This window comes from Streptomyces javensis (assembly GCF_039525925.1).
Classification (GTDB): Bacteria; Actinomycetota; Actinomycetes; order Streptomycetales; family Streptomycetaceae; genus Streptomyces; species Streptomyces asiaticus.
Genome location: NZ_BAAAIF010000084.1, coordinates 1 through 42,139, shown reverse-complemented (window position 1 = coordinate 42,139; position 42,139 = coordinate 1). Strand labels below are relative to the sequence as shown.

At 72.7% G+C, this 42,139-nt stretch carries 42 protein-coding genes and 1 pseudogene; 16 read left to right on the top strand and 27 right to left on the bottom strand.

Annotation, left to right across the window (positions count from 1 at the left end; translation table 11 throughout):
* Together ABD329_RS41890 and ABD329_RS41885 are read left to right on the top strand one after the other, a co-directional pair.
* Positions 1–1,155 (top strand): annotated as a pseudogene (locus ABD329_RS41890) (DEAD/DEAH box helicase); the annotation flags it as partial.
* A 124-nt stretch (positions 1,156–1,279) separates the two neighbouring features.
* The gene (locus tag ABD329_RS41885) at positions 1,280–2,146 is read left to right on the top strand and encodes an alpha/beta fold hydrolase (RefSeq protein ID WP_198276690.1); all 867 of its coding nucleotides are present in this window, start codon (positions 1,280–1,282) and stop codon (positions 2,144–2,146) included.
* A gap of 48 nt (positions 2,147–2,194) precedes the next feature.
* Here the strand turns inward: ABD329_RS41885 and ABD329_RS41880 are convergent, their stop codons facing one another.
* Positions 2,195–3,124: an NYN domain-containing protein gene (locus tag ABD329_RS41880; RefSeq protein ID WP_198276689.1), complete on the bottom strand. Its 930-nt coding sequence runs from the start codon at positions 3,122–3,124 to the stop codon at positions 2,195–2,197.
* A 214-nt stretch (positions 3,125–3,338) separates the two neighbouring features.
* Between ABD329_RS41880 and ABD329_RS41875 the strand changes: the two genes are divergently transcribed.
* Positions 3,339–3,491, top strand: coding sequence for a hypothetical protein (locus tag ABD329_RS41875; protein WP_020868604.1), 153 nt, complete (start codon positions 3,339–3,341; stop codon positions 3,489–3,491).
* A gap of 74 nt (positions 3,492–3,565) precedes the next feature.
* Here the strand turns inward: ABD329_RS41875 and ABD329_RS41870 are convergent, their stop codons facing one another.
* The 4 genes from ABD329_RS41870 to ABD329_RS41855 form a co-directional block, all read right to left on the bottom strand.
* A complete protein-coding gene (locus ABD329_RS41870; protein ID WP_198276688.1) occupies positions 3,566–4,171 on the bottom strand; it encodes a MarC family protein in 606 nt (201 codons plus the stop codon).
* A gap of 90 nt (positions 4,172–4,261) precedes the next feature.
* Complete coding sequence (locus ABD329_RS41865) at positions 4,262–5,116, bottom strand: PHP domain-containing protein (RefSeq protein ID WP_198276687.1); 855 nt, start codon at positions 5,114–5,116, stop codon at positions 4,262–4,264.
* A 124-nt stretch (positions 5,117–5,240) separates the two neighbouring features.
* The gene (locus tag ABD329_RS41860) at positions 5,241–5,882 is read right to left on the bottom strand and encodes a DUF6758 family protein (protein ID WP_121824791.1); all 642 of its coding nucleotides are present in this window, start codon (positions 5,880–5,882) and stop codon (positions 5,241–5,243) included.
* Positions 5,883–6,074: 192 nt separating this feature from the next.
* On the bottom strand, positions 6,075–6,680 hold the full coding sequence (locus tag ABD329_RS41855; RefSeq protein WP_198276686.1) for a suppressor of fused domain protein: 606 nt from the start codon (positions 6,678–6,680) through the stop codon (positions 6,075–6,077).
* A 449-nt stretch (positions 6,681–7,129) separates the two neighbouring features.
* Here ABD329_RS41855 and ABD329_RS41850 point away from each other — a divergent pair, with 449 nt between their 5' ends.
* Positions 7,130–8,230, top strand: a complete 1,101-nt coding sequence (locus tag ABD329_RS41850; RefSeq protein ID WP_020868609.1) for a magnesium and cobalt transport protein CorA — start codon at positions 7,130–7,132, stop codon at positions 8,228–8,230.
* A gap of 108 nt (positions 8,231–8,338) precedes the next feature.
* Here the strand turns inward: ABD329_RS41850 and ABD329_RS41845 are convergent, their stop codons facing one another.
* Positions 8,339–9,298, bottom strand: coding sequence for a DMT family transporter (locus ABD329_RS41845; RefSeq protein ID WP_198276685.1), 960 nt, complete (start codon positions 9,296–9,298; stop codon positions 8,339–8,341).
* A gap of 85 nt (positions 9,299–9,383) precedes the next feature.
* On the opposite strand from ABD329_RS41845, the gene ABD329_RS41840 reads away from it, so the two are divergent.
* Positions 9,384–9,929, top strand: a complete 546-nt coding sequence (locus ABD329_RS41840; protein ID WP_198276684.1) for a hypothetical protein — start codon at positions 9,384–9,386, stop codon at positions 9,927–9,929.
* A 115-nt stretch (positions 9,930–10,044) separates the two neighbouring features.
* Here ABD329_RS41840 and ABD329_RS41835 read toward each other — a convergent pair whose 3' ends face one another.
* Positions 10,045–10,800: a hypothetical protein gene (locus tag ABD329_RS41835; RefSeq protein WP_198276683.1), complete on the bottom strand. Its 756-nt coding sequence runs from the start codon at positions 10,798–10,800 to the stop codon at positions 10,045–10,047.
* Positions 10,801–11,000: 200 nt separating this feature from the next.
* On the opposite strand from ABD329_RS41835, the gene ABD329_RS41830 reads away from it, so the two are divergent.
* The 3 genes from ABD329_RS41830 to ABD329_RS41820 are packed head-to-tail and all read left to right on the top strand — an operon-like array spanning position 11,001 to position 14,000.
* Positions 11,001–12,284, top strand: coding sequence for a magnesium transporter MgtE N-terminal domain-containing protein (locus tag ABD329_RS41830; RefSeq protein WP_198276682.1), 1,284 nt, complete (start codon positions 11,001–11,003; stop codon positions 12,282–12,284).
* Complete coding sequence (locus ABD329_RS41825) at positions 12,274–12,804, top strand: DUF1003 domain-containing protein (RefSeq protein ID WP_198276681.1); 531 nt, start codon at positions 12,274–12,276, stop codon at positions 12,802–12,804. Before ABD329_RS41830 ends, ABD329_RS41825 begins: the two co-directional genes overlap by 11 nt.
* A gap of 41 nt (positions 12,805–12,845) precedes the next feature.
* A complete protein-coding gene (locus ABD329_RS41820) occupies positions 12,846–14,000 on the top strand; it encodes an Mrp/NBP35 family ATP-binding protein (protein WP_046086010.1) in 1,155 nt (384 codons plus the stop codon).
* Positions 14,001–14,092: 92 nt separating this feature from the next.
* Here ABD329_RS41820 and ABD329_RS41815 read toward each other — a convergent pair whose 3' ends face one another.
* From ABD329_RS41815 to sigE, 5 genes are all read right to left on the bottom strand, one after another.
* Positions 14,093–14,761, bottom strand: a complete 669-nt coding sequence (locus ABD329_RS41815; RefSeq protein ID WP_198276680.1) for a hypothetical protein — start codon at positions 14,759–14,761, stop codon at positions 14,093–14,095.
* 119 nt (positions 14,762–14,880) lie between these two features.
* On the bottom strand, positions 14,881–15,351 hold the full coding sequence (locus ABD329_RS41810) for a sec-independent translocase (RefSeq protein ID WP_198276679.1): 471 nt from the start codon (positions 15,349–15,351) through the stop codon (positions 14,881–14,883).
* Between the two features lie 99 nt (positions 15,352–15,450).
* Positions 15,451–17,181: a S1C family serine protease gene (locus ABD329_RS41805; RefSeq protein WP_344317777.1), complete on the bottom strand. Its 1,731-nt coding sequence runs from the start codon at positions 17,179–17,181 to the stop codon at positions 15,451–15,453.
* A gap of 217 nt (positions 17,182–17,398) precedes the next feature.
* Entirely contained in the window at positions 17,399–18,346 is a 948-nt protein-coding gene (locus ABD329_RS41800; RefSeq protein WP_198280051.1) for an anti-sigma factor, read from the bottom strand.
* The gene (sigE, locus tag ABD329_RS41795) at positions 18,343–19,158 is read right to left on the bottom strand and encodes an RNA polymerase sigma factor SigE (protein ID WP_198280052.1); all 816 of its coding nucleotides are present in this window, start codon (positions 19,156–19,158) and stop codon (positions 18,343–18,345) included. Before sigE ends, ABD329_RS41800 begins: the two co-directional genes overlap by 4 nt.
* 130 nt (positions 19,159–19,288) lie before the next feature.
* On the opposite strand from sigE, the gene ABD329_RS41790 reads away from it, so the two are divergent.
* Positions 19,289–19,954: an O-methyltransferase gene (locus ABD329_RS41790; RefSeq protein WP_137979415.1), complete on the top strand. Its 666-nt coding sequence runs from the start codon at positions 19,289–19,291 to the stop codon at positions 19,952–19,954.
* Between the two features lie 227 nt (positions 19,955–20,181).
* Here ABD329_RS41790 and ABD329_RS41785 read toward each other — a convergent pair whose 3' ends face one another.
* Positions 20,182–20,349, bottom strand: coding sequence for a DUF3117 domain-containing protein (locus ABD329_RS41785; protein WP_003966491.1), 168 nt, complete (start codon positions 20,347–20,349; stop codon positions 20,182–20,184).
* 355 nt (positions 20,350–20,704) lie between these two features.
* Between ABD329_RS41785 and chcB the strand changes: the two genes are divergently transcribed.
* Positions 20,705–21,511 (top strand): 2-cyclohexenylcarbonyl CoA isomerase, encoded by an 807-nt coding sequence (gene chcB, locus ABD329_RS41780; RefSeq protein WP_198280053.1) that lies wholly within the window; start codon positions 20,705–20,707, stop codon positions 21,509–21,511.
* A gap of 49 nt (positions 21,512–21,560) precedes the next feature.
* On the opposite strand, the gene ABD329_RS41775 is transcribed toward chcB, so the two are convergent.
* Both ABD329_RS41775 and ABD329_RS41770 read right to left on the bottom strand, forming a co-directional pair.
* Positions 21,561–22,157 carry a DNA-3-methyladenine glycosylase I gene (locus ABD329_RS41775; protein ID WP_198280054.1) on the bottom strand — a complete coding sequence of 199 codons (597 nt, stop codon included), beginning with the start codon at positions 22,155–22,157 and terminating at the stop codon, positions 21,561–21,563.
* Positions 22,154–22,645 carry a cell division protein DivIVA gene (locus ABD329_RS41770; RefSeq protein WP_309142865.1) on the bottom strand — a complete coding sequence of 164 codons (492 nt, stop codon included), beginning with the start codon at positions 22,643–22,645 and terminating at the stop codon, positions 22,154–22,156. The genes ABD329_RS41775 and ABD329_RS41770 overlap by 4 nt, the downstream gene beginning before the upstream one ends.
* Before the next feature lie 137 nt (positions 22,646–22,782).
* On the opposite strand from ABD329_RS41770, the gene folP reads away from it, so the two are divergent.
* Positions 22,783–23,643, top strand: coding sequence for a dihydropteroate synthase (gene folP, locus ABD329_RS41765; protein WP_198280055.1), 861 nt, complete (start codon positions 22,783–22,785; stop codon positions 23,641–23,643).
* A gap of 40 nt (positions 23,644–23,683) precedes the next feature.
* On the opposite strand, the gene ABD329_RS41760 is transcribed toward folP, so the two are convergent.
* Both ABD329_RS41760 and dapE read right to left on the bottom strand, forming a co-directional pair.
* Positions 23,684–24,433, bottom strand: coding sequence for an LOG family protein (locus ABD329_RS41760; protein ID WP_198280056.1), 750 nt, complete (start codon positions 24,431–24,433; stop codon positions 23,684–23,686).
* Between the two features lie 283 nt (positions 24,434–24,716).
* On the bottom strand, positions 24,717–25,787 hold the full coding sequence (dapE, locus tag ABD329_RS41755) for a succinyl-diaminopimelate desuccinylase (protein ID WP_198280057.1): 1,071 nt from the start codon (positions 25,785–25,787) through the stop codon (positions 24,717–24,719).
* A 134-nt stretch (positions 25,788–25,921) separates the two neighbouring features.
* Between dapE and ABD329_RS41750 the strand changes: the two genes are divergently transcribed.
* Both ABD329_RS41750 and ABD329_RS48390 read left to right on the top strand, forming a co-directional pair.
* Positions 25,922–26,842: a VldE C-terminal domain-containing protein gene (locus ABD329_RS41750; RefSeq protein WP_198282337.1), complete on the top strand. Its 921-nt coding sequence runs from the start codon at positions 25,922–25,924 to the stop codon at positions 26,840–26,842.
* A 214-nt stretch (positions 26,843–27,056) separates the two neighbouring features.
* Positions 27,057–27,674: an ATP-binding protein gene (locus ABD329_RS48390; RefSeq protein WP_425574444.1), complete on the top strand. Its 618-nt coding sequence runs from the start codon at positions 27,057–27,059 to the stop codon at positions 27,672–27,674.
* A 241-nt stretch (positions 27,675–27,915) separates the two neighbouring features.
* Here the strand turns inward: ABD329_RS48390 and dapC are convergent, their stop codons facing one another.
* Positions 27,916–29,013, bottom strand: a complete 1,098-nt coding sequence (dapC, locus tag ABD329_RS41740; RefSeq protein ID WP_198281530.1) for a succinyldiaminopimelate transaminase — start codon at positions 29,011–29,013, stop codon at positions 27,916–27,918.
* Positions 29,014–29,207: 194 nt separating this feature from the next.
* Complete coding sequence (gene fdxA / locus ABD329_RS41735) at positions 29,208–29,534, bottom strand: ferredoxin (protein ID WP_014054705.1); 327 nt, start codon at positions 29,532–29,534, stop codon at positions 29,208–29,210.
* Positions 29,535–29,648: 114 nt separating this feature from the next.
* Here fdxA and ABD329_RS41730 point away from each other — a divergent pair, with 114 nt between their 5' ends.
* The gene (locus ABD329_RS41730; RefSeq protein WP_198281529.1) at positions 29,649–30,665 is read left to right on the top strand and encodes a GNAT family N-acetyltransferase; all 1,017 of its coding nucleotides are present in this window, start codon (positions 29,649–29,651) and stop codon (positions 30,663–30,665) included.
* Between the two features lie 19 nt (positions 30,666–30,684).
* Complete coding sequence (locus tag ABD329_RS41725) at positions 30,685–31,521, top strand: transglutaminase-like domain-containing protein (protein WP_198281528.1); 837 nt, start codon at positions 30,685–30,687, stop codon at positions 31,519–31,521.
* Between the two features lie 46 nt (positions 31,522–31,567).
* Here the strand turns inward: ABD329_RS41725 and ABD329_RS41720 are convergent, their stop codons facing one another.
* The 8 genes from ABD329_RS41720 to ABD329_RS41685 all read right to left on the bottom strand — a co-directional run bounded on the left by ABD329_RS41720 (position 31,568) and on the right by ABD329_RS41685 (position 39,478).
* A complete protein-coding gene (locus ABD329_RS41720) occupies positions 31,568–32,173 on the bottom strand; it encodes a response regulator transcription factor (protein ID WP_425574443.1) in 606 nt (201 codons plus the stop codon).
* A 142-nt stretch (positions 32,174–32,315) separates the two neighbouring features.
* On the bottom strand, positions 32,316–33,590 hold the full coding sequence (locus ABD329_RS41715; RefSeq protein WP_198279739.1) for a sensor histidine kinase: 1,275 nt from the start codon (positions 33,588–33,590) through the stop codon (positions 32,316–32,318).
* A gap of 42 nt (positions 33,591–33,632) precedes the next feature.
* A complete protein-coding gene (locus ABD329_RS41710) occupies positions 33,633–34,376 on the bottom strand; it encodes an ABC transporter permease (RefSeq protein WP_198279738.1) in 744 nt (247 codons plus the stop codon).
* A complete protein-coding gene (locus tag ABD329_RS41705) occupies positions 34,373–35,338 on the bottom strand; it encodes an ABC transporter ATP-binding protein (protein ID WP_198279737.1) in 966 nt (321 codons plus the stop codon). Before ABD329_RS41705 ends, ABD329_RS41710 begins: the two co-directional genes overlap by 4 nt.
* Positions 35,339–35,528: 190 nt before the next feature.
* Entirely contained in the window at positions 35,529–37,775 is a 2,247-nt protein-coding gene (locus tag ABD329_RS41700) for a hypothetical protein (RefSeq protein WP_198279736.1), read from the bottom strand.
* A 196-nt stretch (positions 37,776–37,971) separates the two neighbouring features.
* Positions 37,972–38,340: a DUF6113 family protein gene (locus tag ABD329_RS41695; protein ID WP_198279735.1), complete on the bottom strand. Its 369-nt coding sequence runs from the start codon at positions 38,338–38,340 to the stop codon at positions 37,972–37,974.
* Positions 38,337–39,221, bottom strand: a complete 885-nt coding sequence (gene mshB, locus ABD329_RS41690; RefSeq protein ID WP_198279734.1) for an N-acetyl-1-D-myo-inositol-2-amino-2-deoxy-alpha-D-glucopyranoside deacetylase — start codon at positions 39,219–39,221, stop codon at positions 38,337–38,339. The genes ABD329_RS41695 and mshB overlap by 4 nt, the downstream gene beginning before the upstream one ends.
* Positions 39,222–39,283: 62 nt before the next feature.
* Positions 39,284–39,478, bottom strand: a complete 195-nt coding sequence (locus ABD329_RS41685; protein WP_037952186.1) for a hypothetical protein — start codon at positions 39,476–39,478, stop codon at positions 39,284–39,286.
* Between the two features lie 320 nt (positions 39,479–39,798).
* Between ABD329_RS41685 and ABD329_RS41680 the strand changes: the two genes are divergently transcribed.
* Positions 39,799–41,961, top strand: coding sequence for a S9 family peptidase (locus ABD329_RS41680; RefSeq protein WP_198279733.1), 2,163 nt, complete (start codon positions 39,799–39,801; stop codon positions 41,959–41,961).
* Positions 41,962–42,139: the final 178 nt, after the last annotated feature.

Sequence of the window (42,139 nt, the reverse complement as noted above, 5' to 3'; positions counted from 1 at the left end):
GTCGACACGGCGGAGGCGGCTCAGCCGGAAGCGGCCCAGCCGGAGGCGGAGCCCGCCGAGGCCGCCGCCAAGCCGCGCCGCCGCCGCACGCGGGGCGCGAGGGCCGCCGAGGCGGCCGAGAGTGGCGTGACTGAGTCCACGGACGCCGCGCACGCCGCACACGCCGCCGAGGCGGCGGAAGCCGCGGTGACGGCTGTGGCGACGGCGGAGGCCCCCGAGACCGTGGAGGCCCCCACCACGTCGCGCCGCCGGACCCGCGCCAAGGCCGCGGAGGCCGTCGAGACGGCCGAGGGCACCACTGAGGCCGCCGAGGCCGCGAAGCCGCGGCGCCGCACGCGTGCCAAGGCCGCCGAGGTCGCCGAGACCGCCGTGGCAGCGGCCGAGGGCGCGACGGCGCCGGTGGCTGCCGCCCAGACCGCCGCGGAAGCGGCCGAAGGCACCACCGAGGCGACCAAGCTCCGGCGTCGCACCCGTAAGGCCACCGAGGCCGCCCAGACCGCCGCGGAAGCGGCCGGGGGCACGACGGTACCGATGGCCGCCACTGAGGCCGCCGAGGCCCCCGCCAGGCCGCGCCGCACCCGTAAGGCAGCCGAAGCGGCGGAGGCCGCCGTGGAGACGGCCGAGGGCACGGCGGAGGAGGCCAAGCCCCGCCGTCGCACCCGTAAGGCCACCGAGACGGCCCAGGCCGCCGTCGAGACGGCCGAAGGTGCGACGGACGCGGTGAACGCCGCCGAGACCGCCGACGCCCCGGCCAAGCCCCGCCGTCGGACCCGTAAGGCCACCGAGACGGCCGAGACCGCCGTCGAGACGGCCGAAGGGACGACGGAGGAGGCCAAGCCCCGGCGCCGCACCCGCGCCGCCGCCAAGGCCGACGCCGTGGACGCGCGGCCGGAGGCGGAGGCCGCCGAGGTTCCCGCCAAGCCGCGGCGCACCCGCGCCAAGGCGACGAAGGCCGCGGAAGCCGCTGTCGCGTCCGCCGAAGGCACCGCCGAGGCCGCTGACGGCGCCGAGGCCGCGAAGCCGCGGCGCCGCACGCGTGCCAAGGCCGCCACGGCGGCACCGGCGGCGGACGAGGCCGAGGCCGCGTCCGCCAAGCCCCGGCGCCGCACCCGCGCCCCGGCGGCCGAGTCCGCCGAGGCCACGGTCGAGGGCTGACCCGGCACAACGGCACCATGGCGCCACGCCACGGCAACACGCTCAGGGGCCCGTTCCGCGACACCGCGGTACGGGCCCCTGGGCGTTCATGTGCCGTTTCCCGCGGGCTGTATAGCCTCGTCCCATGAGCAGGCCGCCCTTTCTCACACTGCCCGCGAGCGCCCGTGCGTACCGCCTTCGGACCGCGCGCGGCGAGTTCGCCGTCCATGACGCGCGGCCCGCTTCGGCGGCGCGCGGGACCGTCCTGCTGGTCCCGGGGTTCACCGGGAGCAAGGAGGACTTCATCGCGCTGCTGGAGCCGCTCGCCGCGGCCGGTTTCCGGGCCGTCGCCGTCGACGGCCGGGGGCAGCACGAGAGCCCTGGCCCCCGTAAGGAGGCCGCGTACGCCCAGGACGAGCTGGCGCAGGACCTGCTCGCGCAGGTCACCGCCCTGAGCGCGGCGACCGAGGACCCCGTCCATGTGCTCGGGCATTCGCTCGGCGGGCTGATCGCGCGGACCGCCGCACTGCGTGACCCGGGAGCCTTCGCCTCGCTGACGATCATGAGTTCCGGCCCGGCGGCCATCTCCGCCCCGCAGCGCGCCCGGATCAAGCTGCTGATCGACGCGCTGACCGTGATGGACATGGAGTCCGTATGGCAGGCGATGCGCGAGCTGGATCCGCCCGAGGCGGCCGATGAGTCGACACCGCCCGGGGTGGCGGAGTTCCTGCACCAGCGCTGGCTCGGGACCGTACCGGAGCAGCTGATCGTCACCGGGCGGCAGTTGTCCGAGGAGCCGGACCGGGTCGATGAGCTGGCGGCGCTGCGGCTGCGCGTCCATGTGCTGTCCGGCGAGGCGGACTACGCCTGGCCGGTGCCGCTGATGGACGAGATGGCCGGACGGCTGGCCGCCCGCCGGACCGTGATCGAGGGCGCCGGGCACTCCCCCAACGCCGAGCGGGCCCATCCCACCGCCGACGCCCTGATCTCCTTCTGGCGCGACATCGGCTGAGCCCGAAGGCCCACCCATCTGAGCCCTAGAGCCATATGGGCCGCGGGCTCAGTACTGCGCTTGCAGATGCTCCCAGAAGCCGTCCCGCAGCGCGCGCCGCAGATCGGCGTGGGCGCGCAGCGAGAGCCGCAGCAGCCCCTCCGCGTCGATCAGCAGCTCCTGGTCCACGGAGCCGGGCAGATACGGATGGCCGGGCAGCAGCTCGGAGAGGGTCTCACGGCCGCGTGAGGACAGCCACTGGGCGGCGATCCGCGCCCCGACGAAGCGCACCTCGTCCCGGGTCGGGGCGGGCCCGCAGAGGGGCGCGTCGCCGTTCGGCTCGTAGCCGGTGGCCCGCCGGGTGACATACGGCTTGCAGAAGTCGAGGTCGAAGGTGCGCTGACTGTCGACCTCCCACAGCAGCGGTTCGGCCTGGTTGCGCCCGTCGAGGGCCTCGATGCCCCAGAGGTGGACGCGTGCGCCGTAGCCCTGGGCCGCTTCGACGGCGGAGACCAGGTCCTCGTCGCCGCCGATCAGCACGGCGTCGCCGATGGCGCGGTGGCGGGCGAGGGACTCCAGGTCGGAGCGGATGAGCGAGTCGACGCCCTTCTGCTGGTTGTTGGCGTTGAGGTTGCCGAGCCGGACCTTGACGTCGGGCAGCTCGGCGATGCCCTGCTGCTCCGGGGTGTGGATCCGGCGCCGGGCGCCGTCGAACCAGTAGACGCGCAGCAGCCTGCTGTCCGGGAAGATCGTGCGCGCCTTGTCGATGAACGCCTCGATGAGCCCCTCGGCGTCCAGCTCGAACGCCCGGCGGTCCTCCGTACCGGCGACCAGCCGCCCGGCGGCGGCATAGACATACCCCGCGTCCACGAAGATCGCGTGGGTCGAGGGGGTGGTCGCGACCTCGGCGAGTACGCGCTGTAGCAGCTCGTTCGTGCGCTCGATGCCCGCGACGATCGATGCGAGGTCTTGTTGGCCCGGAGGCATGGTCTCACTCATACGCGGTTCATTCTCCGGGCGGCTCCGTGAGGGGCACAACCGGACCCCGCCCCGGCTACCAGCGGATACTTAGGCTGCGAAAAAATTTTATTAGCGTAGGGAATGTTTTTGGGGGACCCTCTGGTTGAACACGTACAGGAGGGCGCGGCAGCGACGCCGCGCGACTCCGTACACATCAGTTCTCCTTCAGGAGGATCAGACGAAGGGAGAAGCCTTGCGCTTCGAGATCATGCGCCTGGACGACATCGATGGCAGCGCCATCGAGAGCACCGTCGTGGACGCCGCCTCCGTCAATCGGATCGTGCAGCAGGCCGCCGCAATCGGCCAGCGCATCTACATCCGTCCAGCCGACACCGCCGCCCGGTAGTGCCGTAAGGCCACTCCCAGTAGCACAGAGCGTCGAGCGCCCCCGTACAGACGGTACGGGGGCGCTCGCGCGTATCAGGCGGTGTGGGCCACCTGGATGACGCCGTTGATGATCTGCTGGACCGCGATGGCGGAGAGCATCATGCCGGACAGCCGGGTGACCAGCACCACTCCGCCTTCCTTGATCACGCGGATGATCAGCAGCGAGTAGCGCATGGTGACCCACAGCACGACATGCATGGCGGCGATCGCGGTCCACACCGCCACCTGGTCGCCGATCCCGCGCGCGTGCTGGACGGCGAGGATCACCGAGACGATCGCGCCCGGCCCGGCCAGCAGCGGCATGCCGAGCGGGACGAGCGCGACATTGACGTCCTTGGTCTGGGTCGGCTCGTCGTTCTTGCCGGTGAGCAGATCGAGCGCGATCAGCAGGAGCAGCAGCCCGCCCGCGATCATCAGCGCGGGGACCGAGACATGCAGATAGTCGAGGATCTGCTGACCCCCGATGCCGAAGACGGCGATGACGCCGAAGGCGACGGCCGCCGCCTGGCCCGCCATCCGGCGCTGGATCTTGGCGGGGCGGCCCGAGGTCAGCGCCAGGAAGATGGGCGTGATGCCCGGCGGGTCCATGATCACGAACAGGGTGAGGAAGAGGGAGCCGAAAACGGCGACGTCGAACACGGTGAATGGCCTTGCGGGGACGAGCAGCGGTGCGGTGCTGAGGCGGTAAGGGAATCGGCGGGAAGACGGAGCAGCGGGAAGGGCGAGGGCTCAGCCGCCCGTGCCCGGCACCGGGAAGGCCCCGGTCGCCCGGCGCACGATCTCCCCGTAGACCTCGGGGTCGGTCGTGTACTCGCCGAGCCGACAGGTCTTACGGCTGCCGTGATAGTCGCTGGAGCCGGTGGTGAGCACGCCGAGCTCGGCGGCGAGACCGCGCAGCCGGGCACGGGTGTCCTCGGCGTGGTCCATATGGTCGACCTCGATACCGTCGAGGCCCGCCGCCGCCAGCTCGCCGATCGCGCTCTCCGGGACGCACTGGCCGCGCTTGACGGCCAGCGGATGCGCGAAGACCGCGACCCCGCCGGCGCCCTTGATCAGCCGGATCGCCTCGAAGGGGTCCAGCTCGTGCTTCTCCACATGCGCCCGGCCGCCGTCGGCCAGCCAGTCCTGGGTGAAGGCGTCCGAGACGCTCTCCACGACGCCCAGCTCGACCAGCGCGGTGGCGATGTGCGGCCGTCCGACGGCACCGTCCCCGGCGATCTCCGCCACCCGCTCCCAGGTGATCGGCACATCCAGCTCGCGCAGCTTCGCGACCATCGCCCGGGCCCGGGGCACCCGGTCGTCGCGCACCAGCTCGCGCTCGCGCGCCAGCTCAGGCTCGGCCGGGTCGAAGAGGTACGCCAGCATGTGCAGGCTGATCCCGTTCAGACGGCAGGACAGCTCGGCACCGGTGATCAGCGTCAGCCCCGAGGGCAGCGCCTTGGTCGCCTCCTCATAGCCGCCGACGGTGTCGTGGTCGGTGAGCGCGACGACGTCCAGACCCTGGGCGGCGGCGTTCCGTACCAGCTCGGCGGGGGTGTCCGTACCGTCCGACGCCGTGGAGTGGGTGTGCAGATCGATGCGCACGGCACGGGCTCCAAGCTGCGTTCGGGATGGACCGAGGGGACGCCCCAGCATAACCACGCCGGCAGCCGCCCGGGTCGGCGGGCCCTGACCTGTGCATGACGTACCCACCCGGAGCGGACGGAACTCAGGGCGAGAGCAGCCTCGGGGAGAGCGCCCCGCAGGGCACCAGGTCGACCTCGGCCCCCGCGTCCCGCAGATCGGTGAGCACCATCTCGTCGTACATCAGCAGCCCGGTCTGCTCGGGCCAGACGACCGCCCACAGCCACAGCCCGCACGCCTCGCCCGCGAAGACCGCACGGTCGTCCGGGGTGCCCTCGACATGCCACAGGGGGGTGGGCCGCCCGGCGGCCAGCACCTTGACGTGCGGCGGCTTGTCCACCCGCATTCCCGGCCCCGGATCGGGCCCCGGGAGGCCCGCGAAACGCGCGCCGAGGCCGACGCCCAGCTCCTCGGCGATCAGCAGCAGCTCACCCGGGCCGCCCAGCGGTCCGGGTCCCGAGCAGGCCACGGCGGTGGCGCGGCCGCCGCTGCGGTCGTCCCCGGCGCAGGCCACACCGGTGAACAGCCAGCCCACGGGCAGCGGCCACGGCATCCATACGGGCACCCGGGCACGGTTGGTGACGACCACGAGTGCTTCGACGCTCGGCGGGACGACCGGCTGGAGGGGGTGCACCGTGCCGTGCACGCCGCACTGCCAGGAGTCGGCGAAGAGACCGGGCGCTCGCACCCGGCCACCGCACTTCGGGCAACTGGGTTCGCCCCTCATAGGGCCCCACGGTCCTCCCCGGCCGTCGTCGCGTCAAGGACGATCACCCGTCCGGAGGCCACTTCCCGCACCAGTTCCCGTACGACCTCGCCACGGTCCCCGCACGGACCCGCACCCGGGGCACCGCCGGGCTTCCGCACGGATCTCAGCCCGACATCCGTACGGATCCCAGCCCGACCACCCGTACGGATCTCAGCCCGACAACGGCACCCCCGGCCGCACCGGGTCCCGCAGATCCGTGCCGTGCCGCAGCCAGCGGTCCTGGAGGGCGCCGGCGCCGTGCACCCGCTTCCACGCCGCCTCGTTCGTGGTCATCGGCAGCATCGGCAGGAAGCGCACCGGCTCCATGGGCTCCAGCAGCGCCAAGTCCTCGACCAGGCCGCCCGGTTCGGCGACCAGGACGGAGCTGAAGGGCGCCCCGGGCCACAGCGGCCCGCCGAGGTCCAGCGACGCGCCGGGGGTCACCACGACCCCCTCGACCTGGGGCGAGGCGGCCAGCACGGCGAGCGGGCGGAGCACCTCGTCGAGTACGGAGAGGTCGGGGCCGGAACCGCCCCTCCTTACGGTCAGCACGAGCTCGGCGCGCGGCCCGCGCAGCGGGTCGGCGACGGCGGCGGTCGGGCTGGTCATCGGATGGTCCGACATACCGAGGGTGGCGTAGCGGATCACATCGCTCTCATCGCGGAACCGCAGCACCTCGATGCGGTCCGTACCGACGAAAGTGACGGCGGCGCGGGCGTCCGGCTCGCCCAGCGCGGTGATCAACCGGGCCTCGACCAGCTGAAGAACGTCTGACATGCGGTGAGCATAGATCGCGTATCGAACAGGCAAAGCGGCGACGTAACGCTTCTGCCGACTGATAGCCTTAATCACTGCCCAGGGAGTTACAGATCGTCCCTCACGGGGGACCGGCCGGAGGAGGTGGGGCTGCGGTGGATCCTAGTCGACCGTGCAGTACCGACAGTTCTCCCGTCGTTTCCCCTTGGTATGCGGCTTCATGATCTGAGCCTTCCGTACCCCACCGCCGCGCGGTGAAACACGCGAAGCCCACTCGCATGCAGGGCATCTGACGGTAGAGCGCCTTCGTACCGCTTTGTTCAGTTCCGAAGAACCTTCCGTCAGCGCCATCGCACGGAGCGCCACCCGCTTTGCGGACGTACGGGCACGGGATGTCGTACGTCCACCTTCCGGGCGCCGCGCTGCGCCGCGCGCCCGCCGCTGACGGCCGGCCTGTGAAGGAGCCCGTCATGTCGATGATCCGTGACCTGCGCGCAGCCGTTCGGCCCGCCCTGCGCCGTTCCCGTACCGCCAGCGACTACGACGCGACGCGTGACCCGTCGGTCACCAGCGCCGTGGTCGACTGCGGGGTCTACCGCGACGGCAAGCGGGTCAGCGAACACGTGAGCCCCGCGAAAGCCATGGAGCGGGTCCGCGAGGAGGGCGGGTTCGCCTGGATCGGGCTGCACGAGCCGACCGAGCGCGAGTTCGCGGGGATCGCCCAGGAGTTCGGGCTGCACCCGCTGGCGGTCGAGGACGCGGTGCAGGCGCACCAGCGGCCCAAGCTGGAGCGGTACGACGACACCCTTTTCACCGTCTTCAAGACCATCCACTACGTGGAGCACGCCGAACTCACCTCGACCAGCGAGGTCGTGGAGACCGGCGAGGTGATGTGCTTCACCGGCCGGAACTTCATCGTGACCGTCCGGCACGGCGGCCAGGGCTCGCTGCGCGCCCTGCGCCACCGGCTCCAGCAGGACCCGGAGCTGCTCGCCAAGGGCCCCTCGGCGGTGCTGCACGCCATCGCCGACCAGGTGGTCGACGGCTATCTGGCGGTCGCCGACGCGGTCCAGGACGACATCGACGAGGTCGAGATCGACGTCTTCTCGGCCGCGACCTCCCGGCGGGGCGGCGACGCGGGCCGGATCTACCAGCTCAAGCGCGAGGTCCTGGAGTTCAAGCGGGCCGTCTCGCCGCTGCTGCGGCCGATGCAGCTGCTGAGCGAGCGTCCGATGCGGCTGGTGGACCCGGACATCCAGAAGTACTTCCGGGATGTCGCGGACCATCTGGCGCGGGTCAACGAGCAGGTGCTGGCCTTCGACGACCTGCTGAACTCGATCCTCCAGGCCAATCTGGCGCAGGCCACGGTCGCCCAGAACGAGGACATGCGGAAGATCACGTCCTGGGCGGCGATCTTCGCCGTGCCGACGATGATCGCGGGGATCTACGGCATGAACTTCGACTACATGCCCGAGCTGCGCTGGAAGTTCGGCTACCCGACCGTGCTCGTGGTCACGGTGGGCATCTGCTTCGCGATCCACCGCGGTTTCAAGCGCAACGGCTGGCTGTAGGGCCGGACGGCGGTCGGGCCCTGGCTCTCACTCGGGGGGCGTCCGAACTCGGGCGGGGTCGTCCGACATCAGCCGGGTTCGTCCGACATCAGACGGGATCGTCCGACATCAGCCGGGTTCGTTTGACGCGCCTCTACCGTCAGCCATGATGACCAGCGCGAGCCCGCCGAGGATCACCGCGAGCGCCGGGTAGGCGGCCACGGGCGGCATCTGGCCGAGCCACAGGGCCGCGATCAGGGCCGCACCCGGCGTCTCCAGCAGGATCGCGGTCGAGGTGACGGACGGGCCCAGGCCCTTGACCACCCGGTTGATGAGGGTGTGCCCCAGCAGCTGCGCGGTGACCGTCAGCGCGGCCAGCCGCAGCCAGGTGGTGCCGCTGTAGCCGCCGAGCTCCGCGCCCGCCACCAGGCAGGTCAGCAGCAGGAGCACGCTGGTGGTGGTGTAGCAGACATAGGCGTACGCGGTGGTGCTCACCGAACGGCGCACCTCCGCGCCGAGCAGCACGTACCCGGCCGCCGCGATCCCGCCCAGCAGCGCGAGCCCGTCGCCCAGCAGGGCGCGCGGAGAGGCGGACAGATCGACCCCGGTGAGGATCACCACACCGAGGATCGCCAGCCCCATGCCCAGCCAGGCGAGCGTGGGCGGGCGGTGGCCGCGCAGCCGCAGCAGCAGCGCCGTCCAGATGGGGGTGGTGGTCACCAGCGCGGTCGAGGAGGCCACGGAGGTCATGTGCAGGCTCGGCAGCCAGGCGCCGAAGTGCACCGCGAGCAGCGCCCCCGCCCCGACCGACAGCAGCGCCGTCCGGCGGCCCATCCCGCGCAGCTCGCTCCGGTGGCGCCACAGGGCGAGCGGGGTGAGCGCGCCCACCGCCATGGCGTTGCGCCAGAAGGCGATGGCGAGCGCGGGCGCCACCGTCGCGGCGGCCAGCGGCGCGGAGAGCGAGACCCCGGCGATGGCGACCGTAAGGAGCGCGATGTCCACGGGACCGCTGTGGAAGCGGCCACCGTCACCGGACGCGGTGGGTGTGGCGGTGGAGGCTGAGGCGCGGGCGGCACGGGCGGTGGGCACGGCGCCAGGGTAAGGCGCGTGGCCCCGCGACGGAACTGACAGTTCACGGGCTGGGACGGGGCCGGACAGGGCCTAGGCTGTCGGCATGACGCAGACGCCGATGGACCGTGCCCTTGTCGAGGAGGCGGCCAAGAAGTCCGCCCTCATCTGGGTCCAGGGCACCGAGGGTGCCCCGCGCGCCCTGTGGCACATCTGGCACGAGGGCGCGGTCTGCCTGGTCGGGGACGGGCCCGACGAACAGCCCCTCAGGGACCTCGGGCTGACCGACGGCGGCAGCGCCACCGTGACCGTGCGCAGCAAGGACAAGGGCGGGCGCCTGGTGAGCTGGTCCGCGCGGGTGGCCGAGCTGGCCCCTGGCGGCGAGGCGTGGACCGCGGCGGTCGACGAGCTCAAGGGCAAGCGGCTGAACGCGGCGGACGCCGACCACATCGCGGAGCGCTGGGCCCGCGAGTGCCGGGTGCTGCGGCTGGAGCCCACGCCCGGGGCGCTCGCCGAGCACCCCACCGGCTCCCTGGCGGCGGCCCCGCTGTCGTCCCCGGCGATCACCCGCCGCCCGATCCCGGCCGCGCTCCCCAAGCTGCTGGCCCGCCGCAAGAAGCGGGCCCGTGACGCCCGTAAGGACGCGTCCTAGCGAGCCGGCGCCCGTAAGGACGCGGCCCTGGCCAGCCGACAACCGTAAGGACGCGGCCCTGGCCAGCCGACAACCGAAAGGACGCGTCCTCGGAGCCCCGCAGACGCACCCGCGCCTATGGCGTCTCCGGGATCTGCTGTCCGTAGTCGAGCACATGGCCCTTCTCCGGGGCGGTGAGCTTGAAGCCCTGGTTCCAGTCCGCGAGCCGGATCACCCCCGCGCCGCCCGCCCGCCGCAGCCGCAGCGGATACGGCCTTCCCTCCAGGGAGACGTCGAGCGAGCCGCCCTCACCCGCCTTACCGGCGCTGATGGTGATGGTCCGCACGCCGTCCACCTGTCCGTGGTCGCCCGTGGCGATCTTGCCGTGCAGTCCGAGCAACCCGTCGAGCAGCAGCTTCATATCGGTGAAACCGCTGAGCCGCTGGTAGGAGGGGTCGCCGGAGGGGACCTTCACATACTTGTTGTCCAGCTTGCCGGCCGCGTTGCCCACGCCCCCGCCGCTCTCGCCCCCGCCGCTCTTCCCGTCGTGCGACCAGAAGCCCGCGTCGGCCTTGAGGTAGAGCTCCTTGCCGACGCGCAGCAGCTCGAAGCTGGAGCCCTTGGTGGAGACCTGGCCCGTGCCGCCGTCGGCGTTGAGCCGCATGTCCAGCTTGTAGGTGGCTCCACTGGTGACGAGGTTGCCGGAGAGCCGCACCGATTTCGCGCTGCCGGCCGCCAGCCGGGCCTTGCTCTCGATCTTCGTGGCGGGGAGCTTTCCCACACCGTTCGTCCCCGCGTCGGGGTCCTTCTCCCCGCCGCCGCCACACGCGGCGAGCGTGGCGGCCAACCCCGCGCACATCGCCGCAACGACAGCCCTGTTCCGGGTGCGCACGTCCGCTCTGCCTCCTGATGCCGGTGCAGTAGGGCAGCGTACCGGTGCCGTCCCGCCGTGTCCGCAGGGTGCCGCGGCACTCCCGCCCGGCGGCAGGGCAGGTGCGGGCACGTTAGCCTGAACCCGGTGAAGAGCGGATCATTGCCTTGAATGACCACGAAATCTGACGAGGAAGCCCCAGATACGAGGGGAGGCAGGGCATGCCGACAGGCGCCCCCCGGGTCTTCGTCTCGCATCTCGCGGGCGTCGCCGTCTTCGACCCGAACGGCGACCAGGTGGGGCGGGTGCGCGATGTCGTGGCGATGCTGCGGCTGGCCGGCCGCCCGCCTCGGGTGCTCGGCCTGGTGGTCGAGGTGATCGGCCGCCGCAGGATCTTCCTGCCCATGACCCGGGTGACCGGTGTGGAGTCCGGCCAGGTCATCACCACCGGCGTGCTCAACATGCGCCGCTTCGAACAGCGCCCCACCGAGACCCTGGTCCTCGGCGAACTGCTCGACCGCACGGTGCGGATGGTCGAGACCGGTGACCCGGTGACGGTCCTGGACGTGGCGATGAGCCAGCTGCCCTCGCGCCGGGACTGGGAGATCGACAAGGTCTTCGTCCGCCGCGGCAGGACCCGCGCGCTGCGCCGCCGCGGCGAGGCGCTGACCGTGGACTGGTCGGCGGTCACCGGCTTCTCGCTGGAGGAACAGGGGCAGGGCGCGGAGAACCTGCTGGCCACCTTCGAGCAGCTGCGCCCCGCCGACCTGGCCAATGTGCTGCACCATCTGTCGGCCAAGCGCCGGGGCGAGGTGGCGGCGGCCCTGGACGACGAGCGGCTCGCGGACGTCCTGGAGGAGCTGCCCGACGACGACCAGGTGGAGATCCTCGGCAAGCTCAAGGAGGAGCGCGCGGCCGACGTCCTGGAGGCCATGGACCCCGATGACGCGGCCGATCTGCTCTCCGAGCTCCCCGAGCCCGACAAGGAGCGGCTGCTGGACCTGATGCGCCCCCGGGACGCCGCCGACATGCGGCGGCTGATGTCGTACGAGGAGGGGTCGGCGGGCGGTCTGATGACGACCGAGCCGATCGTGCTGCGCCCGGACGCCACCGTCGCGGACGCGCTGGCCCGGGTGCGCGACCAGGACCTGACCCCCGCGCTCGCCGCCCAGGTCTATGTCTGCCGCCCGCCCGACCAGACGCCCACCGGGCGCTATCTGGGCATCATCCACTTCCAACGGCTGCTGCGCGACCCGCCGTTCACCCTCGTCGGCGCGGCCGTCGACTCCGATCTGCCGACGCTGCCGCCGGACACCCCGCTGCCCGTCGTCGCGGGCCATCTGGCCACGTACAACCTGCTCGCGGCGCCCGTCGTGGACGAGACCGGCTCCCTGCTCGGGGCCGTGACGGTCGACGACGTGCTGGACCATCTGCTGCCGCCCGACTGGCGGGAGCGCGAGCTGTACGCCGGGATGGCCCTGCCGGAGGCCGCCGATGGACGGTGACGGCGGCCGTCTGGACCGGCCCAAGGCGCGGCGCCGCAGCCCGCTGCCGCGCTGGGACCCCGAGGCGTTCGGCAGGGCCTCGGAGCGGATCGCGCGGTTCCTGGGCACCGGGCGGTTCATCGCATGGATGACCGCCTTCGTCGCCTTATGGCTGACCTGGAACATCCTGGCCCCGCCGCGGCTGCGGTTCGACCCGTTCCCGTTCATCTTCCTGACGCTGATGCTCTCGCTCCAGGCGTCGTACTCCGCCCCGCTGATCCTGCTGGCCCAGTACCGGCAGGCCGACCGGGACCGGGTCAATCTCGAGCGGGACCGCAAGCAGAACGAACGGTCCATCGCCGACACCGAGTTCCTCACCCGCGAGATCGCGGCGCTGCGGACGGGGCTGGGCGAGGTGGCCACCCGCGACTGGCTCCGCGACCAGCTGGCGGACCTGCGCCAGGGGCCGGACGGCGGCCGGAGCGCCCCGCGGCCGGGCGGCCACGGCGAACCCCGGCCGAGTGAGGAACGCGACCGCTGACGGCCGTCCGCGCCCCACCCGCGGCGCCGTACCATCTCCGTATGGCTACCGACACCCTCCCAGCACCGAGCGAAGACGCGGTACGCGCCGCGCTCGCGACGGTCAACGACCCGGAGATCCACAAGCCGATCACCGAACTCGGCATGGTCAAATCCGTCGAGATCGCGGCGGATGGCTCGGTCGCCGTGGTGGTCTACCTCACGGTCTCCGGCTGCCCGATGCGGGACACGATCACCAGCAATGTGCGGACGGCGGTCGCCGGGGTCGAGGGTGTGACCGGAGTCACGGTCGACCTCGAGGTGATGAGCGACGAGCAGCGGCGTGAGCTGGCCGCCTCGCTGCGCGGCGGCCAGGCCGAGCGCGAGGTGCCGTTCGCCAAGCCCGGCTCGCTGACCCGGGTGTACGCGGTGGCCTCCGGCAAGGGCGGGGTCGGCAAGTCCTCGGTGACGGTCAACCTGGCCGCCGCGCTGGCGGCGGACGGGCTCAAGGTCGGCGTGGTGGACGCCGACATCTACGGCCACTCGGTGCCGCGCATGCTGGGCGCCGACGGACGGCCCACCCAGGTCGAGAACATGATCATGCCGCCGTCGGCGAACGGTGTGAAGGTGATCTCGATCGGGATGTTCACCCCGGGGAACGCCCCGGTGGTCTGGCGCGGGCCGATGCTGCACCGCGCGCTCCAGCAGTTCCTGGCCGATGTCTACTGGGGCGACCTCGATGTGCTGCTGCTCGACCTCCCCCCGGGCACCGGCGACATCGCGATCTCCGTCGCCCAGCTGGTGCCCAACGCCGAGATCCTGGTGGTGACCACTCCGCAGCAGGCCGCGGCCGAGGTCGCCGAGCGGGCCGGCGCGATCGCCGTCCAGACCCACCAGAAGATCGTCGGCGTGGTGGAGAACATGTCCGGGCTGCCCTGCCCGCACTGCGACGAGATGGTCGACGTCTTCGGCACCGGCGGTGGCCAGGTGGTCGCCGACGGGCTCAGCCGGACCACCGGTACGACGGTGCCGGTGCTGGGTGCCATCCCGATCGACGTACGGCTGCGCGAGGGCGGCGACGAGGGCAAGCCGGTCGTGCTGACCGACCCCGACTCCCCGGCGGGCAGCGCGCTCAAGGCGATCGCGGGCAAGATCGGCGGGCGTCAGCGCGGCCTCGCGGGCATGTCGCTGGGCGTCACCCCGCGCAACAAGTTCTGAACGAGTCCTGAGCGCGACCGAGGGGCGGTTTCCCGGGAAACCGCCCCTCGGTCGTCCGGGTACGGCCCGCCCTCAGCCGTCCGGGTGCGGCCCTACCCGTCCTGCCCGTCGTAGCGGGCGATGTCCTTCACGACGGCGAAGCCCAGGCCGTAGGCGCTCATCCCGCGCCCGTACGCCCCGATGTGCACGTCCTCGTTCGCCGTACCGGCCAGCACCCAGCCGTACTCCGACTCGCGGTAGTGGAAGTCGGTCGGCACCCCGTCCACCGGGAGCGACAGCTGCGACCAGCTCTCGCCCTCCAGATCGTCCGCCAGCTCCCAGGCGATCGCGGTCTGCTGGTCCAGCCAGTCCTGGCGCAGCGCCCGCTCCATGCGGGTCGGCCAGGTGCACGACAACAGACCGGAGCCGGCCAGCCAGGCGGCCGAGGAGACCGTGGTGGCCTCCAGCTTGCCGGTTCCGTCGGCGCTGTCCCGCCCCGGGCGGCTGGCGACGGTGACGACCACCGTGAAGCGCTGCTGGTCCATATCGGTCTCGACCCGCAGGGACGGCTCCTCGCCATGGCCGGTCGAGCCGTACTCGACGATGCCGTCCGCCGCCGCACCCACCTGCATCAGCCAGCGGGGGCCGGTGAACGCCTCGTCAAGCCCGTACCAGGGGAAGGCGGCCATCAGATAGCCGTCAACGCTCCGCCGGGCGTCGGCGGGCATCCCCTGCGCGGCCGCTGCCACCCCTCGTTCCCCTAGCCGACCCGTGGTCTCCATGTGCGCGCGGCCTCCTCGTTTGCCCTGCGTCGTGGGCGGCCCGCCCCCCTCGGGCGACCCTCACCCCGGACAAAGGGAGGATAGCCATACGGGTCAACCAGGCCGGGCATACGGGGGGATCAAGTGGCGTCGGAGTCGAAGGGCGGACGCTCCTCACGCCCCGGCTCCTCGCGCTTGCGCAGCAGGTCAGGCGTGCTGGAGTCGTCCTTGGAGAGTGACAGCGGGGTGCTGCCGGAAGCCCCTGAAGAGCCCTGCGGCGGATCACTCTCCCGGCCGTGCACCGCGTCGGCGACCTCCGCCATCTCCTTGCGGAGGTCGAAGCCGTTACGGATCTCCTTCAGGCCCAGCTCATCGGAGTCCAGTACGTGCTTGCGCACGAACGTCTTGGGATTCAGGTCCTCGAACTCGAAGTCCTTGAACTCCGGCCCCAGCTCGGAGCGGATGTCCTCCTTGGCGCTGTCGGAGAACTCCCGGACCTTCCGGATGAACTGCGTCACGTCCCGAATCACCTTCGGGAGCTTGTCCGGGCCGAAGACGAGCACCGCAAGGACAACGAGCGCGACAAGCTCGAGAGGTCCTATGTCCAACACCTTGCAGCTCCTCAAGACGTCTGGGCCCCGGCCTGGGCCACTCAATACCGTACCTGGCGGTGGGGCCGGCGCGGGAGACGGCCGGGCCAACAACGGGCGTCAGCCGCTGCTCGCCGAGCCCAGGGTCAGCTCCGCGGCGCGCTCCTTGCCGTCGCGCCTGACGGTGAGCCCGAGCCGGTCCCCGGGGCGGTGGCTGCGGATCTTCACGATCAGCTCCTGGCCGCTGTGCACCCGGACGCCGTCCACCTCCGTGATCACGTCACCGGGCTCGATCCCCGCCTTGTCGCCGGGGCCGCCCGCGGTGACCGGTGCGCCGCCGTCGGCGCCCTTGGTGTTCACCCGGGCGCCGTCGCCCGTATAGCCCATGTCGAGGGTGACGCCGATGACCGGATGGGTGGCCTTCCCGGTGTTGATCAGCTCCTCGGCGACCCGCTTGCCCTGGTTGATCGGGATGGCGAAGCCCAGGCCGATGCTGCCGCCCTGGCCGCCGCCGAGACCCGAGCCGTCGTCGGCGGCCCGGATCGCGCTGTTGATCCCGATGACCCGCGCCTTGCGGTCGACCAGGGGGCCGCCGGAGTTGCCCGGGTTGATCGGGGCGTCCGTCTGCAACGCGTCCACATAGCTGACGTCGCTGCCGTCCTCCTTCTCGCCGCCCGCGGTGATGGGGCGCTCCTTGGCGCTGATGATCCCGGAGGTGACCGTGCCCGCCAGGTCGAAGGGGGCACCGATGGCCACGACGGGGTCGCCAACGCGCACGGAGTCGGAGTTGCCCAGCGGCAGCGGGGTCAGCCCGGAGACGCGGTCCACCTTGATCACCGCGAGGTCGTACCCGGTGTCCCGGCCGATCACCTCGGCCTTGGCGTCCTGGCCGCCGTTGAAGGTCACCGATATGTCGCCGTCCGTGCCGGCGGGCTGGACGACGTGGTTGTTGGTGAGGATGTGGCCCTGCTTGTCGAGGACGAAGCCGGTGCCGGTGCCCTCCTCCGCGCCGCCGCGCACATGGATGGTCACCACGCCGGGCAGCGAGCGGGCGGCGATCCCGGCCACGCTGCCCGGGGACCTGGCCTCCTTCTCGACCGGGGCCTGCGGCAGCTTCACATCGACGCCGCCGGAGGCGCGGTCCCGCTCCGCGTAGGCGCCGATGCCGCCGCCGAGGCACCCCGCGACCAGGGCGATCAGCAGCACGGCGATCCAGGCGCCGCGGCGGGAGACGGTCTTACGCTCGCGCTCGGCGGGCGGCGGAACCACGGTCCAGGGGTCGTAGCCGCCCCACTGGACGCTTCCGGCGGGCTGGACCATGGGAGCGCCGCCCTGGTGGCTCTGGTGGGGCTCTCCGGGGCCCGGAGGCAGCTGTGTGCCGTGCGGCGGGGTCATCCCGGGGTGCCGCGGCAGGGGCGGGGACGCGCCCTGGCCCGGTACGGGCCCCGCGGCGGGCGGCACGGTGGTGCCGCCGTGGGGCGGGGTCATCCCGGGCGCCGGGGAGGGCGTGTGGGGCGGTGACTGGGCCATCCCGGGCGGGACATGCGTGCCCTGCGCGGGGGTGGCCACCGGGTGCTGAACGGGCGGGGCCGGGGCCCAGGGCCCGGGGTCGCCGTAGGGCGGGGTGCTGTACGGGTCGGGCTCATGCAACGGCCGGGGCGCCCGCTCCTCGGGCGCCGGGCCCTCCACGGGAGCGTCCACCGGCTCCGGCGCCACTCGCTCGGCGGCCGCCTCGGTACGCTCCTCGGCGCCCTCCGCCGCGTCGTTCGGCCGGTCGCCGGGTCGCGCGGCGGCCGGGCGGCTCCACCACCTCGGCTTCGGCTTGGGCCCGGGGGCCCTCGGCTCGTCCATGATCTCCCCAAGTTCCCGCAGACAGGCAGGGACCGCACCCGTCAGGGGGCATACATCGCCGCCTCCGGGTCGCGCTGCCCGGAGGCGATTCAATCAGGTCCGTCGGCGCTCGCGCAGGGCGGACGAAAAGACCTTGTCATGATCGGCAAAGACACGGGTGGCCGGAAACGGGGTGCCATGACCGCCGGCGTACCGCTTCCGCGCTACCTCTTCCGCGCTACTTCGGGGGCGCGCTGACCCCGAGGTACGGCGAGCCGCCCGACGCGGGTCCGGACGGGACCTCCAGCTGGGTCGGCCGGGGGGCCGGGGGCGTGGAGTTCGACGTCCGCAGCAGCTCGGTGACCGACAGAATCGGCTGTATCAGCGGATTCAGCGCCGCCACGGGCTGGCGCGGGGACAGTGGGTACGGGGTGGCCGTCGGGGACGGGGCGCCCGTGCGGCTGTCCGTGGTGGCCAGCAGGCCCACTTCCTGGCGGGTGCGCTCCCGGACGCCCGCGTTCACGGCGGTGTCGGTGCCCACCGGGGAGACCGCGGCGTCGGCGCCGTCGGCCGAATTGCCCGGGGGGTCGACCGCCGCGTCCAGCGGCAGGGCCGCACCGAGCGCGAAGGCCGCCAGGGAGACCGCTCCGGCCGCCGCGAAGGCGAACCTGCGGCGCGGGGCGGGGCGCTCGACCTCATGGATCCGGAAGCCGCGCTGACGCGAGGCACGGGCCGACGCCGCCGGTGCGATCGCGGTGCCCGGGGGCATCGTGGGCACGAAGGCGAACGCCCGCTCCCGTCTCTCCTCCGGCTCCCGCACATCGCGCAGCTCGCGCTCCCGCACATCGTGCAGCTCGCGCACATCCCGTGACCCGCCGCGCAGCTCGCGCGGGCCGAAGACGCCCGAGCCCCCGAACGGGGAGCCGCCCATGCCGTCATCGCCGCCCGCGGCCGGCAGGCCCTGGAGACGGGCCAGAAAGCCCTCCGACGGTGCCGGGGGCGCCGTCTGGGCGAACACGTTTTTCAGCCGACGCTGAGCATCGGCCTCCGCCTTGCACTTGCAGCAGGTGGCGAGATGGGCGAGGACGCGCTCCCGCGCGTCATGCCCCAGCTCACCGTCGACCAGAGCCGCAAGGCGGTCGCCGAGATGCTGCTCGGCGGGGGACGGACCGCCTGATCGGGTCACGCGATTCCGACCTCCCCGCTCAGCCGGGGGGCCGTGACACCCGGCGCCACCGCGGCGACCTCTTGCTGCTGCCCGGTACGCGCCGCGGGGGCGCGGTGCTGGAGCGCCTTGCGCAGATGCGAGCGGCCGCGGTGGATACGACTGCGCACGGTGCCCAGCTTGACGCCCAGGGTGGCCGCGATCTCCTCGTACGACAGCCCCTCGATGTCACAGAGCACCACGGCGGCGCGGAACTCCGGGGCGAGGGTGTCCAGCGCCTGCTGCACATCCGCGTCGAAGTGGGTGTCGTTGAAGTGCTGCTGGGGAGAGGGCTCGCGGCTGGGGAGCCGCTCCGCCGCATCCTCGCCGAGCGCGTCGAAGCGGATGCGCTGCCGGCGGCGGACCATGTCCAGGAAGAGATTGGTGGTGATGCGGTGCAGCCAGCCCTCGAAGGTGCCCGGGGTGTACGTCGACAGCGAGCGGAAGACGCGGACGAACACCTCCTGGGTGAGGTCCTCGGCATCGTGCTGGTTACCGGTGAGCCGGTAGGCGAGGCGGTAGACCCGTGCGCTGTGAGTGCTGACGATCTCCTCCCAGGTGGGAGGCGTCCACGCCGCGTCCGCATCCGTGGCGAAGGTCGCGGTGGTGGCGGACTCGGCGAGGGGCGCACCTCCCGTGCCCTTCGGGCTACGGGGGTGAGAACGGTCAGCGGTGTTGGTCACGGATTTCGGCTCGCCCACTGACCTGCGAAAGCGCTTCAGCACTCGCCGGTCACCGGCCGCAGCCGCACCTCCCCTGTCGGCTCTGGTGGTCTCCAGTAGAGCCCCTACCATATCCACCTCGCCCGTTAGCTCCGGATAAGCATTTTTGACCTGCATTTGGTCGTGATCCATACGGTCCCCCCGGCCTCTACAACGCCTGGTCCCATCTGCGGGTTCCCGTGCGCAGCGGATACAGTCACCGTTGCGCCAACTACGGGGACAGGAGAGGGTCATTACCGGCAACCGGCAGACGAGCTGGGCGTTCGCCGACGCGTTCGTCGCCGAGGACGAAGCCCTTCACTGGGCCCGTGACCGGGCCCGGGAAGCAGGGCTGCGCTCGGTGTCGGCGGGCACCGGCGCCGCGCTGCGGCTGCTCGCTGCCACCGCCGACGCCAAGGTCGTCGCCGAGATCGGCACCGGAACGGGCGTCTCCGGAATCCATCTGCTGCGCGGAATGCGCCCCGACGGCGTGCTGACCACCGTGGACACCGAACCGGAGATGCAGCAGTTCGCCCGGCAGGCGTTCCGCGCGGCCGGGTTCACCGGGAACCGGGCGCGCTTCATCCCCGGCCGCGCCCTCGACGTCCTGCCCCGGCTGGCCGACGGCGGATACGACCTGGTCTTCTGCGACGGCGACCGGCTGGAGTGCCTGGACTACCTCGCCGAATCGTTGCGGCTGCTGCGGCCCGGCGGGCTGGTCTGCTTCGAGGGGGTCTTCACCAACGGGCGGACCGTGGACTCGGCGGCCCAGCCCACGGAGGTGCTGCGGGTGCGCGAGCTGCTGCGGACCGTACGGGAGTCCACCGTGCTCCAGTCGTCCCTGCTGCCGGTCGGCGACGGTCTGCTCTGCGCGGTCAAGCGGGGCTGAATCCCAACGGCCGGGCGAGGCCGACCCCCACGGCCGGACGGGGCCGAATCCGCGCGGCCGGAAAGGCTGGAACAGCCGGAAGGGCCGGAAGGGCCGAAACAGCCGGAAGGGCCGGGAACGGCCGTCCGCCGCCGTCGGGGGAACCCCCTACAAGCGCTGCCCCGGCGGTCGGCACCTGACGTACCGGCCGCCGGGGCAGCGCGCGGGTGATGGTGGGCCGCAAGCCGTCAGCCGACAACCTTCTTCAGGGCGTCGCCGAGGGCGTCGGCCTCGTCCGGTGTCAGCTCGACGACGAGCCGACCGCCGCCTTCGAGCGGAACGCGCATGACGATGCCCCGCCCCTCCTTGGTCACCTCGAGCGGGCCGTCGCCCGTCCGCGGCTTCATGGCCGCCATGCTCGTTCCCCTTCCTGAAACCAGCTCATCGCAGCCGACAACCCAGGTGTCACCGGCATCGAACACGTTGCTTCCCCCTCATTATCCCGCATGGCACGACCCGATGACCAACATCGGTCGGCAACGCCTGTACGAGGCGCTCCCCCAAAACCACTCAATTCGGGGAGGGGATCGCGGTAGCGTACGCCCGCCGTCACCGAACGAAGGGTCGGTTCTTTGACGCAGGTCACATGTCGGTCGGTCATGATCTCCGGCATGCTGTGCGCTGACCGCCGCGGCGGGCCCCTCCCGGGCCCGCCGGTGCGGCCGCAGCCCGAGCCGCCCACCCGCCTCGCCCCACCGCCGGAGGACCGCCATGGCCGACACCGTGCTCTACGACCTCACCGAGGGTCTCGCGACGATCACGCTGAATCGTCCCGACGCGATGAACGCCCTGAACATCGACGCCAAGGAGGCGCTGCGCGACGCCCTGCTGGAGGCCGCGGAGAGCCCGGCGGTACGGGCCGTGCTGCTCACCGGCTCCGGGCCGCGCGCCTTCTGCGTCGGCCAGGACCTCAAGGAGCACATCGGCCTGCTGGCCGCCGACCGCGGCGGCAGCGGCGAGGGCTCGACCATGAGCACGGTGGCCCTGCACTACAACCCGATCGTCACCGCGATCGCCGGAATGCCGAAGCCGGTGGTCGCCGCGGTCAACGGCGTCGCGGCGGGCGCCGGGGCGGGCTTCGCCTTCGCCGCCGACTACCGGATCGTCGCCGACTCCGCGTCCTTCAACACCTCCTTCGCCGGGGTCGCGCTGACCGCCGACTCGGGCGTCTCCTGGACCCTTCAGCGGCTGATCGGCTACGGCCGGGCGGCGGATCTGCTGCTCTTCCCGCGCACCATCGACGCCCAGGAGGCGCTCGGCCTGGGCATCGCCCACCGGGTGGTCCCGGCGGAGGAGCTGGCCTCCGAGGCGGCGGCGGTCGCCCGGCGGCTGGCCGAGGGCCCCACCGCGGCCTATGCCGCGATCAAGGAGTCCCTGGCCTTCGCCGCGGGCCACACCCTCACCGAGTCCCTGGCCATGGAGGACGAGTTGCAGCGCCGCGCGGGGGGATCTGAGGACCACGCCATCGCGGTGAACGCGTTCGTGAACAAGGAGAAGCCGAGGTTCACCGGCCGCTGACGGGCCCCGCTCCGGCCGCCCCGGACTGGACCACCGGCGGCCGGGGCGCTCAGATCGCGTCGCGGATGTGGCAGTCGGCCAGGTGGTCGTTGACCAGGCCGCACGCCTGCATCAGCGCATAGGCCGTGGTGGGGCCGACGAAGCGGAAGCCGTGCTTCTTGAGGTCGCGGCTGAGGGCCGTGGACTCCGGGGTGATCGCCGGGACATCCGCGAAGGTCCGCGGGACCGGGCGGCTGTCGGGGGCCGGGGCGTGGGACCAGATCAGCTCGCTCAGCTCACCGGGGGCCAGGGCCGCCGCGGCGCGGGCGTTGGCGATCGTGGCGGCGATCTTGGCGCGGTTGCGGATGATGCCGGGGTCGGCGAGCAGCCGCGCCTCGTCGGCCTCGGTGAACTCCGCGACCTTCTTGATCGAGAAGTCGGCGAAGGCGGCTCGGAACCCCTCCCGGCGGCGCAGGATCGTCAGCCAGGACAGCCCGGACTGGAACGCCTCCAGGGAGACCCGCTCATAGAGCGCGTCATCGCCGTGGACCGGGCGGCCCCACTCCGTGTCGTGATAGACGCGGTAGTCGGCCATGGTCTCGCTCTCCAGGCCCCAGGGACAGCGCGGCAGACCGTCCGGCCCCTCGACCACACCCAGCTCGCTCATGCGCCATGCCCTTCGTATCCGCGGCCCTCGAAGCCGTTCCCGTCCGCACCGCGCCGCCCGAAGGCGTCGAAGCCGCCGTCCTCGAAGCCGCGCCGCTCGGGGCCGGGGCCCTCGAGACCGCCCGGCCCGAAACCATGGTCGCTCTCCGGGGCCGACAGCGGATCGGCGCCGGGTCCGGGGGGCGACAAGGGCTTCGGACGCGGACCGGCGAGCGCCGCCTCCAGCTCGGCGATCCGGGCGTCCCGCTCGGCGAGCTCGGCGCCGAGGCGGCCCAGCACATCGTCGACGTCCGCCATCCGGTAGCCGCGCAGCGTCATGGGGATCCGCAGCCCCTCCACATCGGCGCGCGCCAGCGGCCGGTCGGCGGGCAGCGGATCGTCCAGCCGGTCCGGGGGCGCGTCGGTGAGCGGACCGTCACCGCCGCCGACGACGGCGAGCGTGACCCCGCCGACCACAACGACAAGCGCGATCAGCAAGAACAAGAACACGGTGATCGTCTCCCCGTCAGATGCATGGTTGAGTCTGTGTCCGTCGGCCTCGATAACTGTCTGCCCCGATCGTGCCATGCCCCCCGGACAGTTATCGTCGCTGCCCGCAACCTGGAAGAAGACGTGAGGGAAGTTCGATGCTGCGGCTGGGACGACGTGAGTTCGGCGAGAACGACCGGGTGATCATGGCGATCGTGAACCGGACGCCGGATTCCTTCTACGACCAGGGGGCGACCTTCAGCGACGAGCCCGCCCTGGCCCGGGTGGAGCGGGCGGTCGCGGACGGCGCCGCGATCATCGACGTCGGCGGCGTCAAGGCCGGTCCGGGCGACGAGGTGAGCGCCGAGGAGGAGGCGCGCCGCACGGTGGGCTTCGTGGCCGAGGTGCGCAGGCGCCATCCGGACGTGGTGATCAGCGTGGACACCTGGCGCCATGAGGTCGGCGAGGCGGTCTGCGCCGCGGGCGCCGATGTGCTCAACGACGCCTGGGGCGGGGTCGACCCCAAGCTGGCCGAGGTCGCCGCCCGGTACGGCGCCGGGCTGGTGTGCACCCACGCGGGCGGGGCCCAGCCGCGCACCCGCCCGCACCGGATCGGCTACGACGACGTGGTGGAGGACATCCTGCGGGTCACCCTGGAGCTCGCGGAGCGCGCCGTCGAGCTGGGGGTGCGGCGCGACGGGATCATGATCGACCCGGGCCATGACTTCGGTAAGAACACCCGCCACTCACTGGAGGCGACGCGCCGGCTGGGCGAGCTGACGGAGACCGGCTGGCCCGTCCTGGTCTCGCTGTCCAACAAGGACTTCGTCGGTGAGAGCCTGGACCGGCCGGTCAAGGAGCGGCTGATCGGCACGCTCGCGACGACCGCCGTATCGGCCTGGCTGGGGGCCCGGATCTACCGGGTGCACGAGGTGGCGGAGACCCGTCAGGTGCTGGACATGGTGTCGTCCATCGCGGGCCACCGGCCCCCGGCGGTCGCCCGCCGGGGACTGGCCTGACCGTCCGGGGACTGGTCTGACCGTGGGGAAGCGCCCCCGGTCAGGGACCGGACTCCTTGGTCACCAGGTCGATCACCTCGTCGATGTCATCGGTGAGGTGGAACAGGTCCAGGTCGTGCGGGGACGCCTTGCCCTCGGCGATGAGGGTGTTGGTGAGCCAGTCGACCAGGCCCTTCCAGTAGGCGGTGCCGAAGAGGACGATCGGGAAGCGGGTGACCTTCTTGGTCTGGACGAGGGTGAGCGCCTCGAAGCACTCGTCGAGCGTGCCGAGCCCGCCGGGCAGCACCACGAACCCCTGGGCGTACTTCACGAACATCGTTTTCCGCACGAAGAAGTAGCGGAAGTTGACCCCGATGTCGACGTACGGGTTCAGGCCCTGCTCGTACGGCAGCTCGATGCCCAGGCCGACCGAGACGCCGCCCGCCTCGGTCGCACCGCGGTTGGCCGCCTCCATCGCGCCGGGGCCGCCGCCGGTGATCACCCCGAAGCCCGCCTCCGCGAGGGCCCGGCCGATCCGCACCCCCGCCTCGTACTCCGGGGATCCCTCGGGCGTACGGGCCGAACCGAACACGCTGATCGCCCGGCCCAGCTCCGCCAGGGTGCCGAAGCCCTCGACGAACTCCGACTGGATGCGCATCACCCGGAACGGGTCCTCGTGCACCCAGTGGGTGGCCCCCTGGGTGTCCAGGAGCCGCTGGTCGGTCGTCTCGGGTCGCATCTGATGGCGGCGGCGCACGACCGGGCCCAGACGCTGCTCCCGCAGCGCTCGCTCTTCTTCGGCGTTGCCCACTGAGTGCTCCCTTCGCCAAGACCAAGATCTGGTCAAAGATCTGTGCTTCAGGGTAGGCCCCTCGGGCGGCATACAGCCGAAATCCGGGCCACGCTCACCCACCGAACCGCTGATCACACAGGTGCACGGCCCGCGCCATCGATATGCGGCTCCGCCGCGCGGCAGGGGCTCCGCCCCGGTACCCCGGGGTCCGGGGTGGAGTCCCACCTTCCAGCCTCTCCGGCGATCGAGGAGCGGGGTCCGGGGCGGAGCCCCGCGGGCATCACGGGCCCACGGGTGCCGCCTAGCTGGTCAGCCAGGCCCGCAGTCGCTCCTCGGCCTCCAGGACGGCGGCCACCGGAACGTGCTCCTCGCGGGTGTGGGCCAGCTTCGGATCGCCGGGGCCGTAGTTCACGGCGGGCACGCCGAGCGCCGAGAAGCGGGCCACATCGGTCCAGGCGTCCTTGGGCGCCACCTCCACCCCGAGCGTCGCCACGAGGGCGGCGGCCGACGGATGGGCGAGACCGGGCAGGGCGCCGGGCGCGCTGTCGGTGAGCTCGACCTCGAAGCCGGTGAAGACCTCGCGGACGTGCGCGAGCGCCTCCTCCTCGGAGCGGTCCGGGGCGAAGCGGAAGTTCACCGTCACCGTGCAGAAGTCGGGGATGACATTGGTCGCGTGACCGCCCTCGATCGTCACGGCGTTGAGGCCCTCGCGGTAGGTGAGCCCGTCGATCTCCGCCCGCCGGGGCAGGTAACCGGCCAGCCGGTCCAGGATCGGCGCGGCCTTGTGGATGGCGTTCTCGCCGAGCCAGCTGCGCGCGGAGTGGGCGCGTCGGCCCTGGGTACTCACCCGTACCCGCAGCGTGCCCTGGCAGCCGCCCTCGACCTTGCCGTCGGTGGGCTCCAGCAGTACGGCGAAGTCTCCGGCCAGCCACTCGGGGTGGTTCCTGGCCAGCCGCCCCAGCCCGTTGAGCTCGGCGGCGACCTCCTCGTGGTCGTAGAAGACGAAGGTGAGGTCGCGGTTGGGCTCGGGCACCGTGGCGGCCATGCGCAGCTGTACGGCGACGCCGGACTTCATGTCGGAGGTGCCGCAGCCCCACAGGATGCCGTCGTCGTCGAGGCGCGAGGGCACGTTGTCGGCGATCGGCACGGTGTCCAGATGGCCCGCCAGCACGACCCGCTCGTCCCGGCCCAGGTTCGTGCGGGCCACGACGGCGTCCCCGTCCCGGTCCACGGTCAGCTGGGGCAGGGCCCGCAGGGCCTGCTCCACGGCGTCGGCGAGCGCCTTCTCCTCACCGCTGACCGAGGGGAAGTCGACGAGCCGGGCGGTGAGCCGGGCCGCGTCCAGGGACAGGTCGAGTGCTGGGTGTGCCATACCCGCGACCCTAGCCGGTCGGCCCGCGCGCCCGGCGGCCCCGGCCCCCGGCCGCCGCCGCGAACGTGGCGTTCCCCACCCCGCACCACCCCGCACCCCGGAACCGGAAACAGGCCGCGTGAGGCTCCAGTACCGTGTCGCCCGTGCCCCTGTCCGTCTTCTCCCACCGCGCCCGTCTGCTGCGGGCCGCGGTCGCCTGTGCCGTCCTGCTGGGCCTGGCCGGTTATCTGGCGGCGCAGCTGGTGACGGGCGGTGTGGGACCGCCGCGCTGTGTCGTACGGGCGGGCGGCGTCCAGGTGCGGCTCTCCCCCGAACAGACCGTGAACGCCGCCAGGATCGAGGCTGTGGCCGCCTCCCGCGGACTGCCCGAGCGGGCCGTCACCATCGCGCTGGCCACCGCCCTCCAGGAATCGGGGCTGCGCAACATCCGCCACGGCGACCGGGATTCGCAGGGGCTGTTCCAGCAACGCCCCTCCCAGGGCTGGGGAAGTGTGCGACAGATCCGCGATCCGGTCTACGCCGCCGGGCAGTTCTACGACGACCTGGTGCGGATGCCCGGCTATTCGCGACTGCCGCTGACCGTGGCGGCGCAGCGGGTGCAGCGCAGCGGCTTCCCGCAGGCGTACGCGAAGCACGAGACCGAGGCGGTGGTGCTGACCGGCGCCCTCACCGGGCGCTCCGGGGCGGCCCTCAGCTGCCCGGGGCCGCCGGACGACGGCGAGGCGGGCGATCCGGTGCGCGTACGGACCGCGCTCAAGCGGGAGTTCGGCCCGGAGGCGGAGGCGCGGCCGGCGCTCGCCGGGCACGGCGGCGGTCAGCAGGCCGCCCCCTCGCCGCACACGGTGCTGGTTCCGGTGCCCAAGGCGGCGGCCCCGGGGCGTGCCGGACAGCGCGGCTGGGAGGTCGCGCACTGGGCGGTGGCCCACTCGGACGAGTTGCGCATCGAACGTGTCTCTTACGGCGACCACGAATGGAACGCACGGAATTCCGGGGCGGGTTGGCGTCCGGCCAAGGGGATTTCCGGGGCGGAAGTACGGATCGACACCATGCGATAGCGCATGGAATCACCGCAGTTCAGAGCGGCTGTCGGTGGATTGCGTGGCACGTACGGCGGAATGGTCCGGGCGTATTACGCGCAGAAACGGATAATGCGACGCATTACCAACTCTTTGCCTTGGGGCACCGCAACCTTCGCGAGGTTCACGCGGTATTCACAGCGTCCGAATCGCCGGACACAGACGCCAATTGTCCCCTCGTCGAAGGAGCACCATGTCCCTCCCTCTCACCCGTCGGATCGCCCGCGCCGCGCTACTGGTCGCGGCGAGCGCGGCTCCCGTCGTCGGCGCCGCCGGCGCCGCGAGTGCGGCGGAGCCGGCCCAGCCGCAGACCTCCAACCTGGGGCTGTCCTCGCTGGACCCCGCCTCGGTCGGTGAGGTCGCCGACGTCGCCTCGCAGCAGGTCGGGAGCGCGGCGGGTGATGTCAGCGGCAAGGCCGGCGGGACCGTCAAGGGGATCCTGCCGGGCCGGGCCGCCCCGGCGAACGTTGCCCCGGCCAAGCCCGCGCAGCCCGCCAAACCCGCGAAGCCCGCCAAGTCCCACAAGGGCGTGAAGGCCACCAAGTCCCACAAGGCCGCCAAGAGCACCCCGGCCCGGGCCGCCCACGCCAAGGCCGCCGGTAAGAGCGAGAGCCGGGCCCTCGGGCACGGGAAGGGCAAGGGCGGCGCCCACGCCAAGGGCAAGGGCAAGGCGGTGCGGCCCGCACAGCCCGCCCCCGCCGCTCCGGCCGCTCCGGCCGCCGCCCCGCAGGCCCCCGCGCCCAGCGCCCCGCAGGGCGCGGACCTCCCGGTCAGGGGCCTGCCGATCAAGGGCCTGCCGCTGCTCGGCTGATCGTCCACCGGACGTACGAAGGGGCCCGGGGAGTCCTCGCACTCGCCGGGCCCCTTCGGGTCCATCGGCCCGTGGCGGGGTGTCCGGCGGGTCTTTCCCCTCCCCGTCCCTTCCCACAACTGGGGCTCCGCCCCAGACCCCGCTCCTCAATCGCCGGAGGGGCTGGAAGCTGGGGCTGGGAGGGGAGCAGCCCACCGCAGGCGTCAAGACCCGTCGGACGCCCCCAGTCGGCTTCAGCCGCTCAGCCCGCCAGCCGGCGGACCGCCGCCTCCACCCGCTCGTCGGTCGCCGTGAACGCGACCCGGACATGCCGCTCCCCCGCCGCGCCGTAGAACTCGCCCGGGGCCACCAGGATGCCCAGCTCGGCGAGGGCGCCCACGGTGTCCCAGCAGGGCTCGTCGCGCGTCGCCCACAGGTACAGCGACGCCTCGCTGTGCTCGATGCGGAAGCCGTGCCCCGCCAGCGCCGACCGCAGCGCGGCCCGGCGCCGCTCGTAGCGCTCGCGCTGTTCCGCCACGTGCTTGTCGTCGCCGAGCGCCGCGGCCGTGGCCGCCTGCACCGGTGCGGGGACCATCATCCCGCCGTGCTTGCGGATCTTCAGCAGCTCGCCCAGCACCGCCTCGTCACCGGCGAGGAAGGCCGCCCGGTAGCCCGCCAGATTGGACCGCTTGGAGAGCGAGTGGACCGCCACCAGCCCCTCGAAGGAGCCGCCGGAGATCTCCGGGTGGAGCACCGAGACCGGATCGGCCTCCCAGCCCAGCTCCAGATAGCACTCGTCGCTGACCACCAGCACCCCGTGGGCACGGGCCCAGGCGACCGCGGTGCGCAACTCGTCCCCGGACAGCACCCGGCCGGTGGGGTTGGACGGGGAGTTGAGCCAGAGCAGCTTCAGCCCGGCCGGGTCGAGCTCCCCGGGCTCGTCGTACGGCACCGGCTCGGCGCCCGCCAGCCGCGCGCCCACCTCGTACGTCGGGTAGGCGAGCCGCGGGAAGGCGACCCGGTCGCCGGGGCCGAGGCCCAGCTGCGTCGGCAGCGAGGCCACCAGCTCCTTGGAGCCGACCACCGGCAGTACCTGGGTGTGGGTCACCCCGGCCGCGCCCAGCCTCCGTTCCACCCAGCCGGTGAGGGCGTCACGCAGTGCGGCCGTGCCCCAGACGGTCGGATAGCCGGGGCTGTCCGAGGCGTCGGCGAGCGCCGCGCGGATCAGCTCGGGGACCGGGTCGACGGGGGTGCCCACCGAAAGGTCGACAATGCCGTCGGGGTGGGCCGCGGCGGTCGCCTTGTACGGTTCGAGCCGGTCCCAGGGGAAGACCGGGAGGCGGGCGGAGACGGGTGGCACGGGGTGGCTCGCTTTCTTCGGAACTGCCCGGGCCGAGGGGCCCGGGGAAACCCGCGGGAGCGCCGGGAGACCCACGAGGGCGCCGGGAAACCCGCGGGAGCGCCGGCGAGGCCCGGGAAACAGCCCGGTCCCGCAGGCCACAAGGCCATACGGGACCGCCGACTGCTTCCGGGCGATGGCGCCGGGGCAGGGGTTTACTCGTCGTGCTCCTGCGGCGGAAGCGCGGCGATGAAGGGGTGGTCCCGCTCGATCAGGCCGAGCTTGCTCGCGCCACCGGGCGAACCGAGCTCGTCGAAGAACTCGACGTTCGCCTTGTAGTAGTCCTTCCACTCCTCGGGAGTGTCGTCCTCGTAGAAGATCGCCTCGACCGGGCAGACCGGCTCACAGGCCCCGCAGTCGACGCATTCGTCCGGGTGGATGTACAAGGACCGCTGGCCCTCGTAGATACAGTCGACGGGGCACTCCTCGATGCACGCCTTGTCCTTCAGGTCGACACAAGGCTGCGCGATGACGTAGGTCACGCTGTCGTTCCTCCTCGTTAGGGCTGCTATCGCGCGGGAGCGCGGCGTCGTCGATGCCCGCACCTAGTATCTCCGTTCTTGGGCACCGAGCGCACATGAGGGGCTGACAGAGCTGTGGATTTCACCACTGGCGGACGTCTCGAAGTCCGGATCACCCCGGATGACGTGGGAAAACGCGTCTCGGTCAGGCTTGTGACCGAAGATCGTGAGCCAGGCGCGACCTTCACCGACGTGGTCGGGGTTCTCACATCGTGGACCGAGGGCACGCTCTCGATCACCCGGCGTACCGGTGAGCCGGTGCGGATCGCCGAGTCGTCGTTGGTGGCGGGAAAGGTGGTGCCCGCCGCTCCGGCCCGCCGCCGCGGCCCCGCCGCGAGCGCGCCCGAGCTGGACCGGGTCGCCGCCCGGGCCTGGCCGCCGGTGACCAGCGAACCACTGGGCGAGTGGACGCTGCGCGCCTCCGGCGGCTTCACCCGGCGCGCCAACTCGGTGCTGCCCCTCGGCGACCCCGGGATGGGGCTCGACGCGGCGCTGCGCCGGGTGATCGAATGGTACGCGGTTCGGGAGCTGCCCGCGTACATCCAGGTCAGTACGGGCGCCGAGGGCACCCAGGAGCTGCTCGCCGCGGAGCTGGAGAGCCGCGGCTGGATACGGGAGGTCTCCTCGCGGATGGAGATCGCGGCGCTCGCCCCCATCGGGGACCTGGACGCCGACACCTCGGCGGTGACGCTCTCCCGCCAACTCGACGACGCCTGGCTGACCCGCTACCAGCGGTCGTCCGGCGAGCCCTCGCCCGAGGCGCGGTCGGTGCTGTCGGGCGGCCCGTCGGTGTGGTTCGCGACCATAGCGGCGGAAGGGGGCGGCGCCCCGGCCGCGATCGGGCGCTGTGTGGTGGACGGCCGCTGGGCCGGGTTCACCGCCGTGGAGGTCGCACCGGAGCGGCGGCGCCAGGGCCTGGCCAGGGCCGTGATGACGGCGCTGGCCCGCAAGGCGCTCGACGAGGGCGCCTCGGCCGCGTATCTCCAGGTGGAGACGGACAATGGTGGCGCGCACGCCCTCTACGAGGGGATGGGCTTCACCGTCCACCACGGCTACCACCACTGGCGCGCGTCCGGGGAGGATCCGCGCTGAGCATGGGTACGAGGCGGCTATGCCACGGATGAACGACGTCTCCCGCCGCCGCTGGTTCGCCGACGCGGCCCGCGAAGAGCGCCCCGATCTGGCGCTGCTGTGCCTGCTGGTGGGCATGGAGGCCGACCCCGGCCTGGACGAGACCGGAATCGACGAAGCGCAGATCGAGCTGGACCGGCTGGCCGGTCAGCTCCCCTTCTCCCCCGGCGGCCCCGAGGACTGGGCCGCCGCGCTGGCCCGCCTCCTCGGTGAGCGCCATGGCTTCCGGGGCGGCCCGGCCGACTACCGGCGGCTGGGGTCCTCGCTCCTCCACCAGGTGCTGCGGCGCCGCCGCGGACTGCCGATCCTGCTGTCCGTGGTGTGGATGGAGGTGGCGCGGCGGGCGGGCGCGCCGGTGTACGGGGTGGGGCTGCCGGGCCACTTCGTGGTCGGCTTCGGCGATCCGTACGGCGGCCATGTGCTGGCCGATCCGTGTCACGGCGGGCGGCCGCTGTCCGCCGAGGACGCGGCGACGCTGGTGTCGGGGGCCACGGGCGCCCCGCTCTCGCCGTCGATGCTGACCCCGGCCGGGCCGCTGGACATCGTGCTGCGGATCCTCAACAACATCCGCGCCTGGGCGGCCGCCCGCCCCGAGCGCACCGATGTCCGGCTCTGGGCGCTCGAGCTGTCCCTGCTGCTGCCCAGCCATCCGGCCGAGCTGCGCTACGAGCGGGCGAAACTCCTGGTGGAGCGGGGCGAGTTCCTGACCGGCGCCAGGGAGTTGGAGGAGTACGCGGAGGTCGTGGCGGCGGTGGAGCCCGACGCCGCCGAGACGATACGCCGCCAGGCCCGCGCCGCCCGCGCGATGCTGAACTGAGCGCTCCGCCGGGCCCGCCCAGACCCGCGGGCCCCTTCGGCGGTCGCTACAACCAGCCCTTGTCGCGGGCGATGCGGACCGCGTCGGCGCGGTTGCGGGCGGCGGTCTTCTGGATGGCCGTGGAGAGGTAGTTGCGGACCGTACCCGGCGACAGGTTCAGCGCGCGGGCCAGCTCCGCGTTGGTCGAGCCGTCCGCCGAGGCGCGCAGCACCTCGCGCTCCCGCGCGGTCAGCGGGCTGGCCCCGTCCACGAGCGCGGCGGCGGCCAGCGTGGGGTCGATCACCCGTTCCCCGCCCAGCACCCGCCGTATCGCGTCCGCGAGCCGCGCCGCCGGGGCGTCCTTGACCAGGAAGGCGTCGGCGCCGGACTCCATGGCGCGGCGCAGATAGCCGGGGCGGCCGAAGGTGGTGAGGATCACGATCCGGATCCCGGGCTCGGCCCGGTGCAGCGCGGCGGCGGCATCGATCCCGCTCATCCCGGGCATCTCGATGTCCAGCAGCGCCACATCGGGGCGATGGGTCCGGGCGGCGTCCACGACCTCGTCGCCACGGGCCACCTGCGCGACGACCTCGATCTCGCCGTCGAGCCCGAGGAGCGCGGCCAGCGCCTCCCGCACCATGGACTGGTCCTCGGCCAGCAGTACCCGGATCACGCCCCGCAGCGTAGCCGCTCCCGCGTCGGCCAGGACCCGCCGGTCCACCCGCCTGCCCTACGGCCCGCCTCCCCACGGCACCGCTGAACCCGCCGGTCCACCCGCCTGCGCTACGACCCGCCTCCCCACGGCACCGCCTTCCCTACGGCGCCGCCTCCCGCGAGTCCAGCTCCACCTGGGCGCCCCAGGAGAGCGGGACCAGGGCGCGGAGGGTGAAGCCGCCGCGCTCGCCGGGGCCGGTCTCCAGGCGCCCGTCGGCCAGCTGGAGCCGCTCGGCCAGCCCGGTGAGCCCGTTGCCGTGCGGGCCGGTCGCGCCGCGGCCGTCGTCGGTGACGGTCAGGCACAGCTCGTCGCCCGTCTCGTCGAGCATCACCGCGCAGCGCCGGGCACCGCTGTGCCGCACCACATTGGTGACCGCCTCGCGCAGCGCCCAGGCCAGCGCGCCCTCCTGGTCGGGCGGAAGGTCGGGGTGGTGGATCCCGGCCCGGCTCAGATCGGCGGCGATGCCCGCGGCGGCGAGGGCGGTACGGGCCCCGGCGACCTCGGCCTCCAGGGTGGGGCGCCGAAAGCCGCTGACCGCCTCCCGGACGTCCACCAGCGCCTGCCGGCTGACCCGCTCGATATCGGCCACCTGACGCGCCGCCTGCTCGGGCTTGTCGGGCAGCATCCGGCCCGCCAGCTCGCTCTTGAGCGTGATCAGGGAGAGCGAGTGGCCCAGCAGATCGTGCAGATCGCGGGCGAGCCGCAGCCGCTCCTCGTTGGCGGCGAGCTGGGCCACGGTGGCGCGGGCGGCGCGCAGCGCCCGGGTGGTGCGGACCATCTGCCCCACCGCGCTCATCGCGAAGCCGCCCAGCAGCGAGGGGATGACCAGGGCGGACACCAGGCCGTGCGAACCGCGCACCAGCAGCCCGATGCCCACCATGAACACCGTGTTCAGCGGGATCGCCCAGCTCGACAGCCGCAGCGGCAGCACCGCCCCGAAGGCGACGGACACATAGACCGAGAGCACCAGCCAGGCGTCGCCCATGGTGAGGGTGAGCACGGCGGCCAGCACGCTGATCACGCCCAGCGCCCCCAGGACCGCGGCCCGGCTCAGCGCCCGCCCGGTGTGCCGGAAGACCAGCACCAGATAGACGGTGACGAAGACCAACAGGCCGAACCCGCCGCACACGGTGCCCAGGGCGGTGTGGCCGCCGTCGGCGAGATCGCTCACCGGCGCGCCCATGTAGCCCATCCAGATCCCGATCCACATCAGCTTGACCAGTACCTGTTTGCGGTTCTCGGGAGGCTGCCCGATGGAGGCCACCCGGTCGTTCTCCGCGTCGTACGCCATCGCGTCGGCCCACCAGGTCAGCCGGCGGCGCCCGCCGGGGCGGCGCTCCGGATCGCCGTCGGTCCACTCGGCCCGGTCAGCCATGGTTCTTCTCTCCTCGGATCACGCCTCGGGCCACCCCCTCGGTCATGCCTTACGGGTGTCCTTGCGGTACAGCCAGGCCGCGCCGCCCGCGAAGACCACGAGGTAGCCGATGAGCAGCGCCACGTCCCTGGCGTGCGGGGCGCCGCCCAGCTCGATCGCCTGGCCGAGGGCGGTGTAGGCGTGGGTGGGCAGATAGTCGCCGATGTTCTTCAGCCACTGCGGATACGACGTGGTGGGCATCCACAGCCCGCCGAGGATCGACAGACCGAAGTAGATGATCATCGTCAGCGGCCGTACCGCGTCCCCGCTCGCCAGATATCCGATGGCGACCCCCAGCGCCGCGAAGACCAGGGAGCCCGCCCAGATCGCGGCGGTCAGCGCGGGCCACTCCCAGACGGCGTCCAGCCGTACGCCCTTGGCGACGGCGGCCACCACGAAGACGATCACGATCGACGGCAGGGTGGCGACCGCACCCACGGCGATCTTGGCTGCCACATAGCCACGGCCGGGCAGCCGGGTGAGCCGCAGCTGGCGGGTCCACCCGCCCTCCCGCTCCTTGGCGATCCGCTCGCCATTGCCCATCAGCCCGGCGGTCAGCGCCCCGAAGGAAGCCATCGCGACCATGTAGTAGAGCGGCATCGAGAGATGGGTGCCGGGCACCCGGTCGTCGGCGTCGGTGCTGCCCGCGATCAGGAGGAAGAGCACGGACGGATAGACGATCGTGAAGAACATGAACTTGCGATTGCGCAGGGTCCGCGCGATCTCCAGCTTGACCAGTGCCTTCATCGTGCGGACTCCTCATCTGCCGCCGCGGCGTCGGTGATGGCGAGGAACGCCTGCTCCAGGCCGAGGCCGGTGACCTCGAGCCCGTGCGGATAGAGCCCGAGCCCGTAGACCGCGTGGACGGTCGCGTCCGCGTCGGTGGACCGTATCCGTACGGTACGCCCCGAGATCTCGATCCCGGTCAGCGCGGGCAGGGCGCGCAGCGCCGCCTCGTCGACCGGCCCGTCCAGCTCGAAGGAGATCCGGCGGGCCCCGGCCATCGCCTTGATCTCGGCGGAGGAGCCGTCGGCCAGCACCCGGCCGGCGTGCAGCACGATCACCCGGTCGGCGACGGCGTCGGCCTCTTCGAGGTAGTGGGTGGCGAACAGGATGGTGCGGCCCTGCTTCGTCTGCTCCCGCATCGCGCCCCAGAAGGTCTGCCGGGACGAGACGTCCATACCGGTCGTGGGCTCGTCCAGCACGATGAGGTCGGAGGCCCCGGCGGTGGCGAACGCGAAGCGCACCCGCTGCTCCTGGCCGCCGGAGAGCTTGTTCACCTTGCGGGAGGCGATCTCGGTGATCCCCGCCCGCTCCAGCACCTCGTCCACCGGATGGCCCTTGGGGTGCAGATCGCAGGCCAGCCCCACCAGCTCGCGGACCGTCACCTCCTCCATCAGGGCGCCGCTCTGGAGCATCGCGCCGACCCGGCCGTGGACGATGGCCTGGCGCGGGGTGGTGCCGAAGACCTCCACCCGGCCGGAGTCGGGGTGGCGCAGGCCGAGCAGCAGATCGAGGCTGGAGGACTTGCCGGCGCCGTTGGGGCCCAGCAGGGCGACGGTCTCCCCCGGGTACAGGGTGAGATCGAGATCGGTCACGGCGCGCACACTGCCGTAGGTCTTGTTCACCTTCTCGAAGCGGACCACGGGCGGCGCGCCCGTGGTGGCGGCCCCGGTGCCGGGGGCGGAAACAGCGGTCGTTGGGGTCATGGCCACAAGACTGGCCGAGGGCGGGGTGTGCCCGGCAGTGTCAGCGGTCGTGACCTGGGGATGACAGATGTCATGGGTCGGGGCGTGACACGGTCCGGAAGAGGTCAGGGCCCGGAAGGCCGGGACATGCCGCGGCCCCCGCCCGGTGCCGGGCGGGGGCCGCGTCGTCCGACCGCGCGTGACGGGCCGGTCAGTTGTCCTTGCCGATGACGCCGATGCGCTCGCTGGGCGTCTTGCCGCGCAGCGCCAGGCGCAGCGCCGACTCCACGTCCTCCGGGGTGACGGGCTTCTTGGAGCCGTCGCCCCGCTCGAGCAGGACGCCGTCGAAGGTGCTGCCGTAGAGCTGCTTGAGGACGGCCAGGTCGTAGTGCTCCACCAGCTGACCGTTGACCACCCGCATGGAGAGGATCTTCGGCAGCGACTTGTCCGGACCGAACTGGATCGAGTGCTGGGCGTCCGTCTGGACCGTGGTCAGCCCCGACATCGCGGGCTCGGCGAAGCTCTTCAGCTTCCGGTCCACCTCGGCCTTGCTGACCGTGGGGCGCTTGATGGTGACCGGCAGGGTGATGGCCTTGTTCTGGCCGGTCTCGGCGCGCAGCTGGAACCCGTCCGAGACGGCCTTGACCGCCTTGTCCACGTCCAGCCCCTTGCCCTCCTTGCCGTACACCGGGACGGCCTTGCCGGAGGTGAAGCTGATACCGCCCTCGCGGGCCGTGCCGGAGTCGCCCGCGAGCCGCTCCAGGGCGTCCCGCAGCTTCTCCTCGTCGACGGTGACCGCCGGGTCGGCCTCATGGGTGCCGCCGAAGAGCGAGCCGATCACGGTGACCGGGTTGTAGTCCCGGCCCGCGACATCCCGGACCGTGGCCTCGGTGTCGAGCGCCAGGCCCGCGACGGACGGCTTGATCTCCTTCTCCTGGCCGTCGACGGACACCGTCAGCGGGGCGGTGGTGCGCTTGCCCAGCGCGGTGTCCAGCTTGTCGACGGCGACCTCCTTGGAGGTGCCGCCGATGTCGACGCCGAGGACGGTGGTCCCGTTCGGCACATCGGCGTGGTTCATCACCAGTCCGGCCGCGTAGGCCCCGCCCGCGATCACGAACAGCAGGCCCCCGGCCATGACGACCTTGGAGCGGCCCTTCTTCTTGGGCTTACCGGCCTTCGGGGCGGACGGCGCCGGTGCGCTGTCGCCGCCGGGTGCCGGGGCCCCCGGACCGCCCGGAACGGGTGGCGACGGCGGCTTGGCCCGGCCCTCGCCCGAGGGCACCACGGGCACCCCGCTGACCAGCGTGTCGCTGGAGATCTGCTCCGGCGGCACACCACCGGTCGGCGTGGGCTCGGGGTCGCGGAACAGCGAGGGGGCCGGATCGGTCCCGAGGCCGTCCGCGGGGCCCGCCCCGGAACCGGCCAGCGGTCCCACGCCGGTGGTGGCGCCGAGGCTGCCGGAGAGCGGTGAACCACCCGGCGGGGTCGGCGGCTGACCGGCCGGGCCTCCCCCGGCCAGCGGGCCCACTCCGCCCGGCGGCGTCTGCTGGTCACCGCCGTACGGGCCGCCGCCCGCGGGGCCCGGTCCCGGCGCGGCCAGCAGGTCGCTGTCGCGCGGGCCCGCACCGGGGCCGGACGGCGGCACGTACATGTCGCCGGTGACCGGGCCGGTGGTGGGCCCGGTCGGCTCGGGGTGGCCGGACGGCGCCTGGGCGTCGGTGAAGTACGGCAGATCGGCGACGGGGTCGCCGCCCTGCTGCGGCGCCGGGAAACCCTGAGTGGTGTCGGGCGCGGGGAATCCCTGGGTGGTCTCCGGGGAAGGGAAGCCCTGGGTGGTGTCGGGCGCCGGGAACCCTTGCGTGGTGTCCGGGGCCGGGAACCCTTGCGTGGTGTCCGGGGCCGGGAACCCTTGCGTGGTGTCCGGGGCCGGGGGCACCGGCGGCTTCGGAGTGCTGCCGGTGGCCGAGCCGCTTCTGGGCTTACGGGGCGCGAACCAGTCGCTGGTCCGCTCGCCGTCGCCCTTGCCGCTCTTCCTCTCCCGGCCCTCGGTGGGCTCGTTGGCCGCGCCGGGCTCGGTCGGCACACCGCGCTCGGGCGTCGGTGTGAAGTCGACCCGGGGCAGGGCGCTGGTGCGCTCGGGGGCGTCCTCGTCCCCGCCGGAGCGCGGCGCGGGCACGCCGTCCTCCGCGACGGGTGTGCGCATGACCACCGGCGGAATGGGCCGCGACCCCGGGATGTTGATCTTGATCCGGGTCGTCAGCGTGGTCTCGGTCTTCGGCTCCTCCGGCTTGGCCGCGGCACGCGCCTGCCCATCCTCGGCGGCACCCTGCGGGGCCTCCTGCGTGGGGTTCGGCGAGGGGTACTGGCGGGATCCGTACGGCGGGGTGCCCGACGGGTAAGCGGCACCACCGCTTCCCTCCCGGGGCCCGGAGGACGAACTGTCAGATTCACGGCTCAAAGCAGGTTCTCCCAGTTAGCTCCGCCGCCCGTCAGACCTCGCGCGGGCGGCTCGGCGGCGGCACCACCATACTGGGCGGTGCGGACGCGCACTTGACGGCCGCCGGATCACCGCATCCGGTACGCCCGGGGCGCACCCTTCGCCGTGTGCCCGAAGGGCCTCCGAGCGCCGGGGACGTCGTGCCGAAAACGTCACGTCACTTACCAAGTCGGACCGGCGGGCCAGGAGGTTGCGGCACCAAAGGCAGCGTGGCACACATCACACCGATGAACATCCCGCCGAGGAGGAAAGCGTACGACCCCAGCCCGGCGCCGAAAAGGAAATCCCCTTCCGGACGGGAGGAAGTGAGCAGCAACACGACCACCGTCCAGGCCCCCGCGGGCACTCCGCCGCCCATCCGCGCGCCCATGACCTTGACGCCGCCGTAGCACAGGCCCGCCACCGCGAGCAGCGCGAGCAGCAACCCGCCGGGGAACCACGCCGCTTGGACCAGCGCGCCCGCGGCGCCCACCAGCACCCCGAACACGGCGAGCAGGGCGTATCCGCCCAGGCGCGGGGCCGTCATGCCGCCACCCCCGCGAACAGGTCGTCCTCGCGGTCCGCCCCGGCCTCGCCCCGGACGAGCCGGTAGTGCTCATGGAGGAACATCGGCTGGACCAGGTCGTTGGAGAGCGCGAAGAAGGGTCCGTCCACCGCGATCTGGGTGGCGTGGGCGCGCATCGCCGCGGCCTTCGCCGCTGCGTGGGGGACGCCGTCGATGGACGCGGTGACGTCCGCGTCGTCCACGACCCCGGGGATGTCGTCCACCGAGGCGACGCCGGGGAAGAGGGAGTCACGGCCCTCGGCCCGCAGCCGGGCGAAGCCCTCCTCGACGGCCGAGCGCGGCACGCAGTTCCAGTAGACCTTCGCGATGTCGTGCGGCTCGCCGAGGTCGGGCCGGAAGCCGGGATCGGCGGCCAGCTCCACGGCGCGCATCGCCACGCGGTGCGCCTGGATGTGATCGGGGTGGCCGTAGCCCCCATTGGTGTCGTACGCCACAAGGACCTGTGGCCGGATCTCGCGGACCACGGACACCAGATGCCCGGCGGCCTCGTCGAGATCGGCCCGCCAGAAGCAGTCCGGCCGGTCGTTCTGCGGGGCGCCCATCATCCCGGAGTCGCGATAGCGGCCGGGCCCGCCCAGGAAGCGGTGGTCCTCGACCCCCAAGGCGTCCATGGCCGCGGCGAGTTCGCCGATCCGGTGCGGGCCGAGCGCGTCGTCGCGGTCGGCGGCGAGATGCGCCAGGGCAGCCGGGATGACCTCGCCCTCCTCACCGAGGGTGCAGGTCACCAGGGTGACGTGTGCGCCCTCGGCGGCATACTTCGCCATGGTCGCGCCGTTATTGATCGACTCGTCGTCCGGATGTGCGTGTACCAGCAGCAGACGACGGGCGGGAAGAACGGTCATGGGCACAGCCTACGATTCGCACACACGTGCCCACGGGTCGCACGCCCCGGCCCCGCTCGAGGTCAGATCTTCACGCCGCCGATCATGTCCGCCACGTTGGTGGTGAGGTCGTCGATCGTCGGAGCGACCGATGAACTGGCCAGGTAGAAGCCGAGGAGGACGCAGACGATCGCATGAACCGCCTTCAGTCCTGCCTTGTTCACGAGCATGAAGACGATGATCAGCAGCAGCACTGACATCGAGATCGAGAGCGCCACAGCGGCTCACCTCCAGGTACACGCACTCGGACGGACAACATATTGATGCCACAGGGGGGCTACCCACTATGCGCAATCGATCATAACTATGGCGGTGCCCACACGACTCGGTGCACGGGAGCATGACAGGGGCGCATGCCTGATCGCACGAACTTCCCGGTCCCGGGGGCCACTTCTCGTTGGTTATGCGCCATCTCGCCATCGCCGAGGGCCGCTTGGGACCGGCGCCGTCCCGGCCGGACCGTGCCGGGTGCAGCACTCGCCCGGCCTACCGATCCGTACCCTCCCCCGCCATGATCCGACAGCCGTACGCTCCCCCTATGACCGGACAGCTCTCGTTCCCACGGCAGCACGCGCGCACCCAACGTTTCACCCTCGGGACGCCGCGGGCCCTCGCCGTGGCCCCCGACGATTCACGCGTCGTCTTCCTGCGCTCCCGCTCGGGCACCGACCGGACCGGCCTGTTGTGGGTGTACGACCTCGCCGGGCGGCGCGAGTACCCCGCCGCCGACCCGGCCGAACTGCTCGGCGGCGCCGACGAGGAGCTGTCCCCGGAGGAGCGGGCGCGGCGCGAGCGCAGCCGCGAGGGGTCGGCCGGAGTGGTCGGCTACGCGGTGGACGCCGCGGTCGAGCGGGCCGCCTTCGCCCTCTCCGGACGGCTGTTCACCACCGATCTGCCCACGGGCACCACCCGCGAGCTGCGCGTCCCCGGCCCGGTCGTGGACCCGCGCCCCTCGCCCGACGGCCGCCACATCGCCTACGCGGCGGGCGGGGCGCTGCGGGTCACCGGCGCGGACGGCGAGGGGGACCGGGCGCTCGCCGAGCCGGAGGGGGACTCCGTCACCTACGGCCTCGCGGAGTTCATCGCGGCCGAGGAGATGGACCGCTCACGGGGCTTCTGGTGGTCGCCGCGGAGCGACGCCCTGCTGGCCGCCCGGGCCGACGAGTCCCCCGTACGGCGCTGGTGGATCGCCGACCCCGCCCACCCCGGCCGGGAGCCCGCGGAGGTGGCCTATCCCGCCGCCGGCACCCCCAACGCGGAGGTGCGGCTGGTTCTGCTCGGTCTGGACGGCTCCCGTACGGAGATCGAGTGGGACCGGGAGCGCTATCCGTACCTCGCGCGAGTGCATTGGTCGGCCTACGGTCCGCCGCTGCTTCTGGTCCAGGCCAGGGACCAGCGCAGTCAGCTCTACCTGGCCGTGGACACCGACACCGGCCGGACCAGCACCGTCCATGTGGACGAGGACGCGGTTTGGCTGGATCTTTTCCCCGGGGTGCCGGCCTGGACCGAAGATGGACGACTCGTGCGCATCGCGGACGAAGGGGGCGCCCGGGTGCTGATGGTCGGCGACCGCAAGCTGACCTCCGGCGCCCTCCAGGTGCGCGCGGTCCTCGACATCGGCACGGACGACGTGCTGTTCTCCGCCTCCCCGGGGGCCGGTGCCCCACTGCCCGAGCGGCCGGGTGAGATCGCCGTCCACCGCGCCTGGTTCCGGGGCAGCGGCGACCAGGGCGGCTGGGAGCCGGTCGGCAAGCGGCCCTTCCCGGCGGTCCACTCCGCCGTGCGCGGCGGTGAGGTGATCGCGCTGTCGTACACGGGTCTCGAGCGGCCCGGGGTGAGCGTGGAGCTCCTCCGGCCCGCCGACCACGGCGCGGCCGAACGCCTCGCCGAGCTCGACGCGTACCCGGAGCGGCCCGTCATCACCGCCCGCCCCGAGCTCGTCTTCGCAGGCAAGCGGGACATTCCGTGCGCCGTGCTGCTGCCGAGCGGCTATCAGGAGGGCGACGGACCACTGCCGGTCCTGATGGACCCCTACGGCGGGCCGCACGGCCAGCGGGTGGTCGCCTCGCACAACGCCCATCTCACCTCGCAGTGGTTCGCCGACCAGGGCTTCGCGGTGGTGGTCGCCGACGGCCGCGGCACCCCCGGCCGCTCCCCCGCCTGGGAGAAGGCGGTGCGTGACGACCTGGCCGCGGTCACGCTCGAGGACCAGGTCGAGGCGGTGACCGCGCTCGCCGGGCGCTATCCGCTGGACCTCGGCCGGGTGGCCATCCGCGGCTGGTCCTACGGCGGCTATCTGGCCGCGCTGGCGGTGCTGCGCCGCCCCGATGTCTTTCACGCGGGCGTGGTGGGCGCCCCGGTGACGGACTGGCGGCTTTACGACACCCACTACACCGAGCGGTATCTGGGCCTGCCGGAGGAACAGCCCGAGGTCTACGCCGCCAACGCGCTGATGACCGACGAGGGGCTGTCCGGCGCGGCCGACACGGTGCGGCCGATGATGATCATCCATGGTCTGGCGGACGACAATGTGGTGGCCGCGCATACCTTGCGGCTCTCCTCCGCGTTGCTGGCCGCGGGCCGTCCGCATGAGGTGTTGCCGTTGTCCGGGGTGACCCATATGACGCCGCAGGAGCAGGTCGCGGAGAATCTGCTCCTGCTCCAGGTGGACTTCCTCAAGCGGTCCCTCGGGCTGGGATAGCCGGCGCGGAGCCCGGGGCCGTGCCCGGCCGCCGTCACCAGCCCGGCGGCGTCACCAGCCCGGCGGGGGCGCCGGGGGTAATCACGGCGGTGGGGGCGCGGCGGGCGTGGTGCCGGGCGGCGGGGGCACCAGTGGCGGAGTGGCGGGCGGGGGGGGGGCGGAACCGCCGCTGCCGCTA

Excerpts from the sequence above, each read along its gene's own strand:
- ABD329_RS41860 (WP_121824791.1), bottom strand. The coding sequence starts at position 5,882 with ATGAGGGGCGAACCCAGTTGCCCGAAGTGCGGTGGCCGGGTGCGAGCG.
- ABD329_RS41805 (WP_344317777.1), bottom strand. The coding sequence starts at position 17,181 with ATGGACGAGCCGAGGGCCCCCGGGCCCAAGCCGAAGCCGAGGTGGTGG.
- mshB (WP_198279734.1), bottom strand. The coding sequence starts at position 39,221 with ATGACCGTTCTTCCCGCCCGTCGTCTGCTGCTGGTACACGCACATCCG.
- chcB (WP_198280053.1), top strand. The coding sequence starts at position 20,705 with ATGGCCGACACCGTGCTCTACGACCTCACCGAGGGTCTCGCGACGATC.
- ABD329_RS41885 (WP_198276690.1), top strand. The coding sequence starts at position 1,280 with ATGAGCAGGCCGCCCTTTCTCACACTGCCCGCGAGCGCCCGTGCGTAC.
- ABD329_RS41705 (WP_198279737.1), bottom strand. The coding sequence starts at position 35,338 with ATGACCCCAACGACCGCTGTTTCCGCCCCCGGCACCGGGGCCGCCACC.
- dapE (WP_198280057.1), bottom strand. The coding sequence starts at position 25,787 with ATGGCACACCCAGCACTCGACCTGTCCCTGGACGCGGCCCGGCTCACC.
- ABD329_RS41715 (WP_198279739.1), bottom strand. The coding sequence starts at position 33,590 with ATGGCTGACCGGGCCGAGTGGACCGACGGCGATCCGGAGCGCCGCCCC.
- ABD329_RS41825 (WP_198276681.1), top strand. The coding sequence starts at position 12,274 with ATGGACGGTGACGGCGGCCGTCTGGACCGGCCCAAGGCGCGGCGCCGC.
- ABD329_RS41725 (WP_198281528.1), top strand. The coding sequence starts at position 30,685 with ATGCCACGGATGAACGACGTCTCCCGCCGCCGCTGGTTCGCCGACGCG.
- ABD329_RS41695 (WP_198279735.1), bottom strand. The coding sequence starts at position 38,340 with ATGACGGCCCCGCGCCTGGGCGGATACGCCCTGCTCGCCGTGTTCGGG.
- ABD329_RS41850 (WP_020868609.1), top strand. The coding sequence starts at position 7,130 with ATGTCGATGATCCGTGACCTGCGCGCAGCCGTTCGGCCCGCCCTGCGC.
- ABD329_RS48390 (WP_425574444.1), top strand. The coding sequence starts at position 27,057 with ATGTCCCTCCCTCTCACCCGTCGGATCGCCCGCGCCGCGCTACTGGTC.
- ABD329_RS41840 (WP_198276684.1), top strand. The coding sequence starts at position 9,384 with ATGACGCAGACGCCGATGGACCGTGCCCTTGTCGAGGAGGCGGCCAAG.
- ABD329_RS41820 (WP_046086010.1), top strand. The coding sequence starts at position 12,846 with ATGGCTACCGACACCCTCCCAGCACCGAGCGAAGACGCGGTACGCGCC.
- folP (WP_198280055.1), top strand. The coding sequence starts at position 22,783 with ATGCTGCGGCTGGGACGACGTGAGTTCGGCGAGAACGACCGGGTGATC.
- ABD329_RS41785 (WP_003966491.1), bottom strand. The coding sequence starts at position 20,349 with ATGGCGGCCATGAAGCCGCGGACGGGCGACGGCCCGCTCGAGGTGACC.
- ABD329_RS41775 (WP_198280054.1), bottom strand. The coding sequence starts at position 22,157 with ATGAGCGAGCTGGGTGTGGTCGAGGGGCCGGACGGTCTGCCGCGCTGT.
- ABD329_RS41880 (WP_198276689.1), bottom strand. The coding sequence starts at position 3,124 with ATGAGTGAGACCATGCCTCCGGGCCAACAAGACCTCGCATCGATCGTC.
- ABD329_RS41830 (WP_198276682.1), top strand. The coding sequence starts at position 11,001 with ATGCCGACAGGCGCCCCCCGGGTCTTCGTCTCGCATCTCGCGGGCGTC.
- ABD329_RS41855 (WP_198276686.1), bottom strand. The coding sequence starts at position 6,680 with ATGTCAGACGTTCTTCAGCTGGTCGAGGCCCGGTTGATCACCGCGCTG.
- sigE (WP_198280052.1), bottom strand. The coding sequence starts at position 19,158 with ATGGTAGGGGCTCTACTGGAGACCACCAGAGCCGACAGGGGAGGTGCG.
- ABD329_RS41815 (WP_198276680.1), bottom strand. The coding sequence starts at position 14,761 with ATGGAGACCACGGGTCGGCTAGGGGAACGAGGGGTGGCAGCGGCCGCG.
- ABD329_RS41710 (WP_198279738.1), bottom strand. The coding sequence starts at position 34,376 with ATGAAGGCACTGGTCAAGCTGGAGATCGCGCGGACCCTGCGCAATCGC.
- ABD329_RS41680 (WP_198279733.1), top strand. The coding sequence starts at position 39,799 with ATGACCGGACAGCTCTCGTTCCCACGGCAGCACGCGCGCACCCAACGT.